Raw genomic sequence first — 57671 nt, forward strand, 5'->3', positions numbered from 1 at the left:
GGTTGTCGGGCCACAGTACGCGGGCAACCAGCAGAATGCTCAACAGCAGCGCGAATGCCAGTGGCCACTGATACAACGCCTGTGTGGGGCGGGCCTGGGTCGGCTGCTGGGTCACGGGCTCGAGCTGGTCGAGGGTGTCTTTGATCGCTTGCAGTTCCTTGCCATCGCGGGCGCGGAAATAGCGGCCGCCAGTAACGTCGGCGATGGCCTTGAGCGCCGGTTCGTCGAGATCAAGGGTCGGATTGGTGCCGAGCAGTGCCGTGGCGCCGCTTTCTTCAGGGTCGGCGCCGATGCCGATCGGGTAGATTTTCACGCCTTCGCTGGCGGCCAGTTTAGCGGCGGTCAGCGGGTCGATTTCGCCGCCATTGTTCGCGCCGTCGGTGACCAGAATCAGCACCCGGCTCTGGGCCGGACGCATGCGCAGGCGCTTGAGGGCCAGACCGATGGCGTCGCCAATCGCGGTGTTCTTGCCGGCAATGCCGATCCGTGCTTCATCAAGCCAGACCCGAACGGTGCGCCGGTCAAATGTCAGCGGCGCTTGCAGGTAGGCTTGGCTGCCGAACAGGATCAGACCGACCCGGTCGCCGTCGCGGCTTTCCAGAAAATCACCGAGCAAATGCTGAACCAGCGACAGGCGACTGACGTCTTCGTCGTTCCATTGCATGTCCGGGAAATCCATCGAGCCGGACACGTCCACTGCCACCAGCAGATCACGACCGCTGGCGGCAATCGGCAGCGGTTCGCCGAGCCATTGCGGGCGGGCGGCGGCGATCAGCAGAAACAACCACAGCAACATGAACGGTGCCTGCTGGCGCCACGCTGGCAGATTGGCCCGGGCGCGACGGCGAGCGAGGCCTTCCAGGTCGCCCAGGAAACTCACTTTGAGCGCCGGCTCGCCGCTGTCGGCCACCGGCAGCACGAGGCGCATCAGCCACGGCAGCGGCAACAGCAAAAATATCCACGGCCAGGCGAACTCAAACATGTTTGCGAATCCAGGTCTCGACCGCCTGGGTAAGGCCGGCGATGGCTTTGTCGTCGAGTTTGCACTCGGGTTTGTAGGCGCCTTCGACGAGCACCATCCAGCGGGTCAGGCCGGCGGCAGGGCAACGGTTGTCGAGAAACGCCAGCCATTTACGGCCGTTGAGGGTGTGGCTCTGGCTATAGGGATAGTGGTTGCGGCACAGGCGCTTGAGCAGGCCGTTGAGTTGCTGCAGCCAGGCCCCGGCCGGGGCGCCGTCGTAGGGTTTGGGCATCTGCGCCAGTTCGGCGAGTGCGGCGATGCGCACCGGGTCGAGCGGCAGCTCGGCGCGCACGATCGGTTTTTTCTTGATCGGAATGAAACGCCGCAGACGCCAGACCGCAAACCCGATCACCGGCACCAGCAAAAGCAGCAGCCACCAGCCCGGCGCCGGCGGCCAGAAGGCAATCGGTGGCGGGGAGATCAGCGGTTGCAGTTGTTCGAGGCCGTTCATCGACCTTTCCCCGGACGTTGCGGGTTAAGGAATTCGCGCATCTGTTCGACCATTTCGCTCTGGGTGCTCAATGGCATCAACAGCACGCGCAGCTTCTGCGCGAGCAATTCCCAACGGGCGATGCGTGCTTCGGCCTGGGCGCGGTAGGTCTGGCGCAGGTCGAAATTCAGAGTGTCGAGTTCCAGCTGCGCGCCGCGCTCGGCGAATCTCAGCAGCCCGGCAGCGGGCAGGGCGTGATCCAGCGGATCGGACAGCGGCAGCATCAGCAGGTCGCAATGGCGCGACAACAGGCTCAATTGCTGCTCGGCGCTGTCGGACAGTGCGCGCTCGTCGCAGATCACGATCACCAGACTGCCCGGTCGCAGCACTTCGCGGGCCCGGCGCAACGCCACGCCGAACGCATCGCGATCCGGCTCCCGCTCGCTGTGCAGCGACTGATTGACCTTCACCAGCCGGTTGAGCAGCTGCAACAGGCTCTGCTTGCTGCGGCGCGGTTTGATTTCGTAATGCTCGTTGTCGCCGAACACCAGCCCGCCAACCCGATCGTTGTGACCCAGCGCCGCCCAGCCGATCAGCGCCGCCGCCTGCGCCGCGAGCACCGACTTGAACATCAGACCGGAGCCAAAGAACAGCCGCGTGCTTTGCTCGACCATGATGAAAATCGGCCGTTCGCGTTCTTCATGAAACAGCTTGGTGTGTGGCTCCTGAGTCCGTGCGGTCACGCGCCAGTCGATGGTGCGCACGTCGTCACCGGCCTGATAGACCCGCACCTGATCGAAGTCGACACCACGACCACGGAATTTCGAGTGATGCAGGCCGATCAGCGGGCTGCGCTGGCTCGGCGTGGAAAACAGCTGCACTTCGCGCACGCGGTGACGCATCTCGATCAGCTCGGCGAGGCTGATGCGGATGCCCGGTTCGGAAGGCAGGGTGGCGTTCATCGGTGTCAAGCGACGGCTACGACGTCGAGAATCCGTTGCACCACCCGATCCTGGTCGATGCCTGCGGCTTCGGCCTCGAACGACAGAATGATGCGGTGACGCAATACGTCGAACAGCACGGCCTGGATGTCTTCCGGGCTGACGAAGTCGCGTCCGGCCAGCCAGGCATGGGCGCGAGCGCAGCGGTCGAGGGCGATGGAGCCGCGCGGGCTGGCGCCGTAGGCGATCCACTCGGCCATTTCCGGATCGAATTTGGCCGGGTTGCGCGTGGCCATGACCAGTTGCACTAGGTATTCCTCCACGGCGTCCGCCATGTACAGACCGAGAATTTCCTTGCGCGCGGCGAAGATCGCCTGCTGGCTGACCCGGCGCTCGGGCTTGGTTTCACCGTTCAGGGCTTCGCCCCGGGCCTGTTGCAGAATCCGGCGTTCGACGGCAGCGTCCGGGAAACCGATTTTCACGTGCATCAGGAACCGGTCGAGCTGGGCTTCGGGCAGCGGATAGGTGCCTTCCTGCTCGATCGGGTTCTGCGTGGCCATCACCAGAAACAGGGGCGACAGCTCGTAAGTGCTGCGCCCGACGCTGACCTGGCGTTCGGCCATGGCTTCGAGCAGCGCCGATTGCACCTTGGCCGGGGCTCGGTTGATTTCGTCCGCCAGCACCAGGTTGTGGAAGATCGGGCCTTGCTGGAACACAAAGCTGCCGGTTTCCGGGCGGTAGATTTCGGTGCCGGTGATGTCGGCGGGCAGCAGGTCGGGGGTGAACTGAATCCGATGGAACTGGGCTTCGATGCCCTCGGCAAGCTCTTTGATCGCTTTGGTCTTGGCCAGACCCGGAGCGCCCTCGACCAGCATGTGGCCGTCGGCGAGCAGGGCGATGAGCAAGCGCTCGATGAGTTTTTCCTGGCCGAGAATCTGCGTTGAAAGAAAGGTTCGCAGCGCCAGTAGCGCTTCACGATGTTCCATCGATGACTGTTCCTGGAAAGGGTGGCCACAGGCGTTCGGATAACGCCGGGGCTGGGGGCGTTACTTTAATCCATCGCAGGGGGTGGCGACTAACGGCATTTTGCGCAAAGTGCGGGAAATGACCGGGTCAATTGTTGGAAATTTGTAGGGCGGGGGATGTGCGGTGTTGTCGAGGGCCCTTTCGCGGGCAAGCCCGCTCCCACAATGGACCATATTCTCCTGGCAGAGCGCGGTCACTGTGGGAGCGAGCTTGCTCGCGAAGGGGCCAGTGCAGACACCCTCAAATCTGGCTGATAAAGGTGCCAGTACCCTCAAGAATGTTCTTCAGGGTTTCCTCGACTTCAGCCAAGTCCACCATGTCCGGGTTGAAGGTGATTTCAAGCACATCATCGCCATTCAACGCATCGGCATCCGCGGCCGCGATTTCGATCTTCAACTGGGTCTTGCTCAGGGTGGCCTTGACCCCGTCGAGGGTCGACGGCTCGCCATCCAGCGTGATCTCCAGTTCTTCCTCGTCCGGGTAGCGGCTCATCAGGAACATTTCGCCCTTATCGCTGTGGCAGCAGAGCATGGCCATGTTGTCTTCTTCGTCGTCGCACGGGTTGACGATCAAAAGGGCGGTGGTCATTTGCATGGGGGAATTCCTGTCTCGGCGGGCTTGTCGGTCGCAATTGGGCGCGATTCTGCCAGCCCTCGGGAATTTCTGCATGTGAGAGTGTCAGAGGATGTGTCGTGAACGCGACACAGGTCAATGGTCATTCCGGGCACGCCTGTACCGTAAAAACGGGCATTCAGACCGGCGCTCTGCCCCATGAATGCTAGTGTTTACCGATGCGCAGGCCTTGGTTTACGTGCCAATGACCGAATATGTCGCAGCACCGCAAGCAGACACATTGTCGCACCCATTAAGCTGCGCAACGGATGAGCACCCGTAAAGGCATTGCCATGGCCCCGCGAGCGGCGCCAGGCAGTCGTTTTTGCAGATGCTCATTCATGGAAGGTGAATGTGACCTGAGTGTCTCGTCCAGCTTCACCCACCTGTCACCCTGTTTCCTCTGCCCGAGATTCAGGAACAGGGCGACGGAACGCCCCGAAAGGGGTTTTGTACGCGACGCTTTCCATCAATAACAAGCCCAAGCGGAGTACCACAGATGGCGTTCTTCACCGCAGCCAGCAAAGCCGACTTCCAGCACCAACTGCAAGCGGCACTGGCGCAGCACATCAGTGAACAGGCACTGCCACAAGTGGCGCTGTTCGCTGAACAATTCTTCGGCATCATTTCCCTGGACGAGCTGACCCAACGTCGCCTCTCCGACCTCGCTGGCTGTACTCTTTCTGCGTGGCGCCTGCTTGAGCGCTTCGATCACGCGCAACCGCAAGTGCGCGTCTACAACCCCGATTACGAACGTCACGGCTGGCAGTCGACCCATACCGCGGTCGAAGTGCTGCACCATGACTTGCCGTTCCTGGTGGACTCGGTGCGTACCGAGCTGAACCGTCGCGGCTACAGCATCCACACCCTGCAGACCACCGTGCTGAGCGTGCGTCGCAACGACAAGGGCGAATTGCTGGAAATCCTGCCAAAAGGCACCACCGGCGAAGGCGTGCTGCACGAGTCGCTGATGTACCTGGAAATCGACCGCTGCGCCAATGCGGCCGAATTGAATGTGCTGTCCAAGGAGCTGGAACAGGTCCTGGGTGAAGTCCGCGTCGCGGTCGCCGATTTCGAGCCGATGAAGGCCAAGGTGCAGGAAATCCTCACCAAGCTCGATAACAGCGCATTCGCCGTCGATGCCGACGAAAAGAACGAAATCAAAAGCTTTCTGGAATGGCTGGTGGGCAACCACTTCACCTTCCTCGGCTACGAAGAATTCACTGTTGTCGATCAGGCCGATGGCGGCCACATCGAATACGACCAGAACTCCTTCCTCGGCCTGACCAAGATGCTGCGCACCGGTCTGACCAACGAAGACCGCCACATCGAAGACTACGCCGTTGCCTACCTGCGTGAACCGACGCTGCTGTCGTTCGCCAAAGCCGCGCATCCGAGCCGCGTACACCGTCCGGCCTACCCGGACTACGTGTCGATCCGTGAAATCGACGCCAACGGCAAAGTCATCAAGGAACACCGCTTCATGGGCCTGTACACCTCGTCGGTGTATGGCGAAAGCGTGCGTGTCATCCCGTTCATCCGCCGCAAGGTCGAAGAGATCGAGCGTCGCTCCGGCTTCCAGGCCAAGGCTCACCTGGGCAAGGAACTGGCACAGGTTCTGGAAGTGCTGCCGCGTGACGACCTGTTCCAGACCCCGGTCGACGAACTGTTCAGCACCGTGATGTCGATCGTGCAGATTCAGGAGCGCAACAAGATCCGCGTGTTCCTGCGCAAAGACCCGTACGGCCGTTTCTGCTACTGCCTGGCCTACGTGCCGCGCGACATCTACTCCACCGAAGTCCGCCAGAAGATCCAGCAAGTGCTGATGGAGCGTCTGAAAGCCTCCGACTGCGAATTCTGGACGTTCTTCTCCGAGTCCGTGCTGGCCCGCGTGCAACTGATCTTGCGCGTCGACCCGAGAAACCGCATCGACATCGACCCGCTGCAACTGGAAAACGAAGTGATCCAGGCCTGCCGCAGCTGGCAGGACGACTACGCCGCCCTGACCGTCGAAACCTTCGGCGAAGCCAACGGCACCAACGTGCTGGCCGATTTCCCGAAAGGCTTCCCGGCTGGCTACCGCGAGCGTTTCGCTGCGCACTCGGCCGTGGTCGACATGCAGCACCTGCTGAACCTGAGCGAGAAAAAGCCACTGGCGATGAGCTTCTACCAGCCGCTGGCCTCCGGCCCACGTGAGCTGCACTGCAAGCTGTATCACGCCGATACTCCGCTGGCACTGTCCGACGTGCTGCCGATTCTGGAAAACCTCGGCCTGCGCGTGCTCGGTGAATTCCCGTATCGCCTGCGCCACAACAACGGCCGCGAGTTCTGGATCCACGACTTCGCGTTCACCGCTGCCGAAGGTCTGGACCTGGACATCCAGCAACTCAACGACACCCTGCAGGACGCCTTCGTCCACATCGTCCGTGGCGATGCCGAGAACGATGCGTTCAACCGTCTGGTGCTGACCGCCGGCCTGCCATGGCGCGACGTTGCGCTGCTGCGTGCCTACGCCCGCTACCTGAAGCAGATCCGCCTGGGCTTCGACCTCGGCTACATCGCCAGCACCCTGAACAACCACACCGACATCGCTCGCGAACTGACCCGGTTGTTCAAGACCCGTTTCTATCTGGCCCGCAAGCTGGGCAGCGATGATCTGGACGACAAGCAACAGCGTCTGGAACAGGCCATCCTGACCGCGCTGGACGACGTTCAAGTCCTCAACGAAGACCGCATCCTGCGTCGTTACCTTGACCTGATCAAAGCGACCCTGCGCACCAACTTCTACCAGACCGACGCCAACGGCCAGAACAAGTCGTACTTCAGCTTCAAGTTCAACCCGCACTTGATCCCTGAACTGCCGAAACCGGTTCCGAAGTTCGAAATCTTCGTTTACTCGCCACGCGTCGAAGGCGTGCACCTGCGTTTCGGCAACGTTGCTCGCGGCGGCTTGCGCTGGTCCGACCGTGAAGAAGACTTCCGTACCGAAGTCCTCGGCCTGGTAAAAGCCCAGCAAGTGAAGAACTCGGTCATCGTGCCGGTGGGCGCGAAGGGCGGCTTCCTGCCGCGTCGCCTGCCACTGGGCGGCAGCCGTGACGAGATCGCGGCCGAGGGCATCGCCTGCTACCGCATTTTCATCTCGGGCCTGTTGGACATCACCGACAACCTGAAGGACGGCAAACTGGTACCGCCAGTCAACGTCGTGCGTCATGACGACGATGACCCGTACCTGGTGGTCGCGGCGGACAAGGGCACTGCAACTTTCTCCGACATCGCCAACGGCATCGCCATCGACTACGGCTTCTGGCTGGGTGACGCGTTCGCGTCCGGTGGTTCGGCCGGTTACGACCACAAGAAAATGGGCATCACCGCCAAGGGCGCGTGGGTTGGCGTTCAGCGTCACTTCCGCGAACGCGGCATCAATGTCCAGGAAGACAGCATCACTGTGGTCGGCGTGGGTGACATGGCCGGCGACGTATTCGGTAACGGCCTGTTGATGTCCGACAAGTTGCAACTGGTTGCTGCGTTCAACCACATGCACATCTTCATCGACCCGAACCCGAACCCGGCCACCAGCTTCGTCGAGCGCAAGCGCATGTTCGACCTGCCGCGTTCGGCCTGGTCCGACTACGACACCAGCATCATGTCCGAAGGCGGCGGCATCTTCTCGCGCAGCGCGAAGAGCATCGCCATCTCGCCACAGATGAAAGAGCGCTTCGACATCCAGGCCGACAAGCTGACCCCGACCGAGCTGCTGAACGCCTTGCTCAAGGCGCCGGTGGATCTGCTGTGGAACGGCGGTATCGGTACTTACGTGAAAGCCAGCACCGAAAGCCACGCCGATGTCGGCGACAAGGCCAACGATGCGCTGCGCGTGAACGGCAACGAACTGCGCTGCAAAGTGGTGGGCGAGGGCGGTAACCTCGGCATGACCCAACTGGGTCGTGTGGAGTTCGGTCTCAATGGCGGCGGTTCCAACACCGACTTCATCGACAACGCCGGTGGCGTGGACTGCTCCGACCATGAAGTCAACATCAAGATCCTGCTGAACGAAGTGGTTCAGGCCGGCGACATGACCGACAAGCAACGCAACCAGTTGCTGGCGAGCATGACCGACGAAGTCGGTGGTCTGGTGCTGGGCAACAACTACAAGCAGACTCAGGCCCTGTCCCTGGCGGCCCGTCGTGCCTACGCACGCATCGCCGAGTACAAACGTCTGATGGGCGACCTGGAAGCCCGTGGCAAGCTGGATCGCGCCATCGAGTTCCTGCCGACCGAAGAGCAACTGGCCGAACGCGTTGCCGAAGGCCAAGGTCTGACCCGCCCTGAACTGTCGGTACTGATCTCGTACAGCAAAATCGACCTCAAGGAGCAGCTGCTGGGCTCCCTGGTGCCGGACGACGACTACCTGACCCGCGACATGGAAACGGCGTTCCCGCCGACCCTGGTCAGCAAGTTCTCCGAAGCCATGCGTCGTCACCGCCTGAAGCGCGAGATCGTCAGCACCCAGATCGCCAACGATCTGGTCAACCACATGGGCATCACCTTCGTTCAGCGACTCAAAGAGTCCACCGGCATGACCCCGGCGAACGTGGCGGGCGCTTACGTGATCGTGCGCGACATCTTCCACCTCCCGCACTGGTTCCGTCAGATCGAAGCGCTGGACTATCAGGTCTCCGCTGACGTGCAACTGGAGCTGATGGACGAGCTGATGCGCCTGGGCCGCCGCGCTACGCGCTGGTTCCTGCGTGCCCGCCGCAACGAGCAGAACGCTGCCCGTGACGTCGCGCATTTCGGTCCGCACCTGAAAGAGCTGGGCCTGAAGCTGGACGAGCTGCTGAGCGGCGAAATCCGTGAGAACTGGCAAGAGCGTTATCAGGCTTACGTGGCTGCCGGTGTTCCGGAGCTGCTGGCGCGTATGGTGGCGGGGACTACCCACCTCTACACGCTGCTGCCGATCATCGAAGCGGCCGACGTGACCGGTCAGGATCCAGCCGAAGTGGCGAAGGCGTACTTCGCCGTGGGCAGCGCGCTGGACATCACCTGGTACATTTCGCAGATCAGCGCCTTGCCCGTTGAAAACAACTGGCAAGCCCTGGCCCGCGAAGCGTTCCGCGACGACGTCGACTGGCAGCAACGCGCGATCACCATCGCCGTTCTGCAAGCCGGCGGCGGTGATTCGGACGTGGAAACCCGTCTGGCACTGTGGATGAAGCAGAACGACGCCATGATCGAACGCTGGCGCGCCATGCTGGTGGAAATCCGTGCCGCCAGCGGCACCGATTACGCCATGTACGCGGTGGCCAACCGTGAGCTGAACGACGTGGCGCTGAGCGGTCAGGCGGTCGTGCCTGCTGCGGCGACTGCGGAGCTTGAGCTTGCTTGAGTAACTGTTGAATGAAAAAGCCCCGGCATCGAGAGATGCCGGGGCTTTTTCATGGCGGCTGGATTTGTGTTGTTTGATCCGGCCTCATCGCTGGCAAGTCGATTAGGCCCTGTTTTTCACTGCAAGTTATGTGTTTGTTTGTTATCAAGCATCGACACTTTATCTGCCGGTCTGGTCAGCAAATTACTGAGCGACTGGTCAAACTTCTGCAACGCCCGAACCTGAACTTCCTGTTGCTGATTAATATCCGCAACAATCTCCTCCGAACGCTTGAAGTCCGCCCAGATCGGCGTTAACTCTCTCGCCTCGGAGCCTTTCGCCGTCCCGATATAGTTGAACTTGCCGTCATAGAAATCCGCACTCACATCGGCCTTGATGTCCGAACTGCGTGAAGTAATCAACTGGCTGTGAGTATCGACGATCGCTACCACATCCGGATTCGCCGCACGCAGGCTCTGCATGTCCGGGTACACCGTGACCGAGCCGAACTGGCGTTGCAGCGAGGCTTTCACCCAATCCACCGCCATGTCCGGTTTTGACGTGGCGACGTAGGCGTCATGAATCGGCTGCACCAGCAGACTCTGGCCAAAACCGGTGCCGGCGTTGGCCTGGTAGTCGCGCAGGTATTCGCGGTTGGTCTGGGTGCTCGGGCTGTAGACGACGCCCAGCGAGACACCGGGGCCGCTTTTGACCTGGGTGGCGCTGCTGCGACCCACCGGTTGGGTGAACAGGGTATCGAGGGAGGAAACCGCTTTCGGGGCGGTAGGAACAGAACAGGCTGACAACGCTAAAACCGATATCGCCAAGGTACTGGCAAAGGCAAGTTTCATGGTGAGTCTCCCGTGAAGCAACTTCAGTCGGAAAGTCAGAGATGTCGGGGTTGATTAAATGCAACCGGCGACAGTTGCCTCAGACTACTCCCGCCAAACTGAAAACAACCTGACAATTTGCTGAATGACTGTCATGCAATAGTTTCATTGGCTGTAAGCGTTCTTGATTAATTGCCGCGGGTAATAAAAAAGGCGCAAATCAATCATTTGCGCCTTTTATTTATGGCTGCTTGAACAACCATCAGTTTTTCAATGGGATCAGCACTTGCTCGTCTGGCGACAACACCATGAACACCAGCAACTTGGCAGGTTTGGTTTTGCTGGCGTTTTTCGACACCAGATGTTCGGAACCGGCCGGCTCGTACCAGTACTGGCCCTTCTTGTAGGTGATCGGTTGTTCGCCCTTGACCTGAGAAGTCACTTCGCCTTCGAGCACATAGGCCATCGCCGTGCCGTCGTGTTTGTGGGCGATGGAGGACTGGCCGGGTTTGTAATCGACTTCGATCATCATGGCTTTTTTGCCGGGGACGTTTTTCAGCATTTGGTCCTGGAGGACCGAGATTTTCTCGGAGGCGTCGTGGGCCATGGCGGCGGCAGAAACAGACAGGGCGAGAGCGGCGGCGAAAATGTGCAGGAGTTTCATGGCGGGTCACCAGTGAAGTGGGGGAGTCGGCTTTCACAGTAGTCCCCGATCCGGGCCATTCACACCGCCAATATTCGGGAAGTTCGGGTGACCAATCTGGGGGATGTCAGCGCTTTCGAATACGCCTTCGCGAGCAAGCTCGCTCCCACAGTGTTCTGTGTCGTTCATATTATTAGTGAACTGCACGAAACCCTGTGGGAGCGGGCTTGCTCCGGGCGGCGTTCCGACGAAGGCGTCGGATCAGACGATAGGGAAACTGTTGAAATCCACGCTATTGGCCAGACGACTGTCGATCAGGTCGATGAAGCCCTGGGCTTCCGGGCGATTGAAATGCGCCTGCATTGCCGCTTCCGACTGCCAGCGGGCGCTGACCGTCCAGCGGTGGCTGTCCTCGGGGCAGCGGTCGACCAGGTAGGAGTCGCAGCCCGGCGTTTCGCGCAGGGTTTCGACGATCTTCTGCAACTGCTTGCCCAGCTCCTCCGATCGGCCGGCGGCAGCCTGCACCTGTACGGTGTTGATCACTTCGTTGGACATTGCTCACACTCCTGAATCAGGCCGGACGAATCCTGCTCATTGAGGGATAACGCTTGTGCAGAATAGGCCTGCGCCGCCGGATCACCAATAACCAATCGGCGGTTAATCATTTAGTCCAATCTAACCAACAACCTGTTGCAGAATGTCGCGCAGGCGGTCGAGCGCGATGTCGATGTCCAGCGTTTCGATAGCACCGAAGCCGAAGTACATCCCGTTTTTTGCCGGTTGCTGGTGATAGAAGCCATTGATGGCGTACAGCCCGACTTCGACCTTTTTCGCCAGTTCGATCACCAGCGGCAAGTCGATCGGCACCTTGCAGAACACCGCCATGTGAAACCCCGCACTGGGCGGCACGGCCTCCAGCCACGGCGACAGGTCAGTGGCCATGCGCGCGAGAATCCGTTCACGGCGCTGGGCATAAATCGTGTGGCAGCGGCGGATGTGCTTGAGCAGACAGCCTTCGGCGATGAACTTGGCCAGCGCCCATTGGGGCAGGGTGGAGGCATGCAAATCGGTGAGTTGCTTGGCGCGGATCACCGCTTCGAGAATCGCCGGCGGCAGGATGGCGTAGCCGAGGCGCAGCTCCGGCAACAGGGTTTTCGAGAAGGTGCCGACGTAGGCAACGATACCGCGCTGATCGAGGTTGTGTAGCGAGTCGGTGGGCCGGCCCTCGTAGCGGAACTCGCTGTCATAGTCGTCCTCGATGATGATCGCGCCGAGTTCATAGGCCCGTTCGAGCAGGGCTTCGCGCCGCGCCTGGCTCATCGGCATGCCCAGCGGGAACTGGTGCGATGGCGTCACGTAGATCAACCGCGTGCCCTCGGGAATCCGTTCAACCTGAATGCCTTCGGCATCCACCGGCACGCCGACCACCGTCGCCCCGTGAGTGCCGAACAGCAGCCGCGCCGGCGGATAGCCGGGATCTTCCATCACCACCAGACTGCCGGGGCGAATCAACACGCGGGTGATCAGATCCAGCGCCTGTTGTGCGCCGTTGCACACCACGATGTCTTCGTCCTGACAGTTCACGCCACGGGAAAACGCGATGTGCCGGGCAATCGCATTGCGCAGCGCCGGCAGGCCTTCCGGCACGCTGTAGAAACCCTTGGAATTGGCCATCTGCCGCAGGGCATGAGAGACGCAGCGGCGCCAGTCATCCTGGGGAAACTGGCCCTTGCTGGTGGCGCCGCCGATGAAGTCATAACGCAGCGAACCCTCAAGCGTCGGATGGCGCAGGAACACCGGCAGATTGCGCCAGCTCTCGATCACCTCGGAACTGGCCAGCTCGGAATGGCTTTGCTTGCGCTGCACCGGCGTCGAGCGGGCGTTGACGTAAGTGCCTTTGCCGATGACGCCAGTGAGGAAATTCTCGTAAGTCAGCTGCGCGTAAGTGTCGGAAATGGTCTTGCGCGAGATCCCCAATTGCTCGGCGAGCAAACGGCTCGGCGGCAGTTGCGTGCCGGCGGCCAGACGCCCGGACTCAATGGCGCCGCGCAGTTGCTGGTACAACTGACCGGCCAGATCCTTGCGGCCGTTGATCACGACATGAAGTTCCATACCGACGGGGCTCCCGGGGGCGACTGAAGTGTCGGCCAGATTACCCCCGAATGCGGTATCGGCAGAAGTTGCGTAGTGCAAATCCCCCAAATTGGCGCAAAACCCTGTGTGAGCGAGCTTTCTCGCGAAAGCAGTGTGTCAGTTGACATCAATGTTGAATGTAATGCCCCCATCGCGAGCAAGCTCGCTCCCACAGATTTCGTGTTTTGCCTGGATCAGTGGCCTGCCGTTTTTTCGTGCAATTGGGGCTGTAACGTTGCTCAACCAGCATTTACCGTGAAATCACTCTTCTGCTGCCCGAGGCCCGACCATGTCCCCGCGTCTGGATTACTACAGCGCTTCACCCAAAGCCATGAAAGCGATGATTGCCCTGGAAGCGCTGACCAGCAGCCTGAGCATCGAACCGCCGTTGCTGCACCTGATCAAGATCCGCGCCTCGCAGCTCAACGGCTGCGCCTTCTGCACCGACATGCACTCCGTGGAAGCACGGCGGGCAGGGGAGACGGATCGACGGCTTTACGCCATTGCGGTCTGGCGCGACAGCGGCTTCTTCAACCTGCGCGAGCGTGCGGCGCTGGCCTGGACCGAGGCTGTCACGCTGCTGGCCGATAGCCGGGTGCCTGACGACGTTTACCAGCGGGCGCGGGAACAGTTCAACGAGACCGAACTGGTGGACCTGACCATGGCCGTCAGCACCATCAACAGCTGGAATCGGTTGGCGGTGAGCTTCCGTCAGATTCCCAGCGATTGATCACAAGCCATCCATCGCTGCGCCCCCTACACGCTGATCGTTCCCATGCTCCGCGTGGGAATGCCTCTGGGGACGCTCCGCGTCCAGTGACGCAGAGCGTCACGGGCTGCATTCCCACGCAGGAGCGTGGGAATGATCAGGTGAAAGCTGGTTCGGTGGCTGTGGTTTTGATCGTTCCCATGCTCCGCGTGGGAATGCCTCTGGGGACGCTCCGCGTCCAGTGACGCGGAGCGTCACGGGCTGCATTCCCACGCGGGAGCGTGGGAACGATCAAAGCTAGTTCGGCGGGCGCTGCGGTTTCACCGACGTGCCAAACGTATTGCCCATCCGCGTACTGGTGGCCGCTGGCGTCGCCAGTCCCACCTGATTCGGCGGGCGCTTGTTGACCGGCACATTCATCGCTTCCTGATTCTTCTGCGCAGCCGCCGCGCCGTCAGGGTTGTTGCCCATCTGCTGGCTAAGGCAGTCGTAATTCGGCGCCTTGTAGCCACCCACCGTCACCTCGACGCAGCCCAGCGGCTCCTCCGCTTGTGCAGCGCTAAACACCGTCAGCAACAATCCGCCGAGGGCGACTTTCCAGACTGTTTTCATGCCTGCCTCCTGGCCGGCCCGAAGGGGCCGCTCTGGCTCAAGAGTCTAGTGCAACGGCGGCGTCGATCCCGTGATGGTTTTTTTGCAGTGGCCGTCACACCAGATTCATAAACAGCCCTCAGGATGACGGTTTTCAGGGGTGCATCAGCCGTGCAGCGAGGCCGTGCCAGGGACGAATTTGCGCGCTCAGCGCTCATGCGCCAGCTCTGTCTGGGGCTGCTGCTTGGCTTGTTTCTGAGCCGTGCCAGTGCCGACCCGGTGCCGGCGACGATGCGCATGACGTTGCACATCCCGGCCCAGGAACTGTCCCGCGCCCTCGATCAGTTCAGCCGCGCCACCGGCATGGCGGTGCTGGTCGACAGCCAGTTGAGTCGCGGTCGCCGCTCCCTGGCGGTGGATGGCGAATTCACCGCTGCCGAAGCGTTGCGCCGGATGCTCGGCGGCAGCGGCTTGATGGCCAAGTACAGCCGCGACGACGCGTTCACCTTGCAGGTTGCGCAAGTCGAGGAAGTGCCAATGCCGGCGGAGAAACCCACCCCCGCCAGCGCAGCCGTCAACCGCAGTTACGCCACGGCGGTGCAGGCCGCGATTGAACGCAACCTGTGCCGTTCGCCACTGACCCGGCCCGGCAGTTTTCGCGCGGTGTTGCAGCTGTGGATCGGCCGCGACGGCGTGGTGCAGCACAACCGGTTGGTCACCACCACCGGCGATGTTCGGCGCGATGCCGCGCTGGTAGACAGTTTTCACACGCTCAAGATCGACCGGCCCACACCCGGCGCATTGCGCCAGCCAGTCACCTTGCTGTTGTTACCCGAATCGTCAGGAAAGCGCATGGAATGCACACAATGGGAAGGAGTTTCCGGGGGATGAAAGACGCCGGACAAAGTTCGATGGTCCAGCTGTTCCTGACGTCCTACGAGGACTTTCGGGTGCGCCTGCGACGCCGTCTCGGCTCGGAGGACCTGGCCAACGACGTGCTGCACGAAACCTACCTGCGGGTCGACCGCATGGAAGCGCCGCCGAACCTGCTGCGGCCCAACGCCTACCTCTATCGCATGGCCCTGAACATCGCCGCCGACCGCCGCCAGGCCGATGCGCGATTGCTCACCGGCAGCGAAGTCGAAGAACTGCTGCAAGTCAGCGACGAAGCGCTGGACCCGATGCGCGTGGTCGGCGGCCAGAAGGAAATCCAGTCCCTGCTCAGCGCCCTCTACGAGCTGCCCGCGCGGCGGCGCCGAATCTTCATCGCCGCACGCCTGGAAGAAGCGCCGCACCTGGAAATCTCCCAGCGTTTCGGCATCTCCACACGCATGGTCGAGAAGGAAATCAAGGCTGCCCTCGGACACTGCGCGGCCAAACTGGAAAGAAAAGTGTTTCAGCGGTTCGGTCGCGGGGCCGGAAAACCGTCTAGTGAATGAAGCTCCCGATCAACCCGTCGAGTACCTGTGCGTTTGAACATCTTCCGTCTGACACCTGCCGAGCCCACGCCTGCCGAGCGTCTGCAAAGCGAAGCCCGCGACTGGCTGATCCTGCTGACCTCCGGCCGCGCCACGGTCGCCGACGCCCGAGCGCTGCGCCAGTGGTGCGCGCAAAGCCCCGAACACGCCCGCGCCTTCGAAGAGTGCAAGGCGTTGTGGCATCTGCTGCAACCGGCGGCCGAAGCGACGCAGGCGCCACGTCGGTTTGGACGACGGGCGTTTCTCGGCGGCGCGATTGCCGCGTCAGCAGCGTTCCTGCTGGTGCGCGGCACGATTCCGGGCGGGTTCTCCGGGCTTGGCGCGGATTACATCACCGAAGTCGGCCAGCAACGCCGGGTCGAACCGGCGGATGGCCTGAGCCTGGAACTGAACACCCAGACCCGCATCAACCAGCGTTCGGTGGATGAGGGCGTGCAAGGCTTTGAACTGGTCAGCGGCGAAGTCGAAGTGCAGACCGCACGCCTGCCGATGGCGATGCAGGCCGGTGGCGGCTGGCTGCGGGCGAGCAGGGCGAGGTTCAACCTGCGCAACCTTGATCAGCAGGTGTGCGTGACGTGCCTGGATGGCGCGGTGGATGTTGAAGTTGAAGGCCGCAGCCTGCGCCTGGAACCGGGCCAGCAACTGACCTATGACGCGCAACAGGTCGGCACCGTGCAAAGCGTAGATACGGCGGCGGTGATGAACTGGCGTCAGCAGGTACTGGTGTTCAACGGCACGAGCCTCAGCCAGATGATCGACGAGATCAACCGCTATCGTCCGGGCATGTTGCTGCTGCTCAATCGGGAGCTCGGCCAACGCCGCGTACAGGCACGTTTCTCCCTCGATCAACTGGCCGGCGTAGGCGCACTGATCCGCGATGCCTACGGCGTCAAATGCACCGAGCTCCCCGGCGGCGTAGTCGTCCTCAGCTAACTAACACAACACTCAAAAACACCACGGAACCCTGTGGGAGCGGGCTTGCTCGCGAAAGCGGTGGATCAGCCAATGATATGTTGAATGTTCTGCCCCCTTCGCGAGCAAGCCCGCTCCCACACAAACCTCAGTGCTTCGGCTTACTGCAACGGCCCCATCACCTGCCGATACTTCTCCACCCCCTGCGGTGTCTGCCGAGTCAACCGCACCTCCAACCCCAACGGATCCTCCCGCCGATTCCCGCTCAACTGCCGCCACCCCTTGTCCATCTCCCAAACCCGCACCTGCAAATCACTCACCTCACCCAAAACCGCCACCCCAGCAGTCGGTGCCGGCAACGGATAGCGACTGCGCGCCGGCGCCACCGCGCGATACAGCGTGTCCCCCTTGAGCCACCAGCGCACCCGCTGCAACGCCCCCGGTTGATCCGCCGCGCTACGAATGATGTCCAGTCGAAACCCCTTGCTGTCACTGCTGCGCACCGTAACGGCAGGCGGGGCCGTCGCCGGTTCATCCTCAGTGCCAACCTTCTTCGGCTCCGTCAGCTCAATCCCGGCGCGCATCTCCACATCCCGCTGCATCTGATTCAGCGCCCGCAACAGGCTGTCGCTCTGCTCGCCACTGGCCTGCAAATGGCGGTCGGCGCGGGTGACACTGTCCAGCCCCTTCCAGGCAATCAGACTGACCACCGCCATCAACAGAATCGCGACCATCACCTCGATCAGCGTAAAACCTTGTTGTCTGTTCATTGCACGCTGATCCGGCCCGAAGCATCGCGCAGCACACTCAACCGATTGAGCCCGTCAGACAGCGTCAACTGCAGCGGCGGATTGATCCACTCCGCGTTCAGCACCACTTTCTGCTTCGGCTCCACCCGCACCTCCAGCTTCGGACTCTGCCACGGACGCGGCCGCAACTGCGGGTCCCGATCAAAATGATCAAAACCCTTGCCACTGTCACTGCGCCGACTGAACCGAAACCCCTTGCCATCGCTCAACCACGCAATCGGCCGCCCATCCGCGCGGGCCTCAGCCTGAGCAATCTGCAGCAACTGCGCCACGCGCTCGGCATCCTTGCGCAGCAACTGCAACGGATCGGGCTTGATACTCAAACTGATCGCCGCACTGGCGATCCCGATGATCACCAGCACCACCATCAACTCGATCAACGTAAAACCCTGCTGCCTGCACCGGTTCATCGAATGCGCACTCCCTTGCGTCCAGCCCGTCCCAAAAAACCATCCTGCACGGCCAACATGTAAGGCGTGTGAAATAAAACCGTGAGAATTGCCGCGTAGTCTGGTCACCGGGACTAAAAGGAGATTCAGCCCATGAGATTCACCGCACGCTTTTCACCCCCCCAAATCATCCAGGCCGCCGCACTGCTGGCCGCCCTGGTCGGCATCGCCACCTGGTCATCCCTGCTCCTGACCACCGCCGAATCCCACACCCCGGCGGCCACGCCGCAACTGCTCGCTGCGCGCAGCGATAACCCGGCGTTGCAGTGGTTTTCCAATCGCACGGCGCCGGTGGATATCAAGGTGAGCGGCGTGATGGCGGGGAGTCGGGGGGCGGTGGCGATACTCAGCCTTAACGACGGACCGCCGAGGAGCTTTTTGCAGGGGGAGCGGGTGAGTCCTGGGGTGAAGTTGGTGGCGGTGGAGGGGGATGGGGTGGTGATTGAGCAGGGTGGGGAGAGGGTGAGGTTGGGGGTGGATAGGTTGGGGGAGGGGGTGGAGATGCCTACGTTGGTGAGGCCTTGAGTTTTTTTTGGGGGGGGGCGTGATTTTGGCGTTTCAGTCAGGTGGTTGGTACTGGGGCGCCGGGGATGTATTGAAGGCGCTTGGCCAACCATAGGAAGCAACAAGTCCATTTCGGGCACCACCAGTCGTTCGAAATAAGAGACTGTTGGCTGTAGGAAATGCTTTGAATCAGGCTATGTATTTGTTACCAGGGTCATACGGCTACTGCTTTTGCGGAAATCCTACGTATGATTCGGACGATACTTGATGAAAAGTCATGAGCCTATACCCTCAAAGCGCACCCTAGCGTACGATGCATATTTTTGGTCTTGATGAGAGCAGCTCTATGTCTAAAATTGATCTGAAAGAATCTAAAAAAAGTAACGCAGAAGCAATTTGTTTTTTTAACAACAAAGGTGGGGTAGGTAAAACTACGCTTGTAGCAAATCTTGCAGCCGAGCTGGCATTGAATCACAATTATAAAGTATTAGTGATTGATGCGGATCCTCAGTGCAACTTAACCCAATATGTATTGCCAGATGAGCAGTTTCTTGAAATATACGGCTCTACAGATCCGCAGACTATATATAGCGTGATTCATCCGCTGTCCACTGGCAAAGGTTACAAAACTGAACTGCCGATTCTAAAGTCTAAAAATTTCGGCTTTGACGTTATAATTGGCGATCCGAGACTTGCGTTGAAAGAAGATCTTTTGGCGCAGGATTGGCGAGATGCGAAAGCCGGTGGGATTCGTGGATTGAGAACAACTTTGGTTTTCCATAATGTTATAGAGCAAACAAAGCACTATGATTATATATTTTTTGATATGGGGCCGTCGCTTGGTGCTATTAATAGAGCAATATTGTTAGCTGTAGATTATTTTCTTGTGCCTATGTCTATAGATATTTTTTCTAGTTGGGCGTTGAAGAATATTGGTGAAGCTGTAAAGGTGTGGGAAAAAGATCTAGAGTTTGGAATGAGGAACTCGGAAGATCCATCTGAGCTGCCTTTGGTGAATAATAAAAGATTACGTTTTTTAGGGTATGTCACCCAGCAACATAAAGAACGAAGGGAGAAAGAAGGCACTCGAATTGTGGAAGCGTATAATCATATCAGTAAACAATTGCCGGAGGTTGTAAAAAAGAATTTAAGTTATTTTTATTCTAAGGGTTTAAATCCGCATATTGGTGAGATCAAGCATCTAGCAAGCCTGGCTCCAAAATCTCAAACGCTTCACCAGCCAATGATTAACGTTAGTGCATTAGGCAGCTACACACTGATGAGGAAACAGGCTCGGGAAATTTATAGTTCGCTAGCATTGCGTTTCTTGGAAAATCTTGTTGTTTCAAAAGCTGATTGAGATAGGGTCAGGAAATATGCGAACGATAAATCCAGATTTAATTAACGATCTCGCAGAACGCCGGGCCGCAATATTTATAGGCGCAGGAGTGTCTGCTGGCGTAACAACTGTTGCAGGCGGTAAAATTAAACTTTGGTCAAAGTTTTTAGAAGATGCTGCGGACTTGCTTGATGATAAAAAATTGAAGGCTCACGCTAAGCAAATGATCAAGAGTCAAGACTACTTAATGGCTTGCGAAATGATCAGTCGAGGAATGGGCGTTGACGAATGGAAAAAACTTCTGATATCGGAATATGCTCAAAGAGGGACACCTACTGAGCTACAAAAGACTCTCATGGGTCTTAATCAAAGAATAGTTCTAACTACGAATTTTGATTTGTATCTAGAGGGGGCTTGGAATGATGTAAATCAAAATGCGACACACCATCCGCACGTTGTGAAATCCATCGGGGAGGACTCATTTCAAGCTTTTAGGGATTCGCAAAACTACATCTTTAAAATTCATGGTTCTATTGATGAAATCGACACCATGATATTCACTAAGAAGGACTATTCAGACAAGGCTTATGGTAATTGGGCGTACGCGAAGTTTATTGAAACAGTTCTTTTGACGCATACTGTTTTGTTTGTAGGGTTTTCGTTAAGCGATCCTGCAATATCTCAGGTGATCGAAAACTATGCTCATAACATTCCCAATGCGCGCCCCCACTACATTTTTCTCTCAGGCACACACACTGATAAATTTGTTGAAATCAATAAAGAGCTTAGGCGGATTTTCATAGTCCCATACGATAAGAGGGATAATCACGTAGAATTAACTGAACTCTTCAAGAAAATAACTAATCTTGTGGATGGAAGGCGACGCGAGTTGAGTGTCGAAGTAATGAGGTCGCTACAATCAACCGAGCCTCAGGCCTGAAGAGATCTAATACCCAGATGTTCCGGTCCCGATTTTTGATATTCTTTTATCGAATGCATTGCTATGCGAATGCTTCTGGCCGATACCAAGTGTTGAAAAAATGGAGGATGATCTATTGCCAGAAAATATATCAGTCTCCGTAAGTTTTCTTTGAACCTCGATCTATAGCTCGGAGCCTATGGCGTTAGAAGTTAAAAAAGCTCCCGTGCCTCTAAAAGTGGAAGGAATATTAACATGAATAAAAAGAAACTAGGAAAGGCTACTGTCACTGTCGAGGCGGCTTCTCCACTAGCCCTCGAAAAGCTTCTTGAGCAAGCATTGTTTGAGCTCAAGCTAAGCAGTACTGATGAAAATGGTTTTCAGCAGGCTCTTTCCAAATTTGCGGAAGGTGTGCAATCAGGCACCTTGGGAAGTTACAGCTTTAACTACATAGCACCTGAGGCTGAGTAGGACGAAACATTTTAGTATAAAAATGAGAGAGATTCCAAAAAATGCACTAAAAACGATTGTTTTTTTTTGATCGTATCTTCGAAGAATATCTGAAATGGAGCTTAGTCTAGAAAAACTGTGCTCATGCTTTTTCTCTTTCTTGAATTAAACAAATTAAATATGGTTTTGTTGGCTTCGATAAACCTTATTTTCCATTGCTCAATGGTGTTGTCGCTTGATCTATGGATGTAGAAATTAATGAGGCAGTTGTGAAGGTGATGGAGGGATGTTAAGTATTCGTTTATTGAATTCATCAGCGTGGCATGTTCTGTGGCTGAATCTGGAGTCAAGGATGCCCCCCAAAAGCCAAGCTCACTATTAACGGATATAAGTGATTGGGCATGGAGTTTTAGTTCGTTATTCTTATCAACTATTTTCTCAAGACTGGACTTTGCTTGGGAGTCACTAGGAACCAACATGCCAGCTTCCGGGATTAGGTTGAATAGCAGGTTTGCTATTTGTATTGTCGTTGATTCTATCTGAACAAGTGTTGAGATATACAGTTTTTTTGTTGAGTAAGCGTCTTCTCTGATTTTTTGTTTGTGCCACCCTATATATGTTGCGATGGCAAGAATGAGGGCTATTACCGTAGAGACACCGGATAAGGTTTCAGCCCAGCCTGAAGGATTCAACAGACCTTTTGCTACTAGGCCGAAAAATAGTCCAGTCGCGAACGAGCACGCTACTAGGATAGGTTGGATAAAACGGCGATTCGAAATAGCAGCCATGCTTCACCTGAATTCTATTAGTCAGATCCATTATGGACCATCACGTGAAAGTTTGGGATCCGAAAAAAGGGAGACTGATTTATTTTAGTTTGTGAGCGGCTGCTCTCGGCCAATAGCAGGCGATAGACCTTAAAAATCAGGCGCGACTTCAGTGGATCGGCCAGCAAAAACATGTGAAAGTGGCAATCAACTTTGCAGGTTATCCAAATATGGGGCGTCGAAGGTACCGGTCGATCAGATCCTCAACGTTATCGACGGAGTTGTAGCCACCTTGAAAATTCTGGTTTAGAGCGCTGAGCTGTAATGTCCGACCATCTTCTACGGTTACGTGGCCGGTACCTTCGTGGCCTCGACCAAGCTTTGTTAGCGATAAATGGCTCAAAGCGTTCTCGAAGGGCACGCAGAACTCATCTGGTACTAGACATGCTAGCTGCCAGTCTCCGAAGCTGTAGCAGGCATTCTCGAGTGAAATTCCTTCCCGGGAGAGAAACATAATTAGTTCTTCAGGTAGGGACCAGTCAGGTGCTGCGAAGAGGGTAAGATCCATCTTGTTCAACTGAGACAGTTGGTACATTGCGTTGGCTGGTCCATCTGAACAGTCCATGCAAGCGATGGAAAATGGCAGGCGCCCAAGAGCTATGCCGGCTTCTACCTGAGGGCGAGGAAAACAAAGAGCGTTATTCAAGTACTGCTGTGTCGGGGCAGAAAGACCCGATGCACCAAAAAAATTTGCCACAACGGACGACCAGAATGCCCCGCTCGGGCCGACTAAATATGCAGTGACGAGCGGGCTCTCAATCTTTCTGGTAACTGTTCTATCACCGGCGGCACCAAGAATTGTTCCTGTAGCGGAAAATCTTTTAGCGCTTTTCACGTTTCCACCAAGTAGCTTCGCACCTGCGTCTTTCAACGTAGCCATCAGCCCAGCTTGAAAACCACGAACGAAAGAAACAGCGGTATCGTCAGGCATTTCTATTGATACAAGCATGCCGATCGGCTGGCCCCCTGATGCTGCAATATCGGAGAGGTTTATTGCTGCGGTATAGCAACCCCAAACCTCTGGCGATGCTTTGCCGAACCAGTCTGCAACTGGTGTTGGGCAAGGATCCATTGACCATAGCAGTGTCCCTTTCGGAGCCTGGAGTAGCGCACAGTCGTCATTTTGCGAGCTTTGATTCGCAGACACGTCAGGTAAAATTACCTCTTGGAGGAGGCGAATTTCACCGAGATCAGAAACGGTAAGCTCTAGCTGCTCCATATTTTTTTTCCCATTTTTTGCAGCCCAAGCAAGGTCCATATCGGTTCCATTTCCGACATGTTGCTCAGCCCAAGTACGACTAAAAAAAGACTTACAAAATAGTGGCGCTCTGCGGAGTTATGCTCGTCCTTCATGTACTCGTTACAGTATTTTTTCAGCAACTCATTAGCTGAGTTTCGAACTACTCTCAAGCAAGTGTAGACACGAATTAGTGCGTCTTTTTGGAGTTCGTGAAGTTCGCCTAGATCAAGGAGGTGGCGATTGAAAACCTCCACCTCTGGAAGTTGCAGTCCGTGGTTACAAAGAAAGTCTTCGAACTGCTCATAGGTGGCTATAGGAAGATGCAGGGAGATTTTATTTTTCTTTGTTAAGCCAGCCAGGAACTCATGGAGTAGCATAAATTTCAGCGTAGCCTCCATAAGAACAAAATCCTTGGCCGGATGCCCATAATTTACCCAGCCAAAATCGATTAGCTCCGTCCGGGTAGGATCCTCGGAGTTGACCATCAGGTTACGAGCGTGTAAGTCTCCATGAACAAGATACGGCACGATCTTAAAATTGAACGCCGCTAGAATGTCATCATGATATTTAACTATTTCTTGTGCGACCTCCTGAAGGCCAATGTTAGTCATTTGCCCACCTTGCATGGCTTTTAGGCGCTCAAGTGGCATAGCAGATCGCTCCACGTATCGTTTATAGTCACTATAAAATAGATATTCCTCCGAAGCCGTTGGGTTGGGATTTTTTCCTATAAACTTGAACGCTGAAACAAGAGCACTTTCACAACTCTCCGTGCTGGTGTCGCTCAGGAAGAAATTGCGGAATTCTATATGATTACCCACCCGTGCCAGATCACAGATCAGCATGCCAAGGTCTTTATCAGGTAACTCGAATTTCGTTACGGCGGTTGCCATTTGAGCCGTACTTGCTTTAAACGCAGATGCATGCTCTCTTCTTGTGTTTTTAATATTTTGAAATTTGGCAATGAAACGTCTGGGGTAATCCAGGTTTTTGATTCTTACATCAAGATAAAATACTTCGCTGCCGCTTTTGCCAGCCCTTTCTACTGGGAAAAGAGTTACGCTCTCGAGTTCTGTTTCATCTGGTGCGTCGCCTAAGTATCTTTTTGTAAAGTCAATCATGAGATGCTTTCGGTCTGCTAAATCTTGGCGATGCTGCTTCAGATTCTCTTTAAATCGATACTCGAACTTTATCAAAGATTCGATATTTTCCACTTCGGAAATCATGGATTAACTCCTTCCAGTGACTTCAGCAGGGATTTTTCTCGACCAGCCTGTCGCCAGTCCCATTCGCCAATATCTAGTGCTGCAGCGACCTTCTTACGAAGTGTTTGGCTAGGGAGGGGGGCGGTGAGGTTCCAGCTTGTAAACCCGTGTTCATCACTCCCTATCAATGCATAGGATTGCTTATGAGGAATGCCCTCATAGAGCAGCTCCAATGACTTGCTTTCGAAGGTGTTATTGCTTCCTATAAAGTCTCGGCAATTAATATGCCCTGCATTTGGTAGGACGTGCAGATGCGCGTGGTAAATCCCGCATCCGCCATCGCTAGGGCTCAGTGCACCATGTTCAAAAAGAAGGCTGGCACTTAGCTTCCGCCCTAACGCCTCATGGGCAGCGTTAAGCAACGCTGTCAGCTCGTTTCCCGTAGACCCGATTCGGCTGCGGGTCTGAGCTAAGGTGCAATCATGATTTCGCGGCACGACTAAAAAGTGTCCCTCTACAAGCTGGCCAATACAAGGGAATGCAACAAACGATTCAGTTTCTGCTATGACCCTACTACGGAGTTCCGGATAGAGCCGAGCAAAATTGGTGTCTCGGCTCCCTTGCAGTTCACGACAAAAAACGCAGTCATCTAGCATTACGCATTCCTTTCAGCTCACATGTTGATGAGGGGCCCTTTCGGCCGATGATTCTAATTCGCTTCGAATGACCTCGACTATATCCCCTTCTTCTTAATCTAACCTAAGATCCCGTTCAGCTCATGCTGAGATAAGGGAACGAATTTATTTGCACAGGGGCTTTCTGATAGAGTCCGCACTCGTTCAATCCGCTGACAGGGAGTCAAGCACATGGCAAAGCCTGCCGCACGAATCACTGATCCAACCTCTTGCCCGATGCCCGGGCATGGCCCAAAGGCCATCGCCTCAGGATCCCCCGACGTGTTCTTCGACGGCCTCGCTGCCGCCCGTAAAGGAGATTCCTGTACCTGTGGAAGTGCTCTGGTTTCGGGTGTTTCCGCTACGGTATTCATCAATGGCAAAAACGCTGCGCTGATCGATACCACAGGTTCGCACGGCGACGTTGTGATTGGTGGTTCGGGGACAGTCATCATCGGGGATTCGCATACCCCGGCACCTTTCATTCCTCCTTTACCCCTAGCCATTCAGAAACGATTCGGGCAGTCGTTCAGTGTTACAGATAGTGAGACGGGTAAGCCCTTGGCGTTTCGTGACTATGTTGCGACGGTCAATGGCGTCGAGATCAAAGGCGTCACCGATTCTGATGGCATCGCACACATCAAAACGCCGACGCCCAATGCCCAAATCTCACTTCACATCACGTTCAATGCCCCAGCTCGAACGCTTCATGAATTTTCGGAGAAACAGTAATGGCCGCCAGTTTTGCGACACAGGCAACTGCTCAGGAGATTAAGCCAGGCGAGTTCATGTGCCCTATACCGGTAGCTGTGAATGATCGAGCGGCTACTCGCGAGGCGATCATCAAACGGGTTCGGGATTTGAAGGTCACGTTTGTCGAGCGCTCGTCCTGGAAAGCGTTGGATGGCAAGAAGGACATGGTCAAGGATTGGGACTACACCATGATCGCTTTGCACCACGCGGGCCGCAGCCATAGTTGCACTCCCGGTGCGGAGCAGATGCAGGAAATCCAGAAAGGACACCTGAGCCAGAAGTACGACGATATTGGCTACCACTACGGCATCGATTGCACTGGGCAGGTTTTTGAAGGTCGTGACATTCGGCTTCAGGGTTCAAGCGTTCTGAAATACAACACAGGGCTGATTGGCATCGTCCTGCTGGAAAACCTGACGACCCCGGAGGAGGGTGGCGATTGGGTCGCCAAAGGTAGGGTGGTTCTGGATAGCATCGGTTACAGCACCACAAACGTTATTCCCAAGGAGCAAATCGTTTCGCTGATGCGCCTGATCGACGCATTGAAAAGCGTGTTTTTTATCAAGAATTTTGGTGGCCACCGGGAATATCCAGGGCAAGGCTCTGAAGGGAAAATTTGCCCCGGAAATATTGGAATGGAGCTGGTCAGAAATATCAGAGCTAAAACCCAACTGCTTCCACCGCCGGCGCCACAGCAATGAAAAAGCTTTTAATCGCAGCAATCCTCGCCGTAGTAACCGTGCTCTACGTCGGTTACTACGAAGCCCTTGAGGATGGAGACATCGAGACCATTGTCTTCATCAAGAAGTACCCGACGATTCAGATGAAGTTCTACAACATCCACGCGAACGATGGAGAAATCCGGAGGGTAGAACGCCTGACGGCAGAGGAGCGGGGGTGGATTATTGATTACTGCAGGTATCGCTTGGGAATCGACACAGACCTGAAGACTCAGCATGACGTCGAGATGTGCCGCAAAAAATAGAAATGTTCCCTTGGCCGAGGTCGTCAGTCACACCTGACAACCTCGGCCATTTTCTTTCCGGCTACGGATCTACAGCGCTCAACCGCTTACGTCTTCACCTCAACATGATCCAACGCCTGATTCACCGCCAGCTCGCTCAACATCACCAATTGCGCAATCCCGATCGCCGTCTTGCGGTGACCAGACTCCAGCGTGGCTGCAAAGTTGTTGAGCATTTCGCTCGCCGATCCCAATGATTCGCTGGCGTTGGCGAGCAGGGATTCGGTGTTGTAAGCCGGGTTGGCCAGGTACATGGGATCGTGCTTGGTGTGGCTGCCCATGATGCGTTGTTGCGGGGTTAGGTAGTGGTCGAGGGCGCGTTCGGCGGCTTCGTTGAGGGTTCGGGAATCGGGAAATTTGTAGGGTGAAACCGGATCGGTTTCGGGGGGATTGGGTGTTGGCTTGAACATAGATGAAACTCCTCATGCTTCAGAAAGGGAGGCCATCCAATTTCGCTACCAAACGAAGGTGGCGGCCATGCTCAGGTTGGTAGACCGGCACATGAGGAACCCGGCGCACCCGAAGGTGCCCTGTGCATGACCACCATAAAGCCGAGACGAAACGACGCCGCGAATGGTGATGCTGTGCAACTCTCATGTGCGGGCTACCAAACCCGATCACTGTTTTTCAGTGACCCGGAAACGATAAAGCCCGCACCCCAGACGCACAAGCCGGCGGATTCTGGCGTAGTCGTAGGCAATGGCGCAAGGCGTTGTAGCCTTGAGGAAGTAACGGTGGATGTCTTTAAACAGTATTCAGAAAGTCGCTTAAACAGACGGAGTTTCACAGGCCAGTAACTAACCCGCGTCGTCTTTATTGGGCTCCGCTGGCGCATAGCACTGATGATTCGGGTCCGGAACCCGTAGCCAGAAATCCGGATTTTCCCTACAACGAACACCGATCCATCCTGCATTCAAACCTGAGCCCGTTCGCCAAAGTCCCCCGTTTTCAGAACGGGACACGGACGTGACCAGACTCATCCCGCAAAGCGAACTCCATGGCCAGCGCGACCAGATCCTCGATTCCTACCAAGCCTTGGAAGACTTCCGACAGGCATTGAATCGCCCGGACGACTTGCCCGGATTCGATGACCTGTTAAACGCCATGGGCCTGCATCGTTCGAACTACATGCAAGGCGTGAATGAGCGAAAACTCATTGATGCTGTGCGTAACGGTGAGTGGGCACTGGTGAAACCACGCATGGCTACTGACAACGGCGGTGCCTCCTGGAACGCCTTCAAGCCCAAACCCGAGCCACCTCCCGCACAACACCTGGTGGAGGAACATGCCTACACCTTGCCGCAACCCGCTGAATCGGGTTTTCACATTGTTCAGAAACCCATGACGCTCGAAGCGCTTGAACGGGAGTTGTACGAAGTCAGGCCCGGCGACTCACTGCGTCGCGAATTCCGCTCACTCAATCGACATCTCGGTGAGCAGGTCAAGCCTGGGCAAATGGTCTTGTTCAGCGACTCACGCACCGGTGGGGCAAGGCAGGCGCACCGGCACAACTGCCCGGATATGCAACCAACATTGCGGGCGTTGCCAGAGCAGCGAAGTTCATGAAGGGAGGTGGCTATCTCGGCATAGGTCTGCAACTGGGCGCGTCCAGCTCAAAAATCTACGAGGTATGCGCGTCCGACCGCGAGGCGGAATGCAGGCAAGTGAGCTTTGTAGAGGGAGGGAAAATGGTCGGCGGTACCGCCGGAGCTCTCGCTGGTGGATATTTCGGCGAGAAAGTAGGTTCGGCGGTATGTGCGAAGTTGAAAGGAATGGGAAAACTGGTGTGTGTGCTTGTGGTCGGTGCGGCAGGGTCCGTGGAGACTGGAACTCAGATGACTGAAGGTGGTGCGTATTTAGGACAAAAAATCTACGAGTACTCCGAATGATAGAAGTCAACAGCACGGTATATGCCTTGGCTTGGGGAGTGCTGATCCTGCTCGCAGTGATCAACTGCGCAATGATTTTCTACGCCGTTTATACAAAACTCGAAGCGCTGGAAAACCACTTTGACGAGTGGCTTTACCTGACCACGGACTGGCGTTCTTCAGGTGGGAGTTTTCACTGGAGATCTCGTCGAATGGCGGAGGTTAGCCGGTTGATTACCTCCAAGAGTATCCAACGGCAGGAACCGTTGCTGATCGACGCTGTTCAACAACTCCCCAGAGGACTCAGGTTCTGGGCTACGTGTCCGTTTCATGTCGGCTATTTCGTCTGCGGTGGGACGTCACTGCTTTGGCTGTATGGGAAATACAGAGGTTTTTTGTAATGGGGCAAAGCGAAAAACTGTGGTGGTGAGTTTTCAGGACAAAAAATCTACGAGTATTCCGAATAATGGAAATCACCAGCACAGTATTCGCGTGGGCCTGTGGAGCGCTGATCCTGCTAGGCATCATCAACTGCGCAATGATTTTCTACGCCGTTTATACAAAACTCGAAGCGCTGGAAAACCACTTTGACGATTGGCTATACCTGATCACGGACTGGCGCTCTTCAGGTGGGAGTTTTCACTGGAGAACTCTTCGAATGACAGAGGTCAGCCGGTTGATTACCTCCAAGAGTATCCAACAGCAGGAACCGTTGCTGATCGACGCTGTTGAGCGCCTTCCCAGAGGACTCAGGTTCTGGGCGACGCGTCCATTTCATGTCGGCTATTTCGTCTGCGGTGGGACGTCACTGCTTTGGCTGTATGGAAAATACAGAGGTTTTTTGTAATGGGGCAAAGCGAAAAACAAGCCTTCGGTGAAGTGGTTTACGAAGTCTCTCCCCATGACTGAAATCAAACTTCTGTTCGCCGCCACTGGCATTGGGTTACTGGTGCTGATCATTTCCAACGTTCTGGTGATGATTTATGTCGGGTATTTCAAGCTTTCCGAAATCGAGTCGCACCTTGAAAATTGTTATCTGCTCCAGAATTGCCCGCAGAAAGGAAGTGCCGGTTTTTGGGCGCGCAGGCACAGGCTCAATCTGATCACTGCTTTGCTTCGCAAGCGTCCTTCGCGCCTGTTGCTGGATAATCCGAACGCCCTCGAAGATGTCCGGCGCCTTCCGCTGAATTTGCGGCGGTGGGTCGAAATTCCATATCGATTGAATGCATTTTCTCTGCTGGGAATTCTGGCCTTGTATGGTTGGGCGGAATATCTAGGGCTGTTCGAGTAAGTGCCGTTGAGAAGCCGGTCGTCTATCAAAGGGTCTTGGTGGTCCGACGCTTCGAGGGGGGGTAGGGCTAAGGACTTTCCGGCCGGCTAAGCAACGTCTCCAGCCGCGCCAACGCCGGCCCCTCCTGGCTGCGATCAAAAACTTGCACCCCAACCTTCAGCAACCGCCCATTCTCCACCCCCCCAATCACCTGCTCACACCGCAATAACAACCGCCCCTGATCACACTCCATCGCCTTGACCCCCATCGGCAATCGCCCCTCCAGCCGCAATTCCGCCATCCGGCTCTGCGCCGCAATCATCGCAATCGAACGATCCCGCAAGACCCCGCTGCTCTGCGTCATCAACCCCGCCACGCGCACGGCGGCGGACATGGCCACGGCAATGATGGCCAGCGCCACCAGCACTTCAATCAGGGTGAAACCCGCTTCTCGGGAAGGCGCTCGCATAATGGGCCCAGAGCCAAAACACAGCGCTCAACGCTAACCCGCGTGCTTGACGGCTTGACGACGAAAACACCCGAGGATTTTCAACATCCCTGACATATCTTCTTGCAACACTGCGCGTCGAATCGAATCAAGCCAGGGAATGACGAGATGGATATCGCGCAATTCAAACAGCCCAATCGACCGAGCCGGATGCCCCGTGGGCAGCAGGGTTTTACGCTGATCGAGATCATGGTAGTGGTGGTGATTCTCGGGATTCTGGCGGCGATGGTGGTGCCCAAGGTGCTCGACCGGCCGGATCAGGCGCGGGCCACGGCGGCGAAGCAGGACATTGGCGGGTTGATGCAGGCGCTGAAGCTGTATCGCCTCGATCACGGCACTTACCCGAGCCAGAGCCAGGGCCTGAAGGTGCTGGTGGAGCGGCCGGCCGATGCGAAGAACAGCAACTGGCGCTCGTACCTGGAGCGCCTGCCGAATGACCCGTGGGGTCGTCCTTATCAGTACCTCAATCCCGGTGCCAACGGCGAGATCGACATCTTTTCCCTCGGCGCCGACGGCCAGCCTGACGGCGACGGTGTGAATGCCGACATCGGTTCCTGGCAGTTGTAAGGCCGGTCATGAACAGCCCATCGAACCAGCAGGGGATGGCGATCATCAGTGCGCTGCTGATTGCGGCGGTGGTCGCGGTGATCGCCGCCGGCATGCTGACGCGCCAGAGCGTTGCGACCCGGGCGCTGGAAGCCGAACAACTGCGCGTGCAGGGCCGTTGGCTGTTGCACGGCGGGCTGGAGATCAGCCGGCAATTGTTGTGGGACGCGCGGCAGCGCGATCCGCTGACCCGACTCGATCAGCCGTGGGCGCAGCGGTTGAACACCCAGGGTTTCGAAGGGCGGCTGGAGGACGAGCAGGGCAAGTTCAACCTGCGCAATCTGGTGGCCAACGAGCGGATCGATGACGCGCAGGTGCAGGCGTTCGAGCGCTTGTGCGAGTTGATCGGTGTCAGCAGCGGCTTGAGCCGGCGCATCAGTCAGCGGGTGATCGGCTCGTATCCGCACCTGTTGAATGCTCAAGTGGTGGACAAGCCTGTGGCGAAAAACACCTTCGAAAGCGGGCGCGCCACGTCGCCGTCCGCGTCGCGCAAGCCGCAATCGCCGACCTTGCCGATGCTGCGCACGCTTGATGATTTGCGCAGTGTCGACGGGGTCAACGATGCCGTGTTGGCGAAACTCGCGCCGTACCTGACGGTGATTCCGGCGACCACCTGGCTCAACGGCAACACGGCCACGGCGCCGGTGCTGGCGGCTTATGTGCCGGGGTTGTCGCTGGAGCGGGCGCAGGCGTTGATCAATGAGCGTGACGCCGGGCGCTGGTTCATCAATCGCGGGGATTTCGTCAATCGCCTGCGCTTGCCGCAACTGGAGATCACCAGCGTCAAGGTCGGTATCACCAGCGACTGGTTCCGGCTGCGCGGGCAGGCGCGGCGCGATCAGCGGCGGGTCAGCCTCGATGCGTTACTGCATCGCAGTGAAGACCGCTTGCCGCAAGTGATCTGGTCGCGGGTGGGCGTATGAGCCAGTTGCGCGTGAGTCTGCCGCCGCTGGCGGAGCTGAGTCTCGACAGTGAAGTGGATTGTGCGTGGCTGGATCGTCAGGGGCAGGTCGTTCGCCAGGAACGCGTGCGACTCGGCGCGCTGCCGAAGCAACCGCTGGTGTGCTTTCTGCACCCGTCGGACAGCCTATTGGCGAGCATCGATTTGCCGCCGCTGCCCGCGAACAAAACCGCTGCGGCGGTGCAGTGTGCGGCGCAGGCCTTGATGCTCGGTGACAGCGCCGAGATGCACATCGCTCACAGTGCCCGCAACGAAAGTGGCCAGGTGCAGATTGCCTGGGTAGCACGCAAGGATTTGCAGCACCTCGGGCAATTCGGTTTGAACCTCAAAGGTCTGTATCCGGCGGCCTACAGCTTGCCGGTGATGGCCGGCGGTGTTGGCTGTCTGCACGACGATCATCTGTTGCTGCGCCACGGCCCGAATGCGGCGCAGGTGCAGCCGATGATCGACGAAGCGTGGCTGCTGGAAACCGGTCTGCCGGCACACTGGATCGGTGACGGCGCACCTGAGGCGGTGCAATCGACATTGGCCGACACACAGCGAAACGCCGGCCCGTTGCCGAACTGGGGCCTGCACGGCGGCCTCCAGCAACCGGGCACCGAACATCGCGGCTGGGGCAGGGCGCTCGGTTGTTGTGCGCTGGCGCTGGCGGTGTGGGTGATCGGGTTGAACCTGTATGCCGCTCGCGAGGCCGGGCAGGTCCAGCAGCTCAAGGCGCAGATGGCGCAGCGGGTGAAGCAGGCGTTCCCCGAGTTGCCGGTGATCCTCAATCCGCTGCAACAGGCCCGTCAGCAAATCGCGGCGCGCCAGCAAGGCGCGGTGGATGCGCCGGGCCAGGATTTCACGCGGCTGGTGTTGCAGGCCGGCAGCGGCATGCCGTCCATGGCGGGCACGGTGCAGCGGCTGGAGTTTGTCGACGGTGCGTTGCAATTGAGCCTGCTGCCCGAGGCCCGGCGTTCGGGCAACGACAAGGACTGGCAAGGCACGCTGGCCCAGGCCGGCATCAGCATCAGCCCGAATGACGACGGTTGGGTCTTGCGCCCGGCCGGAGAGGCCACCGCTGCCACTGACAACGACAACGACGACAGCAGCGGAGCCGAAGATGAATAGCCCCTCGCTTGCGAAATACCGTGCCGGTTGGCAGCGCTTCAATGCTCAGTTGCAGGCCCGTTGGCAGCCGTTGGCCGTGCGGGAAAAACGCATGGTCGGTGGCATGGTTGCGTTGCTCTTGGGGCTGTTTGTGTGGGTGGCGTTGGTTCAGCCGCCGCTGAAAAAGATCGCCGCCTCGCAAGTCGAAACCCCGAAATTGCGCGCCCAGGCCGAAGCGCTGGAAGTGCTGTTGCGCGACGTCAGCGTGCGCCCGGAAGGGCAAAACCTGGAGCAGTCGCTGCAGCAGACGTTGCAGGCTAGCGGACTGGGCGGCCATTACCAATTGGCGGCCGCGTCCGCCGGCTGGCAGTTGACCTTCGACGCGGCACCGGCCGACGCCGTTCTCGACTGGCTGTTGAGCCAACCGCGGAATTTTTCACTGCAAGTGGTCGAGGCCCGTCTGCAACGCGCAGACGACACCGCGACCGATGACACCGCCGGCACTCTGTCGGGCACCGTACGCATGGATCAGGCGCTGGGCGCTAAGGAAGCTTCATGAAGGGGTCAGGCTCCAAACGCATGGCGTTGCCGATGCTGTTGATGGCATTGAGCGCGTGCAGCAACACCACACCACCGAATCAACCGCCGCTGCTGGTGGACAGCGAACTCGGCCGGCCGCTGGCTAACACCCAGCGCAGTGGCGACGCGGTGCTCGACCGCGAGCGGGCGCAGGCTCAGGCAAGACCTGCGCCGAAGCAATTGCACAACATCACTGAACGCGCCCGCAGTGGCGGCGCGGCCCGGGGCACGACGTTGCCGGCCAATCCGTTGGGCGATCAACCGGTGACGCTGAATTTTGTCGATGCGGATATTCAAGCGGTGGTGCGCGCGTTGTCGCGCTCCACCGGCCAGCAGTTTCTGGTCGATCCTCGGGTCAAGGGCAACCTGACGCTGGTCTCCGAAGGCCAGGTGCCGGCGCATCAGGCTTACGACATGTTGTTGGCGGCACTGCGCATGCAGGGTTTCAGCGTGGTGGACGTCGGCGGCGTGGCGCAGGTGGTGCCGGAGGCCGACGCCAAACTGCTCGGCGGGCCGATTTACAGCGCCGACAAACCGGCCGGTAACGGCATGCTCACTCGCACGTTCCGCCTGCAATACGAGAACGCGGTGAACCTGATCCCGGTGCTGCGCCCGATCGTGTCGCCGAACAACCCGATCAACGCCTATCCGGGCAACAACACCATCGTTGTCACCGATTACGCCGAGAACCTGACGCGGGTCGCGCAGTTGATTCAGGGCATCGACACCCCGAGTGCCATCGACACCGACGTAGTGCAGATCCAGAACGGCATTGCCGCCGACATCGCGCCGATGGTCGCCGACCTGCTCGACGCACCTGGCAACGATCCAACCCAGAAAATCGCGGTGATCGGCGATCCGCGCTCCAACACCATCATCATCCGCGCCGGCAGCCCGGAGCGCACGGAGCTGGCGCGTAATCTGATCTACAAACTCGACAACGCCCAGAGCAACCCGAGCAATCTGCACGTCGTTTATCTGCGCAACGCCCAGGCCGGCAAACTGGCTCAGGCACTGCGCGGATTGTTGACCGGCGAGAGCGACAGCGGCACCAGCGACAATGCGCGCTCGGTGCTCAGCAACATGGGCAGTTCCACCCAATCGGGCGGTGGGCAGAACGGCCAGAGCGGTACGCAAACCAACGGCTCCACTTCGAGCAACAACAGCGGCAGCACCGGCGGCAGTTATGCGCAGGGCAGCAGCACCGGCAACGCGCAGAGCAGCGAACAGAACGTCGCCTTCAGCGCCGGCGGCGTGACCATTCAGGCGGACGCGACCACCAACACCCTGCTGATTTCCGCGCCGGAACCGCTGTACCGCAACCTGCGCGAAGTCATCGATCTGCTCGACCAGCGCCGCGCGCAAGTGGTGATCGAAAGCCTGATCGTCGAAGTCGGCGAGGACGACGCCAGCGAATTCGGCGTGCAATGGCAGACCGGCAACCTCGGCGGCAAAGGCGTGATCGGCGGCGCCAACCTCGGCGGCTCGGGGATCAACCTCAACGGCAAGACCAGCCTCGATGTGCTGCCGCAAGGCCTGAACCTCGGCTACGTCAACGGCACCGTCGACATCCCCGGCATCGGCAAGATCCTCGATTTGAAAGTGCTGGCCCGGGCCCTGAAGAGCAAGGGCGGCACCAACGTGCTGTCGACACCGAACCTGCTGACCCTGGACAACGAAGCGGCGAGCATTTTTGTCGGCCAGACCATTCCGTTTGTCAGCGGCAGTTACGTCACCGGCGGCGGGGGCACCAGCAACAACCCGTTCCAGACCGTGACCCGTGAAGAGGTCGGTTTGAAACTTAACGTGCGGCCGCAGATTTCCGAGGGCGGCACGGTGAAGCTCGACATCTATCAGGAAGTCAGCAGCATCGACGAGCGTGCTTCGGCGGCGTCGACCTCGGCGGGGATCGTCACCAGCAAACGCGCGCTCGACACCAGCATCCTGCTCGACGACGGGCAGATCATGGTGCTCGGTGGGCTGCTGCAGGACGGCTACAGCCAGAGCAATGACGCGGTGCCGTGGCTGTCGAGCATTCCGGGGATCGGCGCGCTGTTTCGCAACGAACGCCGCTCGATCACCAAGACCAACCTGATGGTGTTCCTGCGCCCGTACATCATCCGCGACAGCGCGGCGGGGCGCAGCATCACGCTGAACCGCTACGACTTCATGCGCCGTGCGCAGGGTGGTCTGCAACCGGAACGCAGCTGGGCGATGCCGGACATGCAGGCGCCGCAGTTGCCGGCCACCGCTCAAGGCGTGCCGGCACCGGTGTCCGGCCCGCGCGCTACCATCAAAGCGGTGCCGCTGCAATGAGCGCATTGCCTTACGCCTGGGCCAAAGCGCAGCGGATTCTGCTGCGCGACGGCGTGCTGACGGTGTGCCCGTCGACGCCGGGCTGGTCGATCAGCGAGGTGCGCCGGCAGTTCGGCGCTGTCAGGCTTGAGCGGGTGCGCGACGACGAACTCGACGGCTTGCTCGCCACGGCCTACGCCGACACTGGCAGCGCGGCGGCGGTGGTCGGTGCGGCGGAAAACGAAGTCGACCTTGATCGCCTGATGCAGGACATGCCGGAAATCACCGACCTGCTCGACACCCAGGACGGTGCGCCGGTAATCCGCATGATCAACGCCTTGCTCACTCAGGCTGCGCGGGACGAAGCCAGCGACATTCACATCGAACCGTTCGAAACCCATTCGGTGGTGCGCTACCGGGTCGACGGCACGCTGCGTGATGTGGTGTCGCCGCGCAAGGCGCTGCACGGCGCGCTGGTGTCGCGGATCAAGATCATGGCGCAGCTCGACATCGCCGAAAAACGCTTGCCGCAGGATGGTCGGATTGCGTTGCGCGTGGCCGGGCGGCCGATTGATATTCGTGTGTCGACCGTGCCCACCGGCCATGGCGAGCGCGTGGTGATGCGTCTGCTGGACAAGCAGGCCGGACGCCTGCATCTGGAAACCCTGGGCATGGACGCGCAGGTGCTGGCCAAACTCGATCACCTGATCCGCCAGCCCCACGGCATCGTGCTGGTCACCGGCCCGACCGGTAGCGGCAAAACGACGAGTTTGTATGCGGCGCTGGCGCGGCTGGATGCGAGCACCAGCAATATCCTCACCGTGGAAGACCCGGTGGAATATGACTTGCCGGGCATCAGCCAGATTCAGGTCAACGCCAAGATCGACATGACGTTTGCCCTGGCATTGCGGGCGATTCTGCGGCAAGACCCGGACATCATCATGATCGGCGAGATCCGCGACCTCGAAACCGCGCAAATTGCGGTGCAGGCTTCGCTGACCGGTCACCTGGTGCTGGCGACGTTGCACACCAACGACGCGGTGTCGGCGGTCAACCGTTTGATCGATATGGGTGTCGAGCCGTTTCTGCTGGCCTCGTCGATGCTCGGGGTTCTGGCCCAGCGGCTGGTTCGACGGCTGTGCAATCAGTGCAAGCAGGAAGATCCAGCCACGCCCGGCACCTGGCGCCCGGTGGGTTGTGCGGCGTGCAATCACACCGGATACAGCGGCCGAACCGGCATTCATGAATTGTTCTGCATCGATGACGACATCCGCGCCCTGATTCACCAAGGGGCAGGGGAGCAGGCGTTGCGTGCGGCGGCGAGCAAGGCCGGAATGTTCAGCCTGCGTGAAGACGGCGAGCGCTGGATTCGCTGCGGAGCTACGGCGCCGGAAGAAATCCTTCGTGTGACACGGGACGCCTGATGAATCGCTATCGTTTTGAAGCCGCCGATGCCAGCGGCAAGATCGAGTCCGGGCATCTGGAAGCGGACAGTCAGGGCGCGGCGTTTGGCGTGCTGCGCGGTCGTGGCTTGACGGCGTTGTCGGTGGAGAAGGAAAGCAACGTCTCCCAGCACGGCGGCGGTGGGTTGTTCAGCGCCAAGCTCTCGGACAACGATCTGGCGTGGGCCACTCGGCAACTGGCGAGTCTGCTGGGCGCCAGTCTGCCGCTGGAAGCGGCGCTGAGTGCCACGGTCGAACAGGCCGAGAAAAAGCACATCGCCCACACCCTCAGCGCCGTGCGCGCCGACGTGCGCAGCGGCATGCGCCTGGCCGAAGCGCTGGCGGCGCGGCCACGGGATTTTCCGGAGATTTACCGGGCGTTGATCGCGGCGGGCGAGGAGTCAGGCGATCTGGCGCAGGTGATGGAACGGCTGGCGGATTACATCGAGGAGCGCAACAACCTGCGCGGCAAGATTCTCACCGCGTTCATCTATCCGGGCGTGGTCGGGCTGGTGTCGATCGGCATTGTGATTTTCCTGCTGAGTTATGTGGTGCCGCAGGTGGTCAGCGCGTTTTCCCAGGCGCGGCAGGATCTGCCGGGGCTGACGTTGGCGATGCTCAATGCCAGTGATTTCATCCGTGCCTGGGGCTGGTTATGCGCCGGGATCATGGCTGGCGCGTTCTGGAGCTGGCGCCTGTATCTGCGCAACCCGGCAGCGCGCTTGGGTTGGCATCATCGGGTGCTGAAGTTGCCGCTGATCGGGCGGTTTGTGCTGGGGCTAAACACCGCACGGTTCGCCTCGACCCTGGCAATTCTCGGCGGCGCCGGGGTGCCTTTGTTAAGAGCATTGGAAGCGGCGCGGCAGACCTTGTCGAATGATCGTCTGAGCTTGAGCGTCAATGAGGCCACCGCCAAGGTGCGCGAGGGCGTCAACCTGGCGGCTGCGCTGAAAGTGGAGAACGTGTTCCCGCCAGTGCTGATTCACCTGATCGCCAGCGGCGAGAAAACCGGTGCGCTGCCGCCGATGCTCGAACGTGCTGCGCAAACCCTGTCTCGTGATATCGAACGCCGGGCGATGGGCATGACTGCGTTGCTTGAGCCACTGATGATTGTGGTAATGGGCGGGGTGGTGCTGGTGATCGTGATGGCGGTGCTGTTGCCGATCATCGAGATCAACCAGTTGGTGCAGTAGGGTGTGTCTGTTGGTTTGATGTTGTCTGTGCCGGTCAGAGCAATAAATAATTCAGGTTTTTTTCAGCGACCTCGGCATCACCCGACCCTCATTCCTCCCATTCTCGGGTTCTCCTTTCTGTCATCTGCAACGGCCCTTCAAGGGCTGTGGCCGATTCGCTCGAAAAGCCCGCCACAGACACTCCGGATAGCCCCCGGAGCACCCGAGAAAATCCCTCGAAAATCACCCCGCACCTCCCGAGGTTTTTTCCTTTATCTGTCACCGGAAACTGCGAATTTCTCAGTGCGACTTAACCACGGACCCCGCTTGCGAAGGTCAGCGGTGAGTCTTCCCAGTGTCATGCAAGACCCCTGAAAACCTGTGTTCACAACCAACGTTGAAAAGGAGATTCTTCATGTTCAAGCGCACTCTGATCGCAGCTTCCCTGACCGTCGCCGCCCTGGCTTCCGCCCAGGCCATGGCCGCCAACGTCACCGGTGGTGGCGCGACTCTGCCTGCCGCTCTGTACAAAGGTTCCAGCAACAGCATCCTGCCAGCCAACTTCAGCTACGTGGGTACCGGTAGCGGCACTGGCAAGACCGCTTTCCTGACCAACAACTCGGCACTGTTCAGCACCACCGGTTCGGTTCACTTCGCCGGTAGCGACTCGATCCTCAGCGCTTCGGAAATCAGCACCTACAACGCCAACTTCGGCGCTTCGTACGGCCCGCTGATTCAACTGCCTTCGGTGGCCACTTCGGTTGCCATTCCTTACAAAAAATCCGGCCAGACCGCTCTGAACCTGACCAGCGCTCAGCTGTGCGATGCCTTCTCCGGCGCCAAAACCACTTGGGGCGCTCTGCTGGGCACTTCCGACACCACGCCGATCCGCGTTGTTTATCGCAACGTGTCCAGCGGCACTTCGGAAATCCTGACCCGCCACCTGAACTCGGTCTGCCCGACTCAGTTCACCACCAGCTCCACGTTCACCAGCGCTCGTCTGCCAGCCGGTTCGACCCTGCCTTCGAACTGGGTAGGCGTTGCCGGTACCGCTGATGTGGCCACTCAAGTCAACGCGGTTGACGGTTCCATCGGTTACGTCGGTCCGGACGGTGTGAACGCCGCCAGCAACGCAGTGGTTGCTCGCGTCAACGGCGTACAGCCAACCACCGCCAACGTTTCGCTGGCCCTGGGTTCGGCTGCTCTGCCAACCACTCCTTCGAACCCTTCGCAGTGGGTACCGGTCGTTCCTAACCCGGCCAGCGGTTACCCGATCGTGGCTTACACCAACTTCATCTTCGGTCAGTGCTACAAGGACGCCTCGGTGGCCGCTGATGTCAAAGCCTTCCTGACCACTCACTACAGCAACCCGGGCAACAACGCTGCTACCGTCTCGCACAGCTTCACTCCGGTTCCAACCAACTGGAAAGCCGCTGTGACTGCCAACTTCGTCACCAACACCTCGGGCAACAACCTGGACATCAACAACGCCAGCGTCTGCAACGCTGTCGGCCGTCCTTTGTAAGCCTCGCTTCAGCGCAATGAAATGGCGGCAGCCTTCGGGCTGCTGCCATTTTTTTTGGCCGATCTACTCCTCATTCATGAAGTTTGTGTGACATCCGTTCGGTCGCGGCCCTCGCCAACCGCCTATGTCGTAACAGCAGGGGCAAGCCGACCTGCGGCCTCATGTGGCAAACAAAAAGGATCTCGCAGTGATGCTCGCTCGCCCATCCCGTCGCAGTACCCGTGTCCAGCCCTCGCAGCGTATGGCCGCCGATCCGGCGCTGTGGTTGCTCAAGCCCCTGGCGCAGGCGGTTGCCTTGTGCCTGGTGGCGGGCAGTGCCGAGGCGGCGACTGCATTCAGTTCGGGATGGTTTGCCGCCAAGGGCGCCGCGCAACAGGCTGCCGCGTCACGCCCGAGCGTGGGCGGATTGCCGGGCATGACCCCACCGCTGGCCCAGCAGCAAAAGGCCAATGCGCAGTTGCAGCGATCGATTCAAACCCTGAACAACACGGTGGCCGCCATTGCTGCCCAACAGGCGGCGCAGGCCGCCGGTCGTGCGGCGGCGCTGGGCACGGTGCAGTGGGTGCCTGACGGTCTGGGCGAGGGCGGGCTGAAGGTCGATAACAGCCTGACGCAAGGTTGGCAGAACGCCAAAGGCCCGCAGCAGACTCAGGTCGATGGCAAGACCACGGTGACGATCGAACAGACCGCCGACAAGGCGATTCTCAACTGGGAGACGTTCAACGTCGGGCGCAACACCACGGTCGATTTCGCCCAGCAGTCGAACTGGGCCGTGCTCAACCGGGTCAACGATCCGAATGCCCGGGCCAGCCAGATTCAGGGCCAGATCAAAGGCAATGGCACGGTGATGCTGATCAACCGCAACGGCATCGTGTTCAGCGGCACCAGCCAGGTCAACGTACGCAACCTGGTGGCCGCAGCGGCCAACATCACGGACATTCAGTTCCGCGACCGGGGCCTGTATTTCGACAGCACCGGCAGTCAGCCGACGTTTACCGAGGCGGCCGGCAAAGTGCTGGTGGAGCGCGGTGCGTCCATCGAGACGGCGCGGCCAGCCAAATCGACCGATGCCGGCGGCTATGCCTTGCTGCTCGGCAGCGAGGTGCAGAACGACGGCAGCATCAACACCACCAAGGGCCAGACCGTGCTCGGTGCGGGCGATCGTTTTTACATTCGCAAAGGCTCGGGTACTGAAGGCAACGCTTTCTCCACGACGTTCGGCAACGAAGTCACACCGGGCTTCAAGACCGGCAGCGCGGCTGGCAAGGTCAGCAACAATGGCCTGATTCAGGCCGCAACCGGCGACATCACCCTGACCGGCCACGAGGTCGTGCAAAACGGCGTGTTGCTGGCCAGCACCTCGGTCGCCACTCGCGGCACGATCCATTTGCTCAACCCGGCCACCGACACTCAGGGCAGCGTGACGCTGGGGCAGGGCAGTGCGACGGCGATCCTGCTCGACAGCAGCGACCTGACCGCCCTCGACAGCCAGCACCAGGCCGCCCTGACCGGCGTTACGCCCAACAACAAAATTCGCAGCGATCAATCGCGTATCGAGATCCAGAGCGGTGGCAGCGTCGAGTTCCAGAATGGCTCGATCACCCTGGCCACCGGCGGGCAGGTCGCGGTGGCGGCGCAGCGTCGCAGCCTGGTGCGTGACGGCGCGCTGATCGATGTTTCCGGTGCCATCGGCGTCAAGGTCGCGATGGAATCCAACAGCATCAAGATCAACGTCCAGGGTAATGAGCAGCGCGATGCGTCGGTCAATCGCGAGAAGGGTGCGCTCAACAGCAATGACATCTGGGTCGATGTGCGTGAACTGGTGTACGTCCCGGCCGGCACCAATGGTTACGCGACGGATCGCTGGTACACCGCTGGCGGTTTGCTGGAGGTCGGCGGTTACCTCGGCACCCAGGGCCACAGCGTCGGCGAATGGATGGCTCAGGGCGGGATGGTGAGTTTTGCCGGCAATGACGTGGTCACCGAGAAGGGATCGTTGATCAACCTCTCCGGCGGCACGCTGGATGTTCAAAGTGGCGAGATTCGCCAGAGCTGGTTGCGCGGTGCCGACGGGCGTCTGTATGAGGTCTCCAAAGCGCCGGGGGATCTGCTCTACACCGGGCTGTACAAGGGCTATGAAGACAGCAGCCAGCGCTGGGGCCAGACAAATTACTACTACAACCCGTTGATTGCGCCGGCCAGTCGTCGGGAGTCGGGCTACACCGTGGGGCGCGATGCCGGGCAACTGGTGATCGGCACCCGCAACGCCGTGCTCGACGGCCAGATGCTCGGCGAGGTTTATCAGGGCGACCGCCAGACCCAGGCACCGCGTGCCGTACTCGATGGCTATGCGCAGAGCCAGACGGCGCTGGCGCGACGCGGGCAATTGATTGTCGGCAGTTATGACCCGGCGTACGTGGCGGCCTCCGGTGGCTTGCTCTATGGCCTCAATCCGTTGCTCGATCAGGTGCAGATCGGCGGCGAGCGCCCGGTCGCCGGCAATGATCGGGATCTGACCGGTGCCGTATCGGATGCGCGCAACGGCAAGCTGTTTGTCGATGCCGGGCAACTCAGCGACTGGCAACTGGGCGCGCTGAAAGTGGCGGCCAAGGAGCGGATCGACGTGCAAGGCGCGGTCACGCTCGCCAATGGCGGCGACATCACCCTTTACGGGCCGGACGTACAGGTCAACGCCGACCTGACCGCCCGGGGCGGCAGCCTGCATCTGGGCAACGTGCTCAACCAGCTCAGCACCGATCGCCTCACCGACACCCGGCTCGTCGCACCGACCGGCAAGGCCACCCGCGTGAGCGTGGCTGAAGGGGTGCAACTGGACACTCGCGGTCTGTGGAGCAACCTGCGCACCAACCCGGATGATGTCGCGAGCCTGGCGTATCTGGACGGTGGGGCGGTGTCGATTCGCAGCAGCGGCGATATCGAGATCGGTGCCGGCAGCCTGCTGGACGTGTCGTCCGGCGGCGCGATTCTGGCCAACGGCAAGACCCGCGGTGGCAAGAGCGGCGACGTGACACTGGAGTCCAGCGCGTTGTCCGCGCCGGGTGACACCCACCTGACCCTGGACGGGCAACTGCGGGGTTACGGTGTGTCCGGCGGCGGCCGCTTGCTGATTCAGGCGGGCGACATCCTCATCGGGCAGGCTGATAAACCCCTCGCCGACAACACATTGCAACTGCAACCGGATCTGTTCGCCAAAGGCTTCTCTGCCTACAGCCTGATCGGCCTCAATCGCCTCGATGTAGCGGACAACACCCTTATTGACGTGTTGATGCCGGTCTACCGTTTTGGTGACGCGGCAGCGAATCAGGTAAGCGGCACGGCGCCACGGCAGGCACTCGAACTCTGGACGCCCACGCTCTACCAGGAAAACCCGCTCAAGGCGCAACTGACCCAGCGCGCCGGCGCCAGCCTGACCCTGCAGGCCGGTTCCAGCGAGATTGCGCTGGTGGACCCGACTCGCAACACGTTGAGCCTGGGCCAGGGCTCGCGGATCAGTGTCGATCCGGGGCAGCGCATCAATTTGCGCAGCGCCGGTCAGCTCACCCTCGATGGCGAGTTGAATGCCTGGGGCGGCACGATCGATATCCGTCAGCAGCAATTCGGTTCGATCAATGTCGCCGATTCCTCGCAGACGGCAGACAAGCAAACCCACAACCGTTCGATCTGGATCGGCGAGCACGCGGTGCTGGATGTGGCCGGTCGCGTGGCCACCGGTATCGATGCGCTGGGGCGGGTGTATGGCCAGGTCGGCAAGGGCGGCTCGATCGTCATTGGCGGTGAAACCGATGCGAAGAAAGCCACGGCCACGTCGGCCGACGCCTATGTGATCGTGCGAAACGGTGCGCGCCTGGACGCCTCCGGCGCACAGGCGATGCTGGATATCGCCGGGCAGGGGCCAACGCTGGTTGCCACCGATGGCGGGCGCATTTCGCTGAGTTCCTACAACGGCCTGTTCATCGAAGGCGACCTGCGTGCCGCGGCCGGTGGTGCCGGGGCGGCGGGCGGGCGACTGGACATCGCGCTGGAGACGCCGAGTTATCTGCGCAGCGATGCGAGCAACGCTGTTCGTGTGCCGCGCGAAATCGTCATCGGCCAGGACGCCGGCCCGTCGCTGTTGCCGGCCAGTCTGCAAGCGGGTGACGCCGCCCCTGCGTTGCAATATGGTCGCGCCCGTCTGGGCGCCGATCAGTTAATGGCCGGCGGCTTCGACAACCTGAGCGTGCTGAGCAACGGTCTGCTGTCGTTTGACGGCAACGTCGATCTGCACATGAATCAAAGCCTGAGCCTGTATGCCGGGGCCTTGTCGCTGGCGGATGGCTCGCCAGAAAGCGCGCGGATCAATCTGTCTGCGTCTTACGTTCGCCTGTCGGGGCCGGGCAAATATTTCGAGGCCCCCGGCAATATCCGGCCGCGAGTGTTGAACAATCCGACCCATGCCGTGGCACCGTCACAGTTCACTGCCACGGCGGACCTGCTGGATCTGGGCAACAGTCTGTCGTTCGGCACGGCCGGGTCAATCGTGCAGCTCAGCGGTCCGGCGCTCGAGATCGGGCGGCGTGGTTTTGAACAGGTCACGTTCGACAGCCGAGGTGATCTGCGCTTTCTGGCGCCCACCGGCAACGTCGAGAAAACCGAACTCTGGACACCGGGCGACCTGAATCTGCGTGCCGCGCAGATCTATCCCGCCAGCGATGTCACCGCCGAGGTGCGCGTGGGGTATCAGAGTGTCCAGCGTGGCGCCAACCCGGCGCGGACCCTGCGAATCAGCCGTTCCGTGGCCGCGCCTGCGGCGTTGCCTTACTCGGTCTTCGGCAGCCTGACGCTGGCCGCCGGCCATATCGAGCAGGGCGGGCTGATCCGTGCGCCGCTGGGCATGATCAATCTGGGTGACAACCTGGTTCTCGATACTCAGGCATTGCATCTGTTGCCAGGCAGCATCACCTCGGCCAGCGCAGCCGGACTGGTCATGCCGTATGGCGGCACCACCGACGGCATCGACTATCGCTACAACGACAAGTCCGTGCTGCTTCGAGGGATCACCGCCGAAACCGCTGGCGTGACGCTTACCTCGCAATATGTCGATGTGCAAAGCGGCGCGTTGATCGATCTTTCGGGCGGCGGCGATTTGCGCGGTGCCGGTTTCGTTTCCGGCCGTGGCGGTTCCACCGATGCCCGCTACAACCCGCTGGTGCGCAACGCCAGTGACGGCACTTTCAGTCTGCCGGGGCTGGCCAGCAACCCGGTGTACGCCATCGTGCCGGGGAATCAGAGTGCCTATGCGCCGATGCTCGCCGAGGCGGGGGCGGTCGACCCGCGTATCGGTCAGCAGATCACCCTTGGGACCGGTGTTCCGGGGTTGGCGGCGGGCAGCTATACGCTGCTGCCTTCGACTTTTGCGCTGTTGCCGGGGGCTTTCCGGGTCGAGGTCAATGGCCAGGCGGCAGCGGGTGCGACCAACGCTGCGCTGCCACTGCGCAATGGTTCGTGGACCAGTTCGGGGCGGATGTCGATTGCCAATACCGGCCTGCGTGACAGCCTGGCGAGCCAGGTCATCCTGACATCCGCCGATGTGCTGCGCCGTTACTCGCAGTACAACGAAACCTCTTTCAGTCAGTTCATCCAGAGCGATGCGACGCGCCGGGGCGTGCCTCGGGCATTGGCGCCCATGGACGGCAAATCCTTGAGACTGAATCTGTCCCGTGGCGCCGCAGCGGGTAACGCGCTGGATTTCAACGGTCAGGCGCTATTTAAGCCCGCCACGGGCGGCGTCGTCGGGACGGCGGTGGTGAACGGCGCGGCGAACTTCGAAATTCTCGGCGCGGGGCATTCGAGCACTGAAGGTTTTGCGGGGGTGTCGCTGTATGCCGACAGCCTCAACGCGCTAAACGCTGGCCGCTTGACCATCGGCGCGCAACCGACGATCGACTACAACACGTCGGGCAACATCATCGCGTTCAGCGGTGATACTTCAACGATCACCCTGCGTGAAGGCGCTGTGTTATCGGCGCCCGAAGTGCTGTTGCGCACCACCCGGACCGATGGCGGTATCAGTCTCGAGGCCGGCTCGGGCATCAACACGCTGGGGCGTGGCAACGCGCCTTACGATTCCAGCACCGGCTTCATCTACAAACCGGGTGCGGCGGGGTTGCTGGTGGTGTCGAACGGCTGGACCAATGTGCTCGCGCCCGAAGTCTCGGTCAGGACATCCGGCTCGGGCGACATCCGCATCGGCAACTGCCCGACCACTGCCTGCAACAACCCGACATTGCTCTATTCCAATGGCAGCATTACCGCCGCCACCGACAGGCAGTTCGAACTCGACGAGTCGGTGCGCTTCGGCACCCGTCATCTGACGCTGGCCGTGGGCTCCGTCAATGCCGGCAGTGCCGAGGCCTTGAGCGCCGCCGGCAACCGGGTGCCGACCGGTCTGACCCTGAACCAGAATGTCTTGAACCGCCTGTTGCGGGGCGATACCCAGTACGGCGCGCCGACGCTGGAAACCTTGAGCCTGACCAGCCGCGACGCGTTCAATTTCTACGGCAACGTCAGCCTCGATACGCGGGATCCGCAGACCGGCGTCAGCAAACTGCAAAACCTGATACTGAGCACCCCGGCCATTTACGGCCTGGGTGAAAGCGGCGACGTGGCGTCCATTCGCACCGCCAACCTGATCTGGAACGGCGCTACTCAGGATCCGGGTGCGGTGATCAAGGATGGTGCCGGCACGGGCCGGGGCGAGTTCAACATTCAGGCGCAACGCATCGAGTTCGGCTACGGCCCCAATCCGCAGGCCAGTGGTCTGGACCAGAACAAACGTCTGGTGTTGGGTTTTGCCAACGTCAATCTCGCTGCCAGTGATCGCATCACCGCCAACCACAAGGGCAGCCTGGCGGTGTACCAGACGCAGGGTGCTTTCGATCCGGTCAACGGTTATGCCTATAGCGGCGGCAATCTCACGCTGCGTACGCCGTTGCTGACGGGAGAGTCGGGCTCGGTCAACCGGCTCAAGGCCGGTAACAACCTGACCCTGACGGGAGGCGGTGCAGCGACAGCCGCCAACGCCCTGGGGGCTGAGCTGACCCTCGATGCTCGCAGTGTCTTGCTGGACAGTCGCATCGCCCTGGCCAGCGGCAAACTGGTGGTCAAGTCCGAGGGCGATCTGACCCTCACCCGTGGCGCGTATCTGGACATGGCCGGTCGTACCTTGCCGTTCAACGATGTGAACAAATACAGCTGGGGCGGCGACGTGGCGCTGTACAGCAGCCAGGGCAACATTCGTCAGGCGGCGGGTTCGCGTATCGATCTGTCGGCGCAGAACAATCAGGCCGGTAACCTGAGTGCGGTCGCCCTGGCCGCCGATGCCGGCATGGTCGATCTGCAAGGCGATATCCTCGGTGCCAGCAGCGGTCATTACGATGCCGGCGGCACGCTTGTGCCGTACAAGGCCGGTGGTGTGGATATCCGCGCGCAGCACCTGAACGGTGATGCGAGCCAGCAGTTCGCGGCGCTCAATCAGCGCTTGAATGCGGGGCAGGTCTTCGGCAGCCGCAGCTTGCAGCTCAAGCAAGGCGATCTGTTGATCGGCGACGGGCTCAAGGCGGGGGAGGTCAATGTGTCGGTGGACAACGGCCGCCTGACGGTGGCCGGTCTGATCGATGCCAGCGGCGAGCGGGTCGGCAGTATTCGCCTGTCGGCGCAAAACGGCCTGACCCTGGCGGGCAATGCCGTGCTTGACGCCCATGGTCGCGTGCTGCGGGTCGACAGCTACGGCAAGATCATCGATGCACCGAACCGGGCAATGGTCGAACTCAATTCCGGACAAGGTGTGCTGACCCTCGGCGCTGGCGCGCGCATCGACGTGCGCCATGGCACCGAAGCGGTTCGCGGTTCACTGCCGGGGCAGTCCGATGGGCTGCTGCGCGGCACGCTCGAGCTGAATGCGCCGCGTCTGGGGGCGGATGACATTGCCATCGATGCCGGCGGCGCGCTGAGCATTCAGGGTGCGCGCTCGATTGGTCTCAACGCCACGCGCCGCTATACCGATGCCAGTGACGGCACGGACCCGGCGGCCAGCGGACGTCCGTATCAGGTGATCGATCAGGCTTATCTTGATCGCCTTCACGGCGACAGCACGGCGTTCATCGACGCGGCGCTGGCCAACAGTCATTTGCTGAACAACAAACTGGCCGGTCTGAACAACGCCACGTATGCCGACGCCTTCCATTTGCGGCCCGGTGTCGAGATCGCCAGCAAAACCGCCGACGGTGATCTGGTGGTGCAGGGTGATGTGGACTTGTCCGGTTATCGCTATGCCAGCCTGAATCCGCATACGCAGAAGACTTCGGTATACGGCTCGGGCGAGGCCGGTAACCTGGTGATTCGCGCCGGCGGCAACCTTGATATCCACGGCAGCCTCAACGACGGTTTCGCACCGCCACCGGAGACCGTGGACGACTCCGGCTGGAAATTGCTGCCGGGGATTCAGCCGTTCGGTGGCGATCTGATCGTGCCGGGGGCGGGCGTTACCTTGGCGGACGGCACGGTATTCCCGGTGGGCGCCACGTTGAACTACGACCTCCCGTTGCAAGCGACGACGCTGGCCAGCGGCACGCTGTTGCCCACCGAGGCGACGCTGGCGGCGCCGTACACATTCGGCGCCGGCACGGTGCTCGCCGGTTCGGTGCGCGATGCCTCGGGCAATCTGCTGTATGCCGCCGGTACGCTGCTCGCCGACAGCGTGACCTTGCCGGCGGGCAGCCGGTTGGGAGCGGGTATCCGTTTAAACGAGGCAACCGCGCTGCAAGCCCTGCGCTGGCCCAAGGGCGTGCCGCTGCCGGGCAGCGTCGAGGCTGGTGACAACGGAATCAAGGGCGTGCGCCTGAGCGGTTCTCTGGCTCTGTTGCGCGGCTCGCTGATACCGTCGATGACGAATGTCGTGCTGGCTGACGGTACGTCGTTCATCGAGTTGCGACCCTTGACCGGCACGACCCAGGGGCGCAACTGGGCGGTCGCCAGCATGTTGCCGGCGGGCAGCGCGTCCTGGTCGATGCGCGTGGTGGCAGGGGCCGATCTGGGCGCTGCGGACAGTCGGGCGATCAAACCGGTGTCCAGCGATGGCAACCTGCGCTTGGCCGACACTCACTACGGCCTGACCGTCACCGAAAAACCACCGACCCTGGTCTGGGGCGAAGGCAACCTGGGCGGTTTCACGCCGGGCGAGCCTGTCCCCGAGGATCAAATGATGTGGTGCGACTGGGCGCCGAATTCCTGTGTGCCGGCGCCGCGTTGGGTCTGGGCACCGGACAACTGGATGGGGATGCCGCCCGGCTCGCCGATGACCGACGATGATGTACTCGCCTGGTGTGGCGCCTTCCCGGAACTGTGCGTGGAAAACAAACCGGGGACCACCGTCAAGACCCACACCCAGATGTTCAGCGTGCTGCGGACCGGCACCGGTGATCTGGACGTGCTCGCCGCCGGCAACCTGAGCATGGATTCGCCGTACGGCGTCTACACCGCTGGCACTCAATCGCCAGACATCGATCCGCGCTTCAATCAGCCTCGCGGAAAACTCTCGGACAACGGCTCGGTGCTGGGCAGTGCCGGCGGCGATTACGAAAAATGGGTCAGTGGCAGCGACAGCCTGTATCAGGCCTGGTACCCGCAAATGGGCGGCAACCTGACCATCAATGCCGGTGGCTCGATTTCGGGTGATGTACTGGGCCGTCGCGGCTTGTCGCAAACCATGGACACCCGTGAGCAAGTCCCGAGTGTGGCCGTGGGCAACTGGCTCTGGCGCCAGGGCACCGGCAATAGTGATGTGCCGACTGCGTGGTGGATCAACTTCGGCAGCTATGCGACGCAACCGTTGCCGGATCAAAGCGTTGATACGGGCCCGTATCTGGTCGGTTTCACCGGTTTTGGCACCTTGGGTGGCGGCAATATCAGCCTGCGTGCCGGGGGCGATGCCGGCATGCTCAAGGCGATGGGCGACGGTAACAAGGTCAATCTTTATCCGCGCGGGCAGGGGCTGGTCGTGGCGGTCGGCAGCACCGGTCGCGTGGGCAGCGACGGCAGCCTGCAATTGACCGGTGGCGGTGACATGGACATCCGCATCGGCGGATCGGTGAACCCGTCATTGCAGGCCCGGGCCGGAGAGAATGGCATCGGTGTGGCACAACACGACCTGCAAGGCGCGTTGATCAACCTGCGCGGTGCTGCGCGACTGGCCGGCGGCGCGTTGGGCGGGATCAATCTGCAATACGGCGCCGCAGCCTCGACCCAGGATCCTCGCGAAGTGCGTCCGTTTGACCCGTTCACGTCCACGATGGGCAGCGCCTCCGGCGGGCTGGTGCTGATTCCGGGGGATTCCGGGATGAGCCTAAGCACCCGTGGCGATCTGGTGTTGGGCGGGGCGGCGGATCCGGGCCGGGTGCGGCTGCAGAACTCCACACCGTTCACCACTGACGACGGTGTCGTCCACGAGGGCGGCGGTTTGACGGGCTTCTCGTTGTGGACTGACCACACCGCGATCGACCTGTTTTCGGCAGGGGGCAATCTGACGCCGAGTACGCAACTGGGCGAAGTCACCGGCCAGGGGCCTGTCACCGGGCGCAATACGTCGCCGACCGACGGGCGCTTCCTGTACCCGTCGATCCTGCGGGCGGTGGCGGCGCAAGGTTCGATTTATGCCGGACCTTCAGCGGTCTACAGCCAGGGCAGCGGAATAGTGCCGGCAACCGGGTATTCGCTGTTGCTGGCACCTTCCAGCACCGGGCAACTGGAGTTGCTGGCACACGACTCGATCTACGCCGGCGGCTATGCGATCAATCAGTCGGGCGCCAGTCCGCTGGCCATCGCCACGCCGTTCGCGCCAGCCTTCAACGGTTACGGCAACAACACGTCGGCCACGCCGATCATGAGCAACCGCAACAGCGACGGTATCGCGCCGGACAAGAACCTGCGTTATCCGTTGTTCGCTTTCGGCGCCAACAGTTACTCGGGCTTGAATGACGTCCAGACACCGGCGCGGTTTTATGCCCTGACCGGCGATCTGGTGGGCGTTCGCAGCGGTGAAACGCTGACGTTCAGCCTGTCGAAACGTACCTGGCACGAAGCGGCAGGCCCGGTCTGGATGCTGGCGGGGCGCGACATCGTGGCGTCGGGTACTTTCCTGGGCAATCCGACGACCGTGCCTGACGCCGAGATGGGCGTACCGACGACAGAAAGCATCACGTCGACCGGCAACCTGTTCGTGCATGACGATCCTCGGGATGTTTCGCGGGTCTCGGCAGGGCGTGACATCCTCTACAGCAGCTTCGATATCGCCGGCCCCGGCGTCCTCGATATCACAGCCGGGCGCAATATCCTGATGGAAGATCGTGCCAGCATCACCAGCCTCGGATCGCTGGTGGCGGGTGATCAGCGACCGGGTGCCAGTGTGGTGTTGCAGGCCGGTGCGGGCGCGCAGGGGCCGGATTACTCGCGGTTCATCGCCCGTTACCTGAACCCGCAGAACCTCGCCGACCCGAATGCTTCCCTCAACGGGCAACCGGGCAAAGTGGTCAAGACTTACCTCGACGAACTGCAGAGCTGGCTGAACCTCGGCTATGGCTTCAGCGGCAACGCCGAACAGGCGCAAGCGTTCTTCGCTGCGCTGCCGAGTGCCGAACAAGCGATCTTCGCCCGCCAGGTGTACTTCGCCGAATTGCGTGCTGGCGGTCTTGAGTACAACGATGTCGACGGCCCACGCAAAGGCAGTTATCTGCGGGGTCGCAACGCCATTGCTTCGCTGTTCCCGACCACCGATGTGGTCGGCAATCCGGTCCGTTATGACGGCGACATCACGCTTTATGGGGGCGCCGGGGTCAAGACGCTGTTCGGCGGTGACATCCAGATGCTCACGCCGGGTGGCGGTCAGGTGTTCGGCATCGAAGGCGCGGCGCCGCCCTCGACGGCGGGGATCATCACTCAGGGCTCGGGCAACATTCAGCTCTACTCCGAGGGCAGCATTTTGCTGGGGCAGAGCCGGATCATGACCACGTTTGGTGGCTCGATTCTGGGCTGGTCGGCCGAGGGCGACATCAACGCCGGTCGCGGCTCGAAAACCACCGTGGTCTACACGCCGCCGAAACGCGTGTACGACACCTGGGGCAACGTGACCCTGTCGCCATCGGTGCCGAGCACCGGCGCCGGCATCGCCACGCTCAACCCGATTGCCGAAGTGGCCCCGGGCGACATCGACCTGATTGCGCCGCTGGGCACCATCGATGCGGGCGAGGCGGGGATTCGCGTCTCGGGCAACGTCAACATCGCCGCGCTGACGGTGGTCAACGCCGCCAACATCTCGGTGCAGGGCAAGGCGACCGGGGTGCCGGTGGTCTCGGCGGTCAATACCGGGGCGATCACCTCGGCCAGTTCCGCTGCGTCGTCGGCCACCCAGGCGGCGGAAGACGTCGCCCGTCAGCAACAGGCCGCGTCACGACAGAACCAGGCCTCGGTGTTCACCGTGCAGGTGTTGAGCTTCGGCAACGAACAACTGGCCCCAAGCCGCGATGGCGCCAGCCGTGCACCGACACCGGGCTACAACCCCAACAGCCCGGTGCAGGTGCTGGGCGCCGGAGCCCTGGATGAACAGGCGAAACAGCAGTTGACCGAGGAGGAGCGGGGGCAGCTGACGTTGTAAAAGGACTCTCGTGCAGTACGTTTCGGGCGGCCATTTGGCCGCCCTTTTTTTTAGGTTGATGAGGTTCGTGGGTATTGTCGTCGGGTGTGGACTAACGTCAGTATTTTGATGTGCCCGTTCACTCGATAGACCAGCAGATAGTTTGGATTGACCACCATTTCCCGAGTGCCTGGCACTCGACCGGACCGGTAACCATAGGGAATTGATGAAAGCCTTTGCGTCGCTGCACCAACCTTGTGCTGCAGAGCCGTTGAAGCGTTTGAGTTGTATTGTTCAACGTAGTCGATAATGCCAGCCAGATCGTCCAGAGCTTGATTGCTCCATTCAAGCGGCAGCGGGTCGATTCTTGCGTTTCTCTTCTAATAGTTGGTCGAGCCGCACCATGGCTTCTTTATGGGGAATGCCCGGGCGAGGGTCATCCAGTACAGCCTGCACCTTGGCGCGAAACCAGCGATCGTAGCTCTCGGCCTCTTCTTCGGATTCAAAGTCAGAGTAAAACGGGGAAAGCAATATGCTCATAGTGATCTCCGTGTTCAATCTCGGCAGTTTAAGGGGGAATGGCCCATTGTCGTCACTGGCAGACGATGCACCCCATGAGCCCTTGAGGAACCATGAGGTAGCGGGACTCAGTATCTGCAAGCCCCCCTTTGAAATCTGCCGGACGTTTCCCTCCGTTGTCCGGCAATCTCGACCACCGCTGTAGGCCTATTCCCACCCTCTGTTTTTCAGGTTTCCAGCCTACAAATCCGCACGCGCCTTCTTACAAATGCACTCAGAACGCATACGGAATACTCACCTTCGCCCACAACATTTCCCCCTCCGGCCGGTTCTCTACGTCGAATTCCTTGGCCCAGCGAATCTCCGCGCTGGCGTACTTGAGGAAGGTGAAGTGCAACGCCGGACCTATGGCGAAGACTTTGCCGCGCACACCGTCATCAACGTCCTGACCGGCGAACTGCACGGTGTGGCCGAACTGTTTGTCGTCGGTGGTCTGCTTGAGGTAGTAGCCGTTGATGCCGAGCATCAGGTCATCGGTGATCTTGTAGCTGGCCGAGTAATCGAAGTGGAAGATCTGGCCGGACTTGTAGTCGGTGTCCTTGTTTTTTTCGTTGAAGCTGTAGGTGGTCTTCATCGACACCTCGGTGCGTTCGGTCGGCAACCAGGTGAAGGAGAACAGCGGTTTGTAGGTGTAGAAGTTATTGCTGGTGTTGGCCAGCCGATCGACGCTGTATTCGCCGGTGGGTAAGGTGATTTCAACGGCTGCGCCGAGGGTCAGGTTCTTGCCCATGTCCCACAGGATGATCGGCGCGATGGTGGTATCGCCCATGCCTTCGCGGGTGTCGCTGAGGCCGAATACCGAAACCTCCTGCTTGAGCCACGGCTGGGCGATGTAGCCGGCCAGGCGTCCGCCGAAGATCCGCACCGGGCTGAGGTAATCGAGGCGCGGGATGACTGCGGTGGATTCGATCTCGACATTCGGCACTTTGCCGCCGAGTGAGCTGATATTGAGCTTCGTTGATTTGTAGTGGTTGTAGTAGAGGTTGAAGGCGACCATGTTCTCCGGAAGGCTGTCGACTTCCAGCGGCAACATGAAGAAGCCGTCGGTTCCGGGGCCGATGTTGTCGACGCCGGCTTCGGTAGCCAGCACCGGCAGGGTCGCGGCGCAGCCAAGCAGGCTCAGCGCCAGTTGCACAGGGAAAGTCGCGCGGTTCGGGGTCATGGCCGTCCTCATTATTATTGTGTTTGGGCGCAACGCCGGCGCGCAGGGCGCCCGGCCACTATAGAAATAAGCCCTTGGCGCGCGCCGGGGCAGGGTATTGGCGGACACGGAAGGGGGCTTCTGCGGACAGTCGGTCAACCCTGTGCTAACTTCCTTCGACATAACCGGTTACAAAAATAACAATTCAACGTGATCCGGAATGTCAGCCCCCATGAACGTAAAACTCCAAGACCCCACCTTCGATCTGGCGCTGGTGTCGCCATTTCTGTTGCAGACCCTGGCCGAAGTCGTCGCCGGCAAGGGCATCGAGCCGCAGAGCCTGTGCCGTGGCCTGGGTTTTGATTTCGAAGACCTGCAGGATCCGGCACAGCGGATTTCCTACCGGCAGGCCGTGGCCATGATCCAGCGGGCGCTGAAGGCGTTGCCCAATCAGGGGCTGGGCCTGTGGGTCGGCGCGCAGAATGTGCTGGGTACGCTGGGGCTGCTCGGGCATGTGCTGTCGCTGTGCAAGACCTTGCGCGACGCGTTCGAAATCGGGGTTCGGCATCAGCACACGTCCGGCGGGATTGTGGTTTCCAGCGTCGATGTGGTGGGTGATCAGGTGTATGTCGACGTTGAATGCCGGTTGCCGTTTGCCGAGGTGCAGGTGTTCGCGGTCGAAGAGTTTTTCGCCAGCCTGCTGGTCTACGGCCGGGCGCTGGTGGGCGAGACGTTCAAGCCGATTGCCGTGCAATTCATGCACGCCGCGCCGGATTACGTCGATGAATACCGGCGGCTGCTGGGGCCGGACGTGCGCTTCGGCTGCCTGCACAATCGCATGCTGATCGACGTGCAGTGGCTGGATGTGAATTTGCCCAACCACCATTCGCTGGCGCTGCGTCAGGCGGTCAAGTTGCTGGAACTGGAAGCGGCGCAGGTTCATCAGAAACTTGATCTGATCCAGGCAGTAGAGCGGGCGATTGCCCGGGACCTGAGCCGGGGCAGCCACATTGAAAAGATCGCTGGCGACTTGAATATGAGCAGCCGTACTTTGCGTCGGCGGCTGACCGAGCACTCTCTGACTTTCGAGGCACTCCTGGAGCAAGTGCGCCAGGCGCGAACCATGAGCCTGCTGGCCAATCCCGACATGCCGATCGAACGCATCACCGAACAGGTCGGCTATAGCGACGTGCGCAGTTTTCGGCGGGCGTTCAAACGCTGGACGGGGAAAAGTCCGAGTGCGTGGCGCAGCGAGTGCGTCATCTGATCCCACACAAATCTTCCGCCTACAGTTAAACTCCGCGCTCTTTCCAAGGAGTCGACATGAGTTACTACCAGCCGGGCATCCTCGCCACCCCAGTTCCGCCGCAAGCACGTCACCTGTTTTTCGCCCTCGAGTCGGTTGAAGCGCTGCCGCAGGCGATCGACAACCTGCTGAATCTGGTGGACGGCAAGTCGGCGGTAATCGGTTTCGGTGAATCCCTGGCCAAGGCTCTGAATGTGAAGATCGACGGCCTGCGCAGCTTCCCGGCGCTGACCGGCGTCGGCGTGGAAAACCCGTCGACCCAGCACGCCCTGTGGGTCTGGCTGCACGGCGTCGACCGTGGCGAACTGCTCAACCGCAGCACCGCACTTGAGGCCACACTGGCCCCGGCACTGCGTCTGGTGCAGATGCAGGAAACCTTCCGCCACAAGGACGGCCATGACCTCACCGGTTATGAAGACGGCACTGAAAACCCGCACGACGAAGCCGCCATCGCCGCCGCACTGTTAAGTGAAGGTGCGGACGGTCTGGTGGGTGGCAGTTTCGCCGCGATCCAGCAATGGCAGCACGACCTCAAGGGTTTCCATGCGCTGTCCGCCGAAGACAAGGACAACATCATGGGCCGTCGCCTGAGCGACAACGAAGAGATCGACGACGCCCCGGTGTCCGCCCACGTCAAGCGCACCGCCCAGGAAAGCTTCGCCCCGGAAGCCTTCGTCTTGCGCCGTTCGATGCCGTGGATCGAAGGCGACCGCGCCGGCCTGATGTTCCTCGCGTTCGGTTTCTCCCTTGACGCTTTCGAAGCGCAACTACGCCGCATGAGCGGTCTGGAGGACGGCATCACTGACGGCCTGTATCGCATCAGCCGGCCGATCACCGGCGGCTACTACTGGTGTCCGCCGCTGCAAAACGGTCACCTCGACTTGCGCGCACTGCGCATTGGCTGAGGCACAAGAATGAAGGTGGTGCGTTGGGGCATGATCGGTTGCGGCAGCGTCGCCGAACGCAAGAGCGGGCCGGCCTTTTACAAGGCGCCCGGCTCGGCGTTGGTGGCGGTGATGGGGCGACGCCTCGAAGCCGTGACCGATTATGCCGCGCGCCACGGCATCGCCCGGATCTGCACCGACGTCGATGCCCTGATCAACGACCCTGAAGTGGACGCGGTGTACATCGCCACACCCCCCGACAGCCATCACGCCTACAGCCTGAAAGTCGCCGCCGCCGGCAAGCATTGTTGCGTGGAAAAACCCATGGCCCTCAATGCCGGGCAAAGCCGTGAGATGCAGCAGGTGTTCGCCGAGGCCGGTCTGCACCTGTTCGTCTCCTATTACCGCCGTTCGTTGCCGCGATTCCAGCAGGTTCGGCAATGGCTGGAGCAGGGGCGGATCGGCGAGGTGCGGCACCTGAGCTGGACGTTGACCAAAGCGCCTTCACCGAAGGATCTGGACGGCAGCGCGAACTGGCGCACCGATCCAACGGTGGCGGGTGGCGGGTATTTTGCGGATCTGGCCAGCCATGGGTTCGACCTGTTCCAGTATCTGCTCGGTGACATCGTGGAAGTCGCAGGTTTCACGGCGCGTCAGGCCGGGCTGTACGCGGCGGAAGATGCGGTCAGCGCCAGTTGGCGATTCGCCTCGGGCGCATTGGGCATGGGCTGCTGGAGCTTTGTTGCGGATCGGCGCGAGGATCGGGTCGAGATTATCGGCAGCCAAGGGCGGATCGGTTTTTCGGTGTTCGACGAGCATCCGGTCGAGCTGCATGCCGACGAAGACATCAGCCTGGAAATCCCCCATCACGAGCACATCC

Annotated in this window: 50 protein-coding genes (2 of these 50 cut by a window edge); 29 read left to right on the plus strand and 21 right to left on the minus strand. The window is 59.8% G+C overall.

Annotated features, from left to right (window positions below):
* The 5 genes from MKZ87_RS01295 to MKZ87_RS01315 all read right to left on the minus strand — a co-directional run.
* Positions 1–982, minus strand: partial view of a vWA domain-containing protein gene (locus MKZ87_RS01295; protein WP_085698328.1) — the 5' portion only. Its footprint begins 98 nt before the window's first position; 982 of the gene's 1080 nt are visible here — the first part of the coding sequence; the start codon lies at positions 980–982; its stop codon lies off the left edge, out of view.
* Positions 975–1472, minus strand: coding sequence for a DUF4381 domain-containing protein (locus MKZ87_RS01300; RefSeq protein ID WP_085698329.1), 498 nt, complete (start codon positions 1470–1472; stop codon positions 975–977). Before MKZ87_RS01300 ends, MKZ87_RS01295 begins: the two co-directional genes overlap by 8 nt.
* Positions 1469–2413, minus strand: a complete 945-nt coding sequence (locus tag MKZ87_RS01305; protein ID WP_085698330.1) for a DUF58 domain-containing protein — start codon at positions 2411–2413, stop codon at positions 1469–1471. The genes MKZ87_RS01300 and MKZ87_RS01305 overlap by 4 nt, the downstream gene beginning before the upstream one ends.
* A 5-nt stretch (positions 2414–2418) precedes the next feature.
* Positions 2419–3378 carry an AAA family ATPase gene (locus MKZ87_RS01310; protein WP_007913915.1) on the minus strand — a complete coding sequence of 320 codons (960 nt, stop codon included), beginning with the start codon at positions 3376–3378 and terminating at the stop codon, positions 2419–2421.
* A 280-nt stretch (positions 3379–3658) separates the two neighbouring features.
* Positions 3659–4012, minus strand: a complete 354-nt coding sequence (locus MKZ87_RS01315; protein WP_266200096.1) for a hypothetical protein — start codon at positions 4010–4012, stop codon at positions 3659–3661.
* Between the two features lie 517 nt (positions 4013–4529).
* On the opposite strand from MKZ87_RS01315, the gene MKZ87_RS01320 reads away from it, so the two are divergent.
* Positions 4530–9416: an NAD-glutamate dehydrogenase gene (locus MKZ87_RS01320; RefSeq protein ID WP_266200097.1), complete on the plus strand. Its 4887-nt coding sequence runs from the start codon at positions 4530–4532 to the stop codon at positions 9414–9416.
* Positions 9417–9532: 116 nt separating this feature from the next.
* Here the strand turns inward: MKZ87_RS01320 and MKZ87_RS01325 are convergent, their stop codons facing one another.
* The 4 genes from MKZ87_RS01325 to MKZ87_RS01340 all read right to left on the minus strand — a co-directional run bounded on the left by MKZ87_RS01325 (position 9533) and on the right by MKZ87_RS01340 (position 12980).
* On the minus strand, positions 9533–10246 hold the full coding sequence (locus MKZ87_RS01325; protein ID WP_266200098.1) for an ATPase: 714 nt from the start codon (positions 10244–10246) through the stop codon (positions 9533–9535).
* A 241-nt stretch (positions 10247–10487) separates the two neighbouring features.
* Positions 10488–10889 carry a cupin domain-containing protein gene (locus MKZ87_RS01330; protein WP_234205509.1) on the minus strand — a complete coding sequence of 134 codons (402 nt, stop codon included), beginning with the start codon at positions 10887–10889 and terminating at the stop codon, positions 10488–10490.
* 240 nt (positions 10890–11129) lie between these two features.
* Positions 11130–11423, minus strand: coding sequence for a putative quinol monooxygenase (locus MKZ87_RS01335; RefSeq protein WP_085698335.1), 294 nt, complete (start codon positions 11421–11423; stop codon positions 11130–11132).
* 120 nt (positions 11424–11543) lie between these two features.
* Positions 11544–12980 (minus strand): PLP-dependent aminotransferase family protein, encoded by a 1437-nt coding sequence (locus MKZ87_RS01340; RefSeq protein WP_266200099.1) that lies wholly within the window; start codon positions 12978–12980, stop codon positions 11544–11546.
* A 310-nt stretch (positions 12981–13290) separates the two neighbouring features.
* Here MKZ87_RS01340 and MKZ87_RS01345 point away from each other — a divergent pair, with 310 nt between their 5' ends.
* A complete protein-coding gene (locus MKZ87_RS01345; protein ID WP_266200100.1) occupies positions 13291–13731 on the plus strand; it encodes a carboxymuconolactone decarboxylase family protein in 441 nt (146 codons plus the stop codon).
* Between the two features lie 276 nt (positions 13732–14007).
* Here the strand turns inward: MKZ87_RS01345 and MKZ87_RS01350 are convergent, their stop codons facing one another.
* The gene (locus MKZ87_RS01350) at positions 14008–14322 is read right to left on the minus strand and encodes a hypothetical protein (RefSeq protein ID WP_266200101.1); all 315 of its coding nucleotides are present in this window, start codon (positions 14320–14322) and stop codon (positions 14008–14010) included.
* A 195-nt stretch (positions 14323–14517) separates the two neighbouring features.
* Between MKZ87_RS01350 and MKZ87_RS01355 the strand changes: the two genes are divergently transcribed.
* The 3 genes from MKZ87_RS01355 to MKZ87_RS01365 are packed head-to-tail and all read left to right on the plus strand — an operon-like array spanning position 14518 to position 16712.
* The gene (locus MKZ87_RS01355; protein ID WP_266200102.1) at positions 14518–15192 is read left to right on the plus strand and encodes an STN domain-containing protein; all 675 of its coding nucleotides are present in this window, start codon (positions 14518–14520) and stop codon (positions 15190–15192) included.
* The gene (locus MKZ87_RS01360; protein ID WP_011334580.1) at positions 15189–15740 is read left to right on the plus strand and encodes an RNA polymerase sigma factor; all 552 of its coding nucleotides are present in this window, start codon (positions 15189–15191) and stop codon (positions 15738–15740) included. The genes MKZ87_RS01355 and MKZ87_RS01360 overlap by 4 nt, the downstream gene beginning before the upstream one ends.
* 33 nt (positions 15741–15773) lie before the next feature.
* Positions 15774–16712, plus strand: coding sequence for a FecR family protein (locus MKZ87_RS01365; RefSeq protein WP_115078188.1), 939 nt, complete (start codon positions 15774–15776; stop codon positions 16710–16712).
* Positions 16713–16852: 140 nt separating this feature from the next.
* On the opposite strand, the gene MKZ87_RS01370 is transcribed toward MKZ87_RS01365, so the two are convergent.
* Positions 16853–17461, minus strand: coding sequence for a prepilin-type N-terminal cleavage/methylation domain-containing protein (locus MKZ87_RS01370; protein WP_266200103.1), 609 nt, complete (start codon positions 17459–17461; stop codon positions 16853–16855).
* Positions 17458–17910, minus strand: a complete 453-nt coding sequence (gene gspH / locus MKZ87_RS01375) for a type II secretion system minor pseudopilin GspH (protein ID WP_011334577.1) — start codon at positions 17908–17910, stop codon at positions 17458–17460. The genes MKZ87_RS01370 and gspH overlap by 4 nt, the downstream gene beginning before the upstream one ends.
* 132 nt (positions 17911–18042) lie before the next feature.
* Here gspH and MKZ87_RS01380 point away from each other — a divergent pair, with 132 nt between their 5' ends.
* The 4 genes from MKZ87_RS01380 (at position 18043) to MKZ87_RS01395 (ending at position 21182) form a co-directional block, all read left to right on the plus strand.
* Positions 18043–18474 carry a type II secretion system protein N gene (locus MKZ87_RS01380; protein ID WP_266200104.1) on the plus strand — a complete coding sequence of 144 codons (432 nt, stop codon included), beginning with the start codon at positions 18043–18045 and terminating at the stop codon, positions 18472–18474.
* Positions 18475–18799: 325 nt separating this feature from the next.
* Positions 18800–19813, plus strand: a complete 1014-nt coding sequence (locus MKZ87_RS01385) for a ParA family protein (RefSeq protein ID WP_266200105.1) — start codon at positions 18800–18802, stop codon at positions 19811–19813.
* Complete coding sequence (locus MKZ87_RS01390; RefSeq protein ID WP_266200106.1) at positions 19794–20732, plus strand: SIR2 family protein; 939 nt, start codon at positions 19794–19796, stop codon at positions 20730–20732. The genes MKZ87_RS01385 and MKZ87_RS01390 overlap by 20 nt, the downstream gene beginning before the upstream one ends.
* Positions 20733–20966: 234 nt before the next feature.
* The gene (locus MKZ87_RS01395) at positions 20967–21182 is read left to right on the plus strand and encodes a hypothetical protein (RefSeq protein WP_266200107.1); all 216 of its coding nucleotides are present in this window, start codon (positions 20967–20969) and stop codon (positions 21180–21182) included.
* 101 nt (positions 21183–21283) lie between these two features.
* Here MKZ87_RS01395 and MKZ87_RS01400 read toward each other — a convergent pair whose 3' ends face one another.
* The 4 genes from MKZ87_RS01400 to MKZ87_RS01415 all read right to left on the minus strand — a co-directional run bounded on the left by MKZ87_RS01400 (position 21284) and on the right by MKZ87_RS01415 (position 25089).
* Positions 21284–21949 (minus strand): hypothetical protein, encoded by a 666-nt coding sequence (locus MKZ87_RS01400; protein WP_266200108.1) that lies wholly within the window; start codon positions 21947–21949, stop codon positions 21284–21286.
* 199 nt (positions 21950–22148) lie between these two features.
* Positions 22149–23246 carry a thiamine-phosphate kinase gene (locus tag MKZ87_RS01405; protein ID WP_266200109.1) on the minus strand — a complete coding sequence of 366 codons (1098 nt, stop codon included), beginning with the start codon at positions 23244–23246 and terminating at the stop codon, positions 22149–22151.
* The gene (locus MKZ87_RS01410) at positions 23195–24454 is read right to left on the minus strand and encodes a phosphotransferase (RefSeq protein WP_266200110.1); all 1260 of its coding nucleotides are present in this window, start codon (positions 24452–24454) and stop codon (positions 23195–23197) included. The genes MKZ87_RS01405 and MKZ87_RS01410 overlap by 52 nt, the downstream gene beginning before the upstream one ends.
* Positions 24451–25089, minus strand: a complete 639-nt coding sequence (locus MKZ87_RS01415) for an HIT family protein (RefSeq protein WP_266200111.1) — start codon at positions 25087–25089, stop codon at positions 24451–24453. Before MKZ87_RS01415 ends, MKZ87_RS01410 begins: the two co-directional genes overlap by 4 nt.
* A gap of 210 nt (positions 25090–25299) precedes the next feature.
* Between MKZ87_RS01415 and MKZ87_RS01420 the strand changes: the two genes are divergently transcribed.
* Genes MKZ87_RS01420 through MKZ87_RS01430 form a run of 3 tightly spaced genes read left to right on the plus strand, consistent with a single transcriptional unit; the run spans position 25300 to position 26845 of the window.
* Positions 25300–25839, plus strand: coding sequence for a PAAR domain-containing protein (locus MKZ87_RS01420; protein ID WP_266200112.1), 540 nt, complete (start codon positions 25300–25302; stop codon positions 25837–25839).
* Positions 25839–26561 (plus strand): peptidoglycan recognition family protein, encoded by a 723-nt coding sequence (locus tag MKZ87_RS01425; RefSeq protein ID WP_266200113.1) that lies wholly within the window; start codon positions 25839–25841, stop codon positions 26559–26561. The genes MKZ87_RS01420 and MKZ87_RS01425 overlap by 1 nt, the downstream gene beginning before the upstream one ends.
* Positions 26558–26845 (plus strand): hypothetical protein, encoded by a 288-nt coding sequence (locus tag MKZ87_RS01430; protein ID WP_266200114.1) that lies wholly within the window; start codon positions 26558–26560, stop codon positions 26843–26845. Before MKZ87_RS01425 ends, MKZ87_RS01430 begins: the two co-directional genes overlap by 4 nt.
* A gap of 86 nt (positions 26846–26931) precedes the next feature.
* On the opposite strand, the gene MKZ87_RS01435 is transcribed toward MKZ87_RS01430, so the two are convergent.
* The gene (locus MKZ87_RS01435; protein ID WP_266200115.1) at positions 26932–27294 is read right to left on the minus strand and encodes a DUF6124 family protein; all 363 of its coding nucleotides are present in this window, start codon (positions 27292–27294) and stop codon (positions 26932–26934) included.
* A 556-nt stretch (positions 27295–27850) separates the two neighbouring features.
* On the opposite strand from MKZ87_RS01435, the gene MKZ87_RS01440 reads away from it, so the two are divergent.
* The 5 genes from MKZ87_RS01440 (at position 27851) to MKZ87_RS01460 (ending at position 30043) form a co-directional block, all read left to right on the plus strand.
* A complete protein-coding gene (locus MKZ87_RS01440) occupies positions 27851–28450 on the plus strand; it encodes a hypothetical protein (RefSeq protein WP_266200116.1) in 600 nt (199 codons plus the stop codon).
* 122 nt (positions 28451–28572) lie between these two features.
* A complete protein-coding gene (locus tag MKZ87_RS01445) occupies positions 28573–28773 on the plus strand; it encodes a hypothetical protein (protein ID WP_266200117.1) in 201 nt (66 codons plus the stop codon).
* Positions 28770–29153, plus strand: coding sequence for a hypothetical protein (locus MKZ87_RS01450; protein ID WP_085695865.1), 384 nt, complete (start codon positions 28770–28772; stop codon positions 29151–29153). The genes MKZ87_RS01445 and MKZ87_RS01450 overlap by 4 nt, the downstream gene beginning before the upstream one ends.
* A gap of 65 nt (positions 29154–29218) precedes the next feature.
* Positions 29219–29599, plus strand: a complete 381-nt coding sequence (locus MKZ87_RS01455; protein WP_266200118.1) for a hypothetical protein — start codon at positions 29219–29221, stop codon at positions 29597–29599.
* A 54-nt stretch (positions 29600–29653) separates the two neighbouring features.
* Positions 29654–30043 carry a hypothetical protein gene (locus MKZ87_RS01460; RefSeq protein WP_266200119.1) on the plus strand — a complete coding sequence of 130 codons (390 nt, stop codon included), beginning with the start codon at positions 29654–29656 and terminating at the stop codon, positions 30041–30043.
* 67 nt (positions 30044–30110) lie between these two features.
* Here the strand turns inward: MKZ87_RS01460 and gspI are convergent, their stop codons facing one another.
* Positions 30111–30491: a type II secretion system minor pseudopilin GspI gene (gene gspI, locus MKZ87_RS01465; protein WP_266200120.1), complete on the minus strand. Its 381-nt coding sequence runs from the start codon at positions 30489–30491 to the stop codon at positions 30111–30113.
* Between the two features lie 147 nt (positions 30492–30638).
* Here gspI and gspG point away from each other — a divergent pair, with 147 nt between their 5' ends.
* The 9 genes from gspG (at position 30639) to MKZ87_RS01510 (ending at position 52902) form a co-directional block, all read left to right on the plus strand.
* Positions 30639–31097: a type II secretion system major pseudopilin GspG gene (gene gspG / locus MKZ87_RS01470; RefSeq protein ID WP_025109838.1), complete on the plus strand. Its 459-nt coding sequence runs from the start codon at positions 30639–30641 to the stop codon at positions 31095–31097.
* 8 nt (positions 31098–31105) lie between these two features.
* Positions 31106–32059 carry a type II secretion system minor pseudopilin GspK gene (gene gspK / locus MKZ87_RS01475; RefSeq protein ID WP_266200121.1) on the plus strand — a complete coding sequence of 318 codons (954 nt, stop codon included), beginning with the start codon at positions 31106–31108 and terminating at the stop codon, positions 32057–32059.
* Entirely contained in the window at positions 32056–33207 is a 1152-nt protein-coding gene (gene gspL, locus MKZ87_RS01480; RefSeq protein ID WP_266200122.1) for a type II secretion system protein GspL, read from the plus strand. The genes gspK and gspL overlap by 4 nt, the downstream gene beginning before the upstream one ends.
* Positions 33200–33745, plus strand: coding sequence for a type II secretion system protein GspM (gene gspM / locus MKZ87_RS01485; protein ID WP_266200123.1), 546 nt, complete (start codon positions 33200–33202; stop codon positions 33743–33745). Before gspL ends, gspM begins: the two co-directional genes overlap by 8 nt.
* Positions 33742–36081, plus strand: coding sequence for a type II secretion system secretin GspD (gene gspD, locus MKZ87_RS01490; RefSeq protein ID WP_266200124.1), 2340 nt, complete (start codon positions 33742–33744; stop codon positions 36079–36081). Before gspM ends, gspD begins: the two co-directional genes overlap by 4 nt.
* Positions 36078–37484, plus strand: coding sequence for a type II secretion system ATPase GspE (gene gspE / locus MKZ87_RS01495; protein WP_266200125.1), 1407 nt, complete (start codon positions 36078–36080; stop codon positions 37482–37484). The genes gspD and gspE overlap by 4 nt, the downstream gene beginning before the upstream one ends.
* Positions 37484–38695, plus strand: coding sequence for a type II secretion system inner membrane protein GspF (gene gspF / locus MKZ87_RS01500; RefSeq protein WP_266200126.1), 1212 nt, complete (start codon positions 37484–37486; stop codon positions 38693–38695). The genes gspE and gspF overlap by 1 nt, the downstream gene beginning before the upstream one ends.
* A gap of 394 nt (positions 38696–39089) precedes the next feature.
* Complete coding sequence (locus tag MKZ87_RS01505) at positions 39090–40199, plus strand: substrate-binding domain-containing protein (protein WP_266200127.1); 1110 nt, start codon at positions 39090–39092, stop codon at positions 40197–40199.
* Between the two features lie 190 nt (positions 40200–40389).
* On the plus strand, positions 40390–52902 hold the full coding sequence (locus tag MKZ87_RS01510) for a filamentous haemagglutinin family protein (protein ID WP_266200128.1): 12513 nt from the start codon (positions 40390–40392) through the stop codon (positions 52900–52902).
* Positions 52903–52952: 50 nt separating this feature from the next.
* Here the strand turns inward: MKZ87_RS01510 and MKZ87_RS01515 are convergent, their stop codons facing one another.
* The 3 genes from MKZ87_RS01515 to MKZ87_RS01525 form a co-directional block, all read right to left on the minus strand.
* A complete protein-coding gene (locus MKZ87_RS01515) occupies positions 52953–53246 on the minus strand; it encodes a type II toxin-antitoxin system RelE/ParE family toxin (RefSeq protein ID WP_323873466.1) in 294 nt (97 codons plus the stop codon).
* The gene (locus MKZ87_RS01520) at positions 53227–53421 is read right to left on the minus strand and encodes a stability determinant (RefSeq protein WP_085701856.1); all 195 of its coding nucleotides are present in this window, start codon (positions 53419–53421) and stop codon (positions 53227–53229) included. Before MKZ87_RS01520 ends, MKZ87_RS01515 begins: the two co-directional genes overlap by 20 nt.
* A gap of 253 nt (positions 53422–53674) precedes the next feature.
* Positions 53675–54622, minus strand: coding sequence for a SphA family protein (locus tag MKZ87_RS01525; RefSeq protein WP_085701857.1), 948 nt, complete (start codon positions 54620–54622; stop codon positions 53675–53677).
* A gap of 211 nt (positions 54623–54833) precedes the next feature.
* On the opposite strand from MKZ87_RS01525, the gene MKZ87_RS01530 reads away from it, so the two are divergent.
* The 3 genes in view from MKZ87_RS01530 to MKZ87_RS01540 are tightly spaced (at most 56 nt apart) and all read left to right on the plus strand, a layout consistent with a single transcriptional unit that may run on beyond the window.
* Positions 54834–55868, plus strand: coding sequence for an AraC family transcriptional regulator (locus tag MKZ87_RS01530; RefSeq protein ID WP_266200129.1), 1035 nt, complete (start codon positions 54834–54836; stop codon positions 55866–55868).
* Between the two features lie 56 nt (positions 55869–55924).
* Positions 55925–56812, plus strand: a complete 888-nt coding sequence (locus MKZ87_RS01535) for a Dyp-type peroxidase (protein WP_085701859.1) — start codon at positions 55925–55927, stop codon at positions 56810–56812.
* 9 nt (positions 56813–56821) lie between these two features.
* Positions 56822–57671, plus strand: the 5' portion of a protein-coding gene (locus tag MKZ87_RS01540; protein ID WP_266200130.1) for a Gfo/Idh/MocA family protein. Its footprint extends 119 nt past the window's final position; only the first 850 of its 969 coding nucleotides appear in the window; its start codon is at positions 56822–56824; its stop codon lies beyond the right edge, outside the window.

The sequence above is a fragment of the Pseudomonas sp. MCal1 genome (assembly GCF_026341415.1).
In the GTDB taxonomy this organism is placed as follows: Bacteria; Pseudomonadota; Gammaproteobacteria; order Pseudomonadales; family Pseudomonadaceae; genus Aquipseudomonas.

Coding starts and splice junctions, on each gene's coding strand:
- MKZ87_RS01300 (WP_085698329.1), bottom strand. CDS start 1,472: ATGAACGGCCTCGAACAACTGCAACCGCTGATCTCCCCGCCACCGATT.
- MKZ87_RS01305 (WP_085698330.1), bottom strand. CDS start 2,413: ATGAACGCCACCCTGCCTTCCGAACCGGGCATCCGCATCAGCCTCGCC.
- MKZ87_RS01310 (WP_007913915.1), bottom strand. CDS start 3,378: ATGGAACATCGTGAAGCGCTACTGGCGCTGCGAACCTTTCTTTCAACG.
- MKZ87_RS01315 (WP_266200096.1), bottom strand. CDS start 4,012: ATGCAAATGACCACCGCCCTTTTGATCGTCAACCCGTGCGACGACGAA.
- MKZ87_RS01320 (WP_266200097.1), top strand. CDS start 4,530: ATGGCGTTCTTCACCGCAGCCAGCAAAGCCGACTTCCAGCACCAACTG.
- MKZ87_RS01325 (WP_266200098.1), bottom strand. CDS start 10,246: ATGAAACTTGCCTTTGCCAGTACCTTGGCGATATCGGTTTTAGCGTTG.
- MKZ87_RS01330 (WP_234205509.1), bottom strand. CDS start 10,889: ATGAAACTCCTGCACATTTTCGCCGCCGCTCTCGCCCTGTCTGTTTCT.
- MKZ87_RS01335 (WP_085698335.1), bottom strand. CDS start 11,423: ATGTCCAACGAAGTGATCAACACCGTACAGGTGCAGGCTGCCGCCGGC.
- MKZ87_RS01340 (WP_266200099.1), bottom strand. CDS start 12,980: ATGGAACTTCATGTCGTGATCAACGGCCGCAAGGATCTGGCCGGTCAG.
- MKZ87_RS01345 (WP_266200100.1), top strand. CDS start 13,291: ATGTCCCCGCGTCTGGATTACTACAGCGCTTCACCCAAAGCCATGAAA.
- MKZ87_RS01350 (WP_266200101.1), bottom strand. CDS start 14,322: ATGAAAACAGTCTGGAAAGTCGCCCTCGGCGGATTGTTGCTGACGGTG.
- MKZ87_RS01355 (WP_266200102.1), top strand. CDS start 14,518: ATGCGCCAGCTCTGTCTGGGGCTGCTGCTTGGCTTGTTTCTGAGCCGT.
- MKZ87_RS01360 (WP_011334580.1), top strand. CDS start 15,189: ATGAAAGACGCCGGACAAAGTTCGATGGTCCAGCTGTTCCTGACGTCC.
- MKZ87_RS01370 (WP_266200103.1), bottom strand. CDS start 17,461: ATGAACAGACAACAAGGTTTTACGCTGATCGAGGTGATGGTCGCGATT.
- gspH (WP_011334577.1), bottom strand. CDS start 17,910: ATGAACCGGTGCAGGCAGCAGGGTTTTACGTTGATCGAGTTGATGGTG.
- MKZ87_RS01380 (WP_266200104.1), top strand. CDS start 18,043: ATGAGATTCACCGCACGCTTTTCACCCCCCCAAATCATCCAGGCCGCC.
- MKZ87_RS01385 (WP_266200105.1), top strand. CDS start 18,800: ATGTCTAAAATTGATCTGAAAGAATCTAAAAAAAGTAACGCAGAAGCA.
- MKZ87_RS01395 (WP_266200107.1), top strand. CDS start 20,967: ATGAATAAAAAGAAACTAGGAAAGGCTACTGTCACTGTCGAGGCGGCT.
- MKZ87_RS01400 (WP_266200108.1), bottom strand. CDS start 21,949: ATGGCTGCTATTTCGAATCGCCGTTTTATCCAACCTATCCTAGTAGCG.
- MKZ87_RS01405 (WP_266200109.1), bottom strand. CDS start 23,246: ATGGACCTTGCTTGGGCTGCAAAAAATGGGAAAAAAAATATGGAGCAG.
- MKZ87_RS01410 (WP_266200110.1), bottom strand. CDS start 24,454: ATGATTTCCGAAGTGGAAAATATCGAATCTTTGATAAAGTTCGAGTAT.
- MKZ87_RS01415 (WP_266200111.1), bottom strand. CDS start 25,089: ATGCTAGATGACTGCGTTTTTTGTCGTGAACTGCAAGGGAGCCGAGAC.
- MKZ87_RS01420 (WP_266200112.1), top strand. CDS start 25,300: ATGGCAAAGCCTGCCGCACGAATCACTGATCCAACCTCTTGCCCGATG.
- MKZ87_RS01425 (WP_266200113.1), top strand. CDS start 25,839: ATGGCCGCCAGTTTTGCGACACAGGCAACTGCTCAGGAGATTAAGCCA.
- MKZ87_RS01430 (WP_266200114.1), top strand. CDS start 26,558: ATGAAAAAGCTTTTAATCGCAGCAATCCTCGCCGTAGTAACCGTGCTC.
- MKZ87_RS01435 (WP_266200115.1), bottom strand. CDS start 27,294: ATGTTCAAGCCAACACCCAATCCCCCCGAAACCGATCCGGTTTCACCC.
- MKZ87_RS01445 (WP_266200117.1), top strand. CDS start 28,573: ATGGTCGGCGGTACCGCCGGAGCTCTCGCTGGTGGATATTTCGGCGAG.
- MKZ87_RS01450 (WP_085695865.1), top strand. CDS start 28,770: ATGATAGAAGTCAACAGCACGGTATATGCCTTGGCTTGGGGAGTGCTG.
- MKZ87_RS01455 (WP_266200118.1), top strand. CDS start 29,219: ATGGAAATCACCAGCACAGTATTCGCGTGGGCCTGTGGAGCGCTGATC.
- MKZ87_RS01460 (WP_266200119.1), top strand. CDS start 29,654: ATGACTGAAATCAAACTTCTGTTCGCCGCCACTGGCATTGGGTTACTG.
- gspI (WP_266200120.1), bottom strand. CDS start 30,491: ATGCGAGCGCCTTCCCGAGAAGCGGGTTTCACCCTGATTGAAGTGCTG.
- gspG (WP_025109838.1), top strand. CDS start 30,639: ATGGATATCGCGCAATTCAAACAGCCCAATCGACCGAGCCGGATGCCC.
- gspK (WP_266200121.1), top strand. CDS start 31,106: ATGAACAGCCCATCGAACCAGCAGGGGATGGCGATCATCAGTGCGCTG.
- gspL (WP_266200122.1), top strand. CDS start 32,056: ATGAGCCAGTTGCGCGTGAGTCTGCCGCCGCTGGCGGAGCTGAGTCTC.
- gspM (WP_266200123.1), top strand. CDS start 33,200: ATGAATAGCCCCTCGCTTGCGAAATACCGTGCCGGTTGGCAGCGCTTC.
- gspD (WP_266200124.1), top strand. CDS start 33,742: ATGAAGGGGTCAGGCTCCAAACGCATGGCGTTGCCGATGCTGTTGATG.
- gspE (WP_266200125.1), top strand. CDS start 36,078: ATGAGCGCATTGCCTTACGCCTGGGCCAAAGCGCAGCGGATTCTGCTG.
- gspF (WP_266200126.1), top strand. CDS start 37,484: ATGAATCGCTATCGTTTTGAAGCCGCCGATGCCAGCGGCAAGATCGAG.
- MKZ87_RS01505 (WP_266200127.1), top strand. CDS start 39,090: ATGTTCAAGCGCACTCTGATCGCAGCTTCCCTGACCGTCGCCGCCCTG.
- MKZ87_RS01510 (WP_266200128.1), top strand. CDS start 40,390: ATGCTCGCTCGCCCATCCCGTCGCAGTACCCGTGTCCAGCCCTCGCAG.
- MKZ87_RS01520 (WP_085701856.1), bottom strand. CDS start 53,421: ATGAGCATATTGCTTTCCCCGTTTTACTCTGACTTTGAATCCGAAGAA.
- MKZ87_RS01525 (WP_085701857.1), bottom strand. CDS start 54,622: ATGACCCCGAACCGCGCGACTTTCCCTGTGCAACTGGCGCTGAGCCTG.
- MKZ87_RS01530 (WP_266200129.1), top strand. CDS start 54,834: ATGAACGTAAAACTCCAAGACCCCACCTTCGATCTGGCGCTGGTGTCG.
- MKZ87_RS01535 (WP_085701859.1), top strand. CDS start 55,925: ATGAGTTACTACCAGCCGGGCATCCTCGCCACCCCAGTTCCGCCGCAA.